The sequence below is a fragment of the Bifidobacterium sp. LH_743 genome, assembly GCF_056355775.1.
Genome location: NZ_JBKESZ010000009.1, coordinates 1 through 57,671, shown reverse-complemented (window position 1 = coordinate 57,671; position 57,671 = coordinate 1). Strand labels below are relative to the sequence as shown.

Genomic DNA, 57,671 nt, shown 5'->3' with positions numbered 1-57,671 from the left:
ACCGCCGGAGCCGGACGTGAGTCGCAGCCGGCCTCCGATGCGGAGAAGGCGCTGTTCGGCGACGGCAAAGCCACCAGCACCATGAAGACGAGCTACGTGAACGTGATCGCGTTGTATGTGCCGCCGGCGAAATCCGGCCAGAAGATCACCGCGGTCGGTTCCGAACGCCAACCCGTGAAGGTCGAGGCGCTGTAAGCCAGTCGGACGTCGGTTCCTGAAGTCACATTGACGGCGGATTTCCGCCCGTCGCGTATCTTCGGCGTCCTCGACGCACCCGCGGGAATGAAAACCGTGAAATCGTTGTTGGCACCTATAGTTGGTGCCAGCAACGATTTTGTGTTTTGGGAGGCATGTATGGCAGAGAAGCAGGCGTTCAACCCGGGTGTTTCGTTGGCGGGAGCCGTTGACCTGGAAGCGCTCAAGCATCAGGTCAAGGCCGAACCGGGACAGGCCGGCGGTGCCCCCGCGGCAGGCGGATACGTCATCGACACTACGGAGAACACATTCCAGGCCATGGTCCAGACCTCCGCCACCTTCCCGATCCTGCTGTTCCTGTGGGTGCCGACCGACGACCGTCTGTTCCCCATGGCACGCACGCTGGGCAACGCGGTGAACAAGCTCAACGGCCAGATCCAGCTGTCCCGCATCGACATCGCATCCAATCCGTCCATCGCGCAGGCGTTCCAGATTCAGGGGGCTCCGGCGCTGTTCGCGCTGATCGGCGGCCGTCCGATGCCGATTCTGCAGGGACTGCCGTCCGACGAGGAGCTGAAGCAGATCACGGACGTGGTCGTGCCGAAGCTGATCGCGGCCGCACAGCAGGCCGGAGTGACCGGCACTGCGCCGTATTCGGGCGATCCCGATTCCGATGCGGCCAATTCCGCATCCGCCTCCAGCGTCCAGGACCAGGTGCCGCCGGAGCATCAGGAGGCGTACATGCTGGCGCAGCAGGGCGATTACGCCGGTGCCGCTGCCGCTTACGAGAAGGTGCTGGAATCCAATCCGAACGATGCGCGCGCGGCCCGCGAACGTGCGAAGGCGCTGCTGCTGGCCCGTTCCGGCAATGCGGACGTGCGCGTGGTGCGCGCCGCCGCTGCCGACAAGCCGGACGATGTGGACGCGCAACTTGCCGTCGCCGACGTCGACATGATCGGCGGACAGATCCAGGACGCGTTCGACCGTCTGCTCGATTTCGTGGCGGCCGGCCACAAGGCCGACCTCGAGCCGGTGCGCAAGCGCCTGCTGGAATACTTCACGATTCCCGAGCCGACCGATGAGCGTCTGAAGCGCGCACGTCGTCGTCTCGCCACCCTCATGTACTGATTTTCCTTGCGATTGCAAGGGTCGCGCCACTTTTTTCACCGTATCGTGTCGCAAACGGGCGGCGAGCGTGTAAAGTAGTGTGGCGCACGGGTTTGTAGCTCAGCGGATAGAGCGTCTGTCTCCGGAACAGAAGGTCGTGGGTTCGATCCCCATCAAGCCCACCGGGCAAGGCTCCAGTCGAATGGCTGGAGCTTTTTCATTGCTGCCTCCATTGTTGACGTGATTGCCAACGCCGCCATATCGCCCTGTGAACGGTTTTCCCGCTTCCACCCATTGCGAACGTATGCTTGGGATGCACGCTTTGGCACACGATCAGGCGTGTGCCCGCATACCTTACGACAAAGGAGAACAGTATGAGCGACAAGTTGGAAGCAGTGGCCACCTCCGAAGCCCCGGCGGCGCTCGGCGCCTACAGCCAGGCCGTGAAGGCCAACGGATTCGTGTTCGTCTCCGGCCAGCTGGGCATCGACCCGGCCACCGGCGAGCTGGCCGGCGCCACCGCTGGCGAGCAGGCCGCCCAGGCCCTGAAGAACATCAAGCATATTCTCGACACCGCCGGTTCCGGCCTCGAGAACGTGGTCCGCGCCACCATCTACATGAAGAACGTCGAGGACTTCCATGAGGTCGACGACGTGTACGCGCAGACCTTCATCGGCTCCGTCAAGCCGGCCCGCGTGGCCTTCGGCGGCAACGACATCCCGAAGGGCGCCCTCGTGGAGATCGACGCCATCGCCGCGCTCTGAGCCTTCCGTACGGTCGCGGACGTCGCGGACGCCATGACCGTTACAATCGCCATAATCGACGGCCCGCATGCTCCAACCGGCATGCGGGCCGTCGCCGTTTCGGCAACCTTTCGGCGATTGCACAGCCTACAGCAGGCTTTTCCGCGTCTTTCCGTGGCCGCCGCGCCCGTCGCCATCGTACGGGGTGGGCTCACATTGCCGTGAGCCTGCCGTATAGTATTGCGATTGTGCGGCCAACCAAAGTGCGCGCCGCACCCAACCAAAGTCAACAGGAGCCGGAAGCAAGCATGGCCGAATCGCACGCGCAACAATCGCCACAAGCAAAGCCGCAGACGCAGGCGGATGGACCGCAGCAATCGCAGCCGCAGTCCAACGCCGAACAGGGCGGATTGGAACGCAAGATGGAGACGCGCCACCTGACGATGATCTCGCTCGGCGGCGTCATCGGCACTGGCCTGTTCTTAAGCTCCGGCTACACCATCCACCAGGCCGGGCCCCTTGGCGCGATCATCGCCTACGCCATCGGCTCCGTGCTCGTCTACTTCATCATGCTGAGCCTCGGCGAACTGTCCGTGGCCATGCCGTACGCCGGCAGCTTCCACTTGTACGCCAAGAAGTTCATCGGTCCCGGCACCGCGTTCACCATCGCCGTGCTGTACTGGCTCAACTGGGCGGTGGCGCTCGCCTCCGAATTCACTGCCGCCGGCCTGCTGATGCAACGCTGGTTCCCGCATTCGCCCGCCTGGATCTGGTCGGCTGCGTTCATCGCGGTCGTGTTCCTGCTCAACATCCTGTCGGTGCGCCTGTACGGCGAATCGGAGTTCTGGTTCGCGTCCATCAAGGTGTTCGCCATCATCGCTTTCATCGTCATCGGCCTGCTGGCCATGTTCGGCGCGATTCCGATCGCCGGCTACGACCATGCGCCGATGTTCGAGAACTTCTATAACGACGGCTGGCTGCCGAACGGCGTGCTGCCGATCTTCTCCACCCTGCTCACGGTGGTGTTCGCCTTCTCCGGCACGGAAGTGGTCGGCGTCGCGGCCGGCGAGACGAAGGATCCGTCCAAGGCGATTCCGAAGGCCGTGCACACCACCGTGCTGCGTCTGGCTATTTTCTTCATCGGCTCGATCGGCGTTATGGCAGCTTTGATTCCGTGGCACAAGTCCGGCGTGGACACGAGCCCGTTCGTGTTGGTGTTCCAGTCTATCGGCATGCCGTTCGCCGGGGACGTCATGAATTTCGTGGTGTTGACGGCCGTCCTGTCCGCCGCGAATTCCGGCCTGTACGTGTGCTCTCGCATGGTGTGGTCGCTGGCGCAGGAAGGCATGATTCCGCGTGTGCTCGCCAAAACCAATTTCCATGGCGTGCCCGTGTTCGCCGTGCTGTTCAGCATGGCCGGCTCCCTGCTGGCGTTGCTGTCTTCCGTGGTGGCCGCCTCGACCGTGTATCTGGCATTGGTGGCGATTTCCGGCTTGGCCACGCTGGTGGTGTGGATGTCGGTTTCCGTCTGCCATATACGATTCCGTCGTCAATGGCTTGCGCAGGGACATGCGGCCGATGAGCTCAAATACCGTGCGCCCGGCTATCCTTTCGTGCCGGTCGCCGCGATCGTGATGTGCATCGGAGCGCTGGTTCTGGTGATCTGTGATCCGTCGCAACGGTCGACGCTGCTGTACATGATTCCGTTCGTCGCGCTGTGCTACGCGGGCTATTACGCGTCCGTGGCCTGGCGTGCGAAACGGCATGGCGGACAGGACTCCAAGCAGCCCGTCCGGAAGGATGGACGGAAGCGCTGAATCTGTCTGCGCGCCCGGTAGACTTGGAGGAATGAGTCCAGAAGCGCTTAGTGAACTGATTTTCAACATTGCCAACACCCTTGTTTCCGAAGGCAAGGCCGGCACCCTGACCTCCGACCTGATCCCACCGCAGGCTAAATTCGCCGTCATGCGTCCGAAGGACCGCGCGCATGGCGATTGGGCCTCCAACGCGGCCATGCAGCTGGCCAAGAAGGCCGGCATGAAGCCGCGTGACTTCGCGGAGCTGTTCGCCGCGGAACTCACCAAGGCCGACGGCATCAAGTCCGTCGAAGTGGCGGGCCCCGGCTTCATCAACATCACGCTCGATTCCGCTTCCGCGGCGGCCGTGGTGGACGCCGTGCTCGAAGCCGGCGACGCATACGGCAAGAACGACCATCTGTCCGGCAAGACCCTGAACCTCGAGTTCGTCTCCGCCAACCCGACCGGTCCGATCCACATCGGCGGCACCCGCTGGGCCGCGGTCGGCGACTCCATGGCCCGCGTGCTCGAAGCCAACGGCGCCAAGGTGGTGCGCGAATACTACTTCAACGATCACGGCGAGCAGATCAACCGCTTCGCCAAGTCCCTCGTGGCCGCCGCGCACGGCGAGACCACGCCGATCGACGGCTACAAGGGTGCGTACATCGACGAGATCGCCAAGCGCGTGATCGACGAGGCCACGGTGGACGGCGTCGACATCCTGAACCTGCCGCGCGTGGACGGCGGCGTCGACAAGGACGGCGAACCGCTGGGCGAAGGCGATTCCGAACAGCGCGAGGAGTTCCGCAAGCGCGCCGTGCCGATGATGTTCGACGAGATCCAGAAGTCCATGAAGAACTTCCGCGTCAACTTCGACGTGTGGTTCCACGAGAACAGCCTGTATTCCGACGGCGAGGTCGACAAGGCCATCGCCGACCTGCGCGAACGCGGCGACATCTTCGAAAAGGACGGCGCCACCTGGTTCGCGTCCACCAAGCACGGCGACGACAAGGACCGTGTGATCATCAAATCCGACGGCAACTACGCCTACTTCGCCGCCGACATCGCCTACTACCGCAACAAGCGCCACCGCGACGTGAACCCGGCCGACATCGCCATCTACATGCTCGGCGCCGACCACCACGGCTACATCGGCCGCATGATGGCCATGTGCGAGGCGTTCGGCGACAAGCCGGGCGAGAACATGCAGATTCTCATCGGCCAGCTCGTCAACGTGATGAAAGACGGCAAGGCCGTGCGCATGTCCAAGCGAGCCGGCAACGTCGTCACCATCGACGATCTGACCGACGCCATCGGCGTGGACGCCTCCCGCTACTCGCTGGCGCGCACCGACTACAACTCCCCGGTGGACATCGACCTGAACCTGCTGTCCTCCCATTCCAACGAGAACCCGGTGTACTACGTGCAGTACGCGCACGCACGCTCCTGCAACGTGGACCGCAACGCGGCCGCCGCGGGCATCACCTACGAAGGCGCCGACGTGAGCCTGCTCGACACCCCCGCCGACGGCGAGGTGCTCGCCGCGCTCGCCCAGTGGCCGGCCCTGCTGCGCGAAGCCGGCGACCTGCGCGCCCCGCACCGCGTCGCACACTACCTGGAGGACCTCGCCGCCACGTACCACAAGTGGTACAACGTGGAACGCGTCGTACCGATGGAGCTCACCGACCCGGAGGCGCGCGGCGAACAGGCCGACGCCATCCGCATCGCCAAGGCTCCGGAACCGGCGCGTGCCGCCGCACGACTGAAGCTCAACGACGCCGTGAGGACGGTCATCGCCGAAGGTCTCGACCTGCTCGGCGTCACCGCCCCCGACAAGATGTGACCGGAAGGAGAGAGCGCAAACCATGCCTGTCACTCCAATCTGGCCGGCCGGCTCGGCCGTGAACGACGAAGGCGAAATCACCTTCCACGGCCGCACCGCGGCAAGCCTGCTCGACGAATTCGGCTCCCCGCTCTACGTCATCGACACCGATGACGTGCGCGCCCGCGCCACGAAATTCGTCCATTCCGCCGCCACCGCGTTCAACAACACCGTCACCCATGTCAGCTTCGCCGGCAAAGCGCTGCTGAGCAAGGAAATCTGCCGCATCGTCACCGAATCCGGCATGCTCATCGACACCTGCACCATGGGCGAGATGCGCATCGCGCTCGCCGCCGGCGTGCCCGGCCGCCGCCTCGTGCTACACGGCAACAACAAGTCCGACGCGGAAATCGAACTGGCCATCGAACAGGGCTTCAACAAAATCGTCGTCGACGAACCGGGAGAGCCGGAACGTATCGCCGCCATCGCCAAGCGTCTCGGCAAGCGCGCCCGCGTCATGCTGCGCGTCACCTCCGGCATCCACGCCGGCGGCCACGAATTCGTGTCCACCGCGCACGAGGACCAGAAGTTCGGCGTGGCCCTGCTGCCCGCCGGCGCCGACACCGCCAAACTCGGCGTGCTCGACGACCTGACCGACGTGACGCCGGCCGGATCGAACGCGCGCCTGGGGGAGAACGCCGCGGATACCGCCGATCAAACCGCCCACGCCGCCCACGCGGAACGCAAGCTCCAATACGACATCAAATACCCATACGACCTGAGCCACGAGAAGGTCTCCGAAGGTGACCGCAAGCTCGCCGACGCCATGACCATGGTGGCCGACGGCCCGGCGCTCGCCGTGCTCAAGGACATCTACCGCCGCCAGGACGTGCTCGAACTGGTCGGCGTGCACTCGCACATCGGCTCCAACATCCATGACGCCGACGCCTTCATCCAGGCGGCCAAGCGCATGATGCTGCTGCGCAAGACCTTCTACGCCACCGACGCGTACACCCTGCCGGAGGTCGATCTGGGCGGCGGATATTCCGTGGCCTACACCGACGGCGAGGATTCCATGGACATCGACGTGGAGCTCGGCAGGCTCGCCGACGCGGTCAACACCGTGAATCGTGCGCTCGGCATGCCGGCCCCCGTCATCTCCTTCGAGCCGGGCCGCTGGACGGTGGCCCCGACCGGCGTCACGCTGTACCGCGTGGGCACCGTCAAGCCGGTGCAGCTGACCGGTGAAGCCAAGGACAAGGACGGTAATCCGGTGACGGAACGCGTGTACGTGTCCGTGGACGGCGGCATGTCCGACAACATTCGTCCGGCGCTGTACGGCTCCGACTACACCGCGCGCCTCGCCAATCGCAAGGGATCAGACGAGACCAAACTGTGCCGCGTGGTCGGCATGCACTGCGAATCGGGCGACATCGTCGTCAACGAGGTACGTCTGCCGGCCGACATCAGGCGCGGGGATATTCTTGCCGTGCCCGTCACCGGCGCGTACGGACGTACGATGGCCAGCAATTACAACCAGGCGCTGATTCCGGCGGTGGTGGGTGTCGGCGAGGCCGGCGCGCACGTCATGATCCGCCGTCAGACGATCGAAGACCTGCTTGGCTGGGACGTGAGCGAGTAGCATTTCGTCTCACGTTGCGGACGTGATATGGATGCAGTATGGACGGTTTTCGGGTTTCGCCCCGGAAGCCGTCCATTTTCTTACGATTCCGCCGCTTCACGTCACGTTGGGACCGTACAATGAGCATGGTTATACCAATACTTCACATTCAAGGGAGGTTGCCTTGGCACAGGAAGATGTTGCGCCGATTCGCGTTGGATTGCTGGGCGCGGGTACCGTCGGTTCCCAGACCGCACGCCTGCTGGTCGAGCAGAAGGACGAGCTTGCCGCACGTATCGGACGGCCGATCGAACTGACCGGCGTCGCCTGCCTTGACCCGGCGGAAACCGATCCGTTCCCGTGGATCGACAAGTCCGTCGTGACCACCGACACCATGAGCGTGGCCACCAATTCCGACATCGTCATCGAGCTGATCGGCGGAACCGGCGTGGCCCGCAAGTTCGTGCTCGCCGCCATCGAATCCGGCGCGTCCGTGGTCACCGCCAACAAGGCGCTGCTGGCCAAGTACGGTCCGGAGATCTACGCGGCCGCCGAAGCCAAGGGCGTCGACATCTACTTCGAAGCCTCCGTGGGAGGCGCCATCCCGTTCCTCAAGCCGCTGCGCGAATCCCTCGTCGGAGACAAGGTGACCAGCATGCTCGGCATCGTCAACGGCACCACCAACTACATCCTCGACGAGATGACCACCAAGGGTCTCGACTTCGACGACGTGCTCAAGGACGCGCAGGCCAAGGGCTACGCCGAGGCTGACCCGACCGGCGACATCGAAGGCTACGACGCGGCCAACAAGGCCGCCATCATGGCCACGCTCGGCTTCCACACCGCCGTCACCATCGACGACGTCTCCGTCGAAGGCATCACCAAGATCACCGCCGACGACATCGCAGCCGCAACCGCGGAAAACAAGGTCATCAAGCTGCTCGCCGTCGTGGAGAACACCGAGGACGGCGTGTCCGCGCGCGTCTACCCGGCGCTGATTCCCAACACCCATCCGCTGGCCAGCGTGCACGGCTCCTTCAACGCCGTGTTCGTCAAGGCCGAGGCCGCCGACGACCTCATGTTCTACGGCCGTGGCGCTGGCGGCGCACCGACCGCCTCCGCGGTCGTCGGAGACGTCGTGACCGAGGCCCGCCACATCGCACAGGGCTGCACCGGTCCGTCCATCCCGCTGTACAACGATCTGAAGAAGGCTCCGATTGAGACGTCCAAGGCCGAGTTCGCCGTTCGCTTCGTGATCCACGACAACCCGGGCGTGCTCGCCGCCATCGCGGCCAAGTTCGCCGATCATGGCGTGTCTATTAACGGCGTGAACCAGGACCTGAAGCCCACGCTCAAGGATCCGGGCTATGGCGGCGAGCTGCAGCAGCTGCGCCTGGTCACCCACATGACCGACGAGCTCACCCTGCGTGAGACCGTCAAGGATGTGTGCCAGCTGGAATGCGTGGTCGGCGAACCGTCGATTCTGCGCGTGTTGGACTGACATCGGCGAATCGATTCGGGCCCATGACGCGAACGGCATGTGAGTCATGCGCGTTGCGCGTTGTGGGCCCGAACGCGGTTGACGGCTTCGATGGCCCAGGACATGGCTGTGGATATGGCTACAGATGGTATTGAATTTGACTCCTGCACCGCCGCGATATACGGTGCTTGATTTGTAAAGAGGACGAAGGACGGCGAGAAATGACTCCAGTTACCCGCAAGGTGCGTGTGAAGGTTCCGGCTACCAGCGCCAATCTTGGATCCGGCTTCGATACGGTCGGCCTGGCTCTGGACTATCACGACGAGCTTGAATTCACGTTGAGCGCCGATCCGGTGAACACCGCGGCGCAGGTGATGATCGAAGGCGAGGGCGAGGACACCCTGCCGCGTGACGAGACGCATCTGGTGGTCTCCACCTTCCGCCGCGCATGCCAGACGTTCGGCCTGGGGCGCGTCGGCTTCATCCTGCAGGCGCACAACAACATTCCGCAGGCGCGAGGCATGGGCTCCTCCGCCGAAGCCATCGTGGCAGGCATCGCCGCGGCCGCGGCCTTCGCCCAGGACGATGACCTCAACCGCGACGCGGTGTTCGAGCTGGCCGCCGCCATCGAAGGTCATCCGGACAACGTGGCTCCCGCCGTGTACGGAGGGCTCACCATGTCCTGGGACATGGACACCCCCGAAGGTGTTGGTTCCGTGCCGATTCCGGGCGGTGAGCCGATGCACAACGGCTTCCACACCATCAACTACCGTGTGGCCGACGACCTGACCGCGGCCGTGTTCGTGCCGGACTACGAGCTGTCCACCGAAAAGGCCCGTCAAGCGCTGCCGAGCGAGATTCCGTTCAAGGACGCCGTGCACAACGTGTCCCGCGTGAGCCTGCTGCCGGCCGCCATGAATCCGGCCATGCTGGCCTCCGGCTCCCGTCAGAACGCCAATGCGTTGCTGTTCGCCGCCACGCAGGATCGTCTGCACCAGCCGTTCCGCGCGCCGCTGATGGAACCGTCCTGGGCGCTGATCGAGAAGATGCGCTCCCATGGCTTCGCCTCCACGGTCTCCGGCGCCGGCCCATGCGTACTGGTGCTCCACCATGGCGACGCGCACGAGGAGCTTGAGCGGATCGCCGCCGAGGAGCTGGCATCCGGCCACTGGCGCGTGCTGCACCTCGCGGTCGACACCAAGGGCGTGCAGGTGGAGCGCGCATGAGCATTCCGCTGATTCTCGCATCCCAGTCCCGCCCCCGCCGTGACGTGCTGTTCTCGGCCGGTATCTGCCCGACCATCCGCGTCTCGCATGTGGACGAGCCGGCCGCGCTGGAACGCGAGGCCGCGGCACTCGGCACCACGGTCGACGATCTGACCGTCGAACAACGCGTGATGATCCTCGCCACCGCCAAAGCCGAGGCCGTGCATCAGGCGTACCGCAACATCGCGGACACCGCATCGCACGCAAGCGGCGAACGGGTCGTCGGATTCCCGCTGAAGGCGACCGGCCAGGCGTCCGGCTCCGGCGAACGCGTCACCCTGCGCGCGGACGAGGTCCAATCCGCTGACAGCGTGAAAACCCGTGATTTCTCCGGTATCGCCGTACCCACCGTCACCGAGCCGATCGCCGATTTTCTGGACGGACGGCCAAGCCTGACCCGCTCGAAGGTCGGACCGCTGATCCTGGGCTGCGATTCCATGTTCCTCATGGACGGCGAATGCTACGGCAAACCGCACAGCGAGGAGGTCGCACGCGAACGCCTGCGCGCCATGCGCGGCTCCACCGGCGAACTGTGGACCGGCCATTGCCTCATCGACTTCGCTTCGGGCCGCATGGTGCGCGGCGCCAGCAAGGCCACGCTGCATTTCTGCGATTATTCCGATCGCGACATCGAACGTTACATCGCCACGGGCGAGCCGTTGGAAGTGGCTGGATCGTTCACTTTGGAAGGCTTCGGCGGCGCGTTCATCGATTCGATCGAAGGCGATCCGCACGGCATCATCGGCTTGAGCCTTCCGCTGGCACGTCGGCTTGCGGCGCAACTGGGCGTCGAATGGACGGATTTGTGGAACGTCAAGCGTTCCGACTTGGCTCCCACCGTCGAATACGATTCGAAGACGGGAGCGGAGAAGCCGCTGCCGCCCAAGGAGAACGTGCATCAGCCGGGCGATGGCTGGGTGGTCTGCGATTGCGGACGCAAGCATTGGGGCACGAACGGCGCGTCCGGCGTGCTGCTGGCACGTCGTGACGAAACGACCGGCGAAGTGACGCACGTCGTCATGCAGCATCGCGCCGCATGGAGCGCGGAAGGCGGCACGTGGGGCATCCCCGGTGGCGCCACCGCGGACGGCGAAAGCCCCATCGAAGGCGCGCTGCGCGAATCGTACGAGGAAGCCAACATCACGCCGGAGGACATCGACGTGGTCGGCTCGTACTGCGAGGACCACGGTCCGTGGGCGTACACCACGGTGTTCGCGTTCGAAAAGCCGGGACATCGCGTCGAGCCGAAGGCCAACGACGACGAAAGCATGGAGATCGAATGGGTGCCGATCGACGAGGTGCCCAATCGCAAGCTGCTGACCGCCATGCGCACCGACTGGCCCAACTTCGCAAAGCGACTGCGCGACCTGGCCGATGTGCGGAACGGTGGACGGGAAGCACGGTAATCCGCGGCCATACAGGTCTTCAAAACCTAGGAACGAGAGGACCGTTAGCGCTAACTGAAGTTGCGTGTACAATAGGCGAACGTACCAACAATTGTGTGCGAAAGGCGATGGGGCATGGCAGGCAAACGCAATGCGGGCAATAAGCGTCCTTCGATGTTCGAAGTGGCGAAACTGGCGGGCGTGAGCCACCAGACGGTCTCCCGCGTCATCAACCATTCGCCGGACGTCTCCGACGCCACCCGCGAAAAAGTGCGGAAGGCCATCGACGAACTCGGATACCGCCCCAGCAACTCCGCCCGCGCGCTCGCCTCGCACCGCTCCCGCACCATCGGCCTGATCGCCGGCGGCCAGCATTTCTATGGTCCGATCTCCGCCATCTCCTCGATCGAGACGATGGCCCGACAGCACGGCCTGTTCATGACGGTAAGCATGGTGCACGAGGCGCTGTGCTCGCAGGAGGAGTTCGATGACCTGTGCCGCACCTTCGACGAGATGAACGTCGACGCGTTCATCTTCCTCACGCCGACCGACGTCATGTTCTCCGCCGCATGCCGCACGCAGATCACGTCGCCGCGCGTGATCGTCACATCCACGCACGGGAATATCGGCGTGCAGGACGGCCTGCGATTGATGAAGCCCGCCGACCGCCGCCGCGTGTCCGTCGTCGGCATGGACCAGTGGTCCGCGATGTCCGACGTGATGCGGCTCGTCGTGGGATACGGCCACCGTTCGGTGCTGTATTTCGCAGGGCCCAAGGAATGGCGTGACGCGGCGACGCGTCTGCTGGCATGGAACAAGCTGTGCGCGGCCAACTCGGTCAGCTCGGTGACAGTGCAGTGCGATACCTGGGAATCCTCCGAAGCGTACGGCAAGATGAACCATATCCTCGACAACATCGGCCGCATCGGCGGCAGCCTGCCGACCTGCGTGATCTGCGCCAACGACAGCCAGGCCGTGGGCGTGGCCCGCGCGCTGCACGAGCATGGCGTGCGCATCCCGCAGGACGTGAGCCTGGTGGGCTTCGACGACATGCCCGCCATGGACAACATGTTCCCGCCGCTGACCACGGTCCGCCCCGATTTCGAACAGCTGGGCGTCGCCGCCATGCGCGAGGCGCTGTACCTGCTGGGGGAGGGGGAGGAGAACTCCTTCGGCTCGTCGCAGCATGGCGTCGGACTGGTGTCGGCGCAGATGGTCAGCCGCAGCTCCCTCGGGCCCGTACGTCGCCGCTGAGACGTCGTTCCGCGCTTTCTTCTTGCGATTTCCTTTTCAGGTTTCCGATTTTCGGATTCCTTCGATTCCTTCGATTTTTTCTTCGATTTCTTCGATGCGCCGTCATCCGGGTGCATGCCGTTGACGGCGTGCACCCGAGTGTTTCCTGTATCCGCGACGGCGTGCTCCCGTCATCTGTTCTCGTTGTCCAATGACCTGCATTGCCCGATGACACGTCGATTTGGCACGTCGTGGGTTTGCGTTTACAATAGTGAGCGTTAACAGTGAGCGCTAACATTCGGTTGACAGAGTGGTTGCGAGGCGCTCGGATGCAAGGAGTTCGTGAACTATGACGCAAGAGCAGGTCGCATTGACCGCCGAGAAGATCCGCGCAGGCAAGACGAGCCTGGGCATCGAGTTCGGCTCCACCCGAATCAAGGCGGTGCTCATCGACGACGCCTACCGCACCATCGCGGCGGGCGACTACGAATGGGCCAGCCATCTTGAGGACGGGCTGTGGAGCTACACCCAGGAGGAGATCTGGAAGGGCCTGCAGACCGCATACGCCCGCATGGCCGGCGACGTCGAGACCGCCTACGGCGAGAAGCTCACCCATATCGGCCACATCGGCTTCTCCGCCATGATGCACGGCTACCTCGCCTTCGACAAGGACGGCGAGCTGCTCGTGCCGTTCCGTACCTGGCAGAACACCAATACCCACGAGGCCCACGAGAAGCTCTCCGAACTGTTCCAATACAACATTCCGGAACGCTGGTCCGTGGCGCACCTCTACCAGGCCGTGCTCAACAAGGAGGAGCACGTCTCCAAGATCGGCTACATCACCACGCTCGCCGGCTACGTGCATTGGAAGCTCACCGGCGAGAAGGTGCTCGGCGTGGGCGACGCCTCCGGCATGTTCCCCATCGACCCGGCCACCCACACCTACGAAACCGAATTCATCGAGAAATTCGACGCCATCGAGGAAGTCGCCGTACAGCCGTGGAAGCTTGAGCATCTGCTGCCGCGTCCGCTCGTCGCGGGCACTCCGGCCGGCACGCTCACCGCCGAAGGCGCCAAGCTGCTCGACCCGACCGGCACCCTCCAGCCGGGCGTCGTCCTCGCCCCGCCGGAAGGCGATGCGGGCACCGGCATGGTCGCCACCAACTCCGTGCGCGTGCGCACCGGCAACGTCTCCGCCGGCACCTCCATCTTCGCGATGGTCGTGCTCGAGCACAAGCTGGCCCGCCTGCATCCGGAAGTGGATCTCGTCACCACTCCGGCAGGCGATTTGGCCGGCATGAGCCACGCCAACAACTTCACCTCCGACCTCAACGCCTGGGTCGGCCTGTTCGGACAGTTCGCGGCTGCGATCGGCGCCCCCGTCGACACGGGCAACCTGTACGGCACGCTGTTCCGCGCCGCGATCGCGGACGACGTCGACGCCGACTGCGGAGGCCTGCTCAACTACCCGTTCCGCTCCGGCGAATTCCTGGCTGGCCTGCCGGAAGGCCGACCGCTGTTCGCCCGTAGCCCCGAAGCCCGCATGAGCCTCGGCAACTTCATGCGCGCCCAGCTGTTCAGCGCGTTCTCGCCGGTCAAGATCGGCATGGACGTCATGACCAAGGACGAAGGCGTCGCGGTCGATTCGCTCGTCGGCCACGGTGGTATCTTCACCACGCCGAAGGTCGCGCAGAAGATCCTCGCCGCCGCTTTTGACACCCCGATCAAGGTCATGGCCACCGCCGCCGAAGGTGGAGCGTGGGGCATGGCCGTGCTCGCCGACTACCTGTGGCACGCCGACCAGCCGCTCGCCGACTATCTTGACGAACGCGTGTTCGCCGACGCCGCCTCCACCACGGAATCGCCGGACGCCGACGACGTGGCCGGCTTCGAAGCGTTCTTCGACCGCTTCCGCAAGGGACTGCCGATCGAACACGCCGCCATCGAAAGCATTCCGCTGGAAACCAAATAAACGTCCATCGCAACAACAGCAAGCCTGACGAAAGGAACACAATATGGCAACGTTGGCTGATTACGGTCCGGAAGTACGAGCCGAAGTCAAGCAGGTGCGCGAGGTCGTCGCCACCCTGCACGAGCAGCTCATCAAGTGGAACCTGGTGGTATGGACCGCGGGCAACGTCTCGCAGCGCCTGCACACCGCCGACCTGATGGTCATCAAGCCCTCCGGCCTGCGCTACGAATACCTCACCCCGAGCTCCATGGTCGTGTGCGACCTCGACGGCAACGTGGTCGACGGCGCCGAAGCCCCCAGCTCCGACACCGCATCCCACGCCTACATCTACCGCCACATGCCCGACGTGTACGGTGTGGTGCACACCCACTCCACCTACGCCACCGCCTGGGCGGCCACCGGCCAGAACATCCCGTGCGGCCTGACCATGATGGGCGACGAGTTCGGCGGCCCGGTGCCGGTCGGTCCGTTCCGTCTCATCGGCTCCGAAGCCATCGGCGAAGGCGTGGTCGAAACCCTGAAGAAGTATCCGAAGTCCCCGGCCGTGCTCATGCAGAACCATGGCCCGTTCACCATCGGCAAGGACGCGGAGGCCGCCGTCAAGGCCGCCGCCATGACCGAAGAGGTGGCGCACACCATGTGGGCCGCCAAGCAGCTCGGCGACATCATCCCGATTTCCCAGGATGACATCGATAGTCTGAACAATCGTTATCAGAACGTCTACGGCCAACACTGACGTAGCGGAAAACCGAAAAAGCGTCGTTTTGCACCCAGCCAGGTGGGGTCCGGATGTGCTGTTTAAGACCGTAAAGACTTGGCCTGAGCGGCCCGGAGCGTGTCGCGGACAGCACATCCGGACCCCACCGGACGGTGCACGATCGCAATAATCACGATCGCAATAATCGAAAACTTGACAAATCCAACAACGAAGTAACGAAGTAAGGAACAATCAACATGGCAATGGAAAACCCATTTGAGGGCAAGGAAATCTGGTTCGGCGTCGGTTCCCAGGACCTGTACGGCGAGGAGGCGCTGCGCCAGGTGGCCCAGCAGACCGGCGAGATCGTCGACTTCCTGAACAACACCGGCAAGATTCCTGCCAAGATCGTGCTCAAGCCGACCCTGAAGTCCTCCGACGGCGTCAAGGCCTTCATGACCGAAGCCTCCGCCAACCCGAACGTCATCGGCGTGATCACCTGGTGCCATACCTTCTCCCCGGCCAAGATGTGGATCCGCGGCCTCGAAGTGCTGACCAAGCCGCTGCTGCAGCTGGCCACCCAGCACCACAAGGAGATTCCGTGGGAGACCATCGACATGGACTTCATGAACCTGAACCAGGCCGCACACGGCGACCGTGAGTTCGGCTACATCGTCTCCCGCCTGGGCATCCCGCGCAAGATCGTCGTCGGCCACTACACCGATCCGGAAGTCGCCGAGAAGGTCGGCACCTGGGCACGCGCCTGCGCCGGCTGGGACGCCTCCCAGAACATGAAGGTCATGCGTTGGGGCGACAACATGCGCAACGTCGCCGTCACCGAAGGCGACAAGACCGAGGCTGAGCGCGTGTTCGGCGCCTCCATCAACACCTGGGCCGTCAACGAGCTCGTCGCCGCATACGACAAGGTCAAGGACGATCAGGTCAAGGACATCATCGAGGACTACAAGGCCAAGTACGACGTGGCCCCCGAGCTGCTCGACTCCCGCTACGATGAGCTGTTCATCGCGGCTAAGGAGGAAGCGGCCATGGTCAACATGATGCGCGAGAACGGCTGCACCGCCGGCGTCGACAACTTCGAGGACCTGGGCGCTCTGCCGCAGTTGCCGGGCGTCGGCCCGCAGCGCTTCCCGTCCGAGTACGGCTGGGGCTTCTCCGCCGAAGGCGACTGGAAGACCTCCGTGCTGGTGCGCATCGGTGCCGTGATGGGCTACGGCCTTGAGGGTGGCGCCTCCCTGATGGAGGACTATTCCTACAACTTCGTGCCGGGCAACGAGCTCGACATGGGCTCCCACATGCTGGAGGTCTCCCCGGCCATCGGCACCATCGAGAAGCCGAAGCTGGCCATCTATCCGCTGGGCATCGGCGGCAAGTCCGACCCGGTCCGCCTGGTGTTCTCCGGCAAGCCGACCGACGCCGTCGTGGTCTCCATGGCCGACGAACGTGAACGCTTCCGCCTGCTCATGGACGAGGTCACCGTCGTCGAGCCGCAGGGCTCCCTGAAGAGCCTGCCGTGCGCACGCGCCGTGTGGAAGCCGAAGCCGGACCTGAAGACCGCCGTGCAGTGCTGGCTCACCGCCGGCGGCTCCCACCACACCTGCATGACCACCTCTGTCGGTCGTGAGGCTTGGGAGGACTTCGCCCGCATCGCCGGTGTGGAACTCGCCGTCATCGACGAGAACACCAACGCCCGCCAGTTCGAGAAGGAACTGGAGATCAGCGAGATGTACCACCGTCTCAACAACCGCCACTGATGCGGCGGCGCGCTGATCGCGCGCACTAGGGCATGACGAAGGGCCGGCACCGAAATATTCTCGGTGCCGGCCCTTCGTGTATTCAGTTTGCGTATTTAGGCTGGGTGGATTTCGAAGCGTACAGCCGGATGGGATGATCAGCGCTTGCCTGCGTACAGCTGCTGGTCGATCACGTCGGCGAACACGCGGTTCACGGCCGGGCGCACCACCTTCAGGGAAGGCGTCAGGCACTTGTTCTCCTGCGTGAACTGCGTGTCGAGCACCACGAACTTGCGTACGGATTCGGCGCGCGACACCGTCGCGTTCGCCTTGTCGACGTACTTCTGGATTTCGTCGTGCACCGCGGCGGTGGTCGCCACGCGGTCGAGCGGCGTGTCCGCGGACAGTCCCACGGAAGGCAGCCATGCCTCCAATCCCTCCGGATCGAGCGTGATCAGCGCGCCGATGAACGGACGGTTGTCGCCCACCACCACGGCGTGCTCCACAATCGGGCACTTCGCAATCTCCTGCTCCATCGGAATCGGGGAGACGTTCTTGCCGCCGGCGGTGATGATGATGTCCTTCTTGCGTCCCGTGATCGTGATGCGGCCCTCGTCGTCAATCGAAGCCAGATCGCCGGTCCTGAGCCAACCGTCCTCGGTGAACACCTCCGCCGTCTTTTCCGGCAGATTATGGTAGCCCACGAACACGTTCGGTCCCTTGACCTGCAGCTCGCCGTCGTCCGCGATGCGCACGGACGATCCCGGCGCAGGCTGGCCGACGGTGCCGATCACATTGTCGTCGGCGCGGGTGGCGGCGAACGGCGCCGCCGTCTCCGTCATGCCGTAGCCCTGGATCATCGGTAGGCCGATGCCGTTGAAGAAATGCGCGAGCGACACGTCGAGCGGAGCGCCGCCGCACGCCACGAAGCGGATTTTCGGACCGAGCGCGCCGCGTACGGTGCGGTATACGGAAGCCTCATACGACAGATGCTGGGCGGTCTGCTTCACCGTCGGCTTCTCTCCGGCCTGCTCCATGCGCGACCATTCGCGCGCCGCATCGGCGGCCTTGTAGAACAGACGTCCCTTCCAGCCCATGCCCGCCTTGCGGGAGGCCGCGTTGTAGACCTTCTCGAACACGCGCGGCACGCCCAGCAGGTACGTCGGTTCGAAGGAGCGCACGTCCGGCAGCAGCGTCTTGGTGTCCGGCAGATAGCCGACCACGCCGTCGTCGGAGGCGATCGACGCGTACTGGATGAAACGCGCGAAGCAGTGGGCGAGCGGCAGGAACAGCAGCAGACGCGGATGGTCGTCGGTGATCATCTGATGCAGCGCCAGGCTTGCGGCGCGCGTGACCGACACGAAGTTGCGGTGCGACAGTTCGGCGCCCTTCGGAGCGCCCGTGGAGCCGGACGTGTACACGATGGTGGCCAGGTCGTCGGCTCGTACCGACGCGATGCGCGCCTGAAGCTCCTCGTCGGACACGGTGACGCCGAGGCCCTCCAACGCGCCCATGGCATTGGAGTCGAGCATCAGGATGTGCTTGAGGGACGGGCAATGGTCGATCACGGAATCGAGACGGTCGAAGCGTACACGGTCATCGGCGATGGCGAGCTTCACGCTGGAATCGTTGAGGATGCGCTCGGCCTGCGCCGCCGAATCGGTGTCGTAGATCGGCACGTTGACCGCTCCGATCGCGGCCAGCGCGAAGTCGAGCACGCCCCACTCGTAGTGGGTGGAGGAGAAGATGGTGACGGCGTCGCCCTTGCCGATGCCGAACGCGATGAGACCTTTGGCCGCGGAGACCACGTTCCTGTGGAATTCGCCGGTCGTCACCTCGGCCCACTGTCCGGGAGCGGTCTTGCGTTCCGCGATAACGGTGTCCTCGCCGGTGCGCGCGATGCGCTCGGTGAGCAGTGAATAGATCGATTCGTCGTCGCGTACCTCGACGGATTCGCCCGGGGTCGTGTACTCGGTGAGCATGAAGTGTTCTCTTTTCTTGCGATTGCTGCGATTGGTGACGATTGCGCGCCGCTTCGCTCCGCGTTGCCGTCACGTGCCTCGCACATCCTAAGTTACGGTGACGTAAGTCCGCATTGTAAGAAACGACAAGAAATATTCCGAGGGGTTTGTATGAAATGACAAATCGGGTGTAACCGTCAAATCCGATGGATTCTGGTGCATGGTTGTACCTGTTCGGAAAAAGGTTTGACGTGGCTGCCGGACGCGTCGCCGACCGCATGGGAAACAGGGTGCGACCGGGGCTGGAAACGGCGGAAAATCAGGCAAAACAAGTCGAGATGATGTTGCGGGCGCCGGCGTTTCCCGTGTACACTCGGCACTGACGCAACTCTTACCCCTTGCGTCAAGGCTGTTTGCTCAACGGCGAACATTCAGCCACTTATTTTTCGCCGTTGCCTTCAGCCTGTGCCGCGATTCCGCCGCTATCCGCGATTCGCCGCAACGCCGTTGTCTTTCGTCTGCTCGCCCGATACGCTGGAAACGATGCGTCGAAACGATCGCACGGACGTGCTTCGGCCGCGGTCAATCCAATCACGATGAAAGGGATGGAATGTTCGACAAAAGGCTGTTTTCCCTGGCTGACGGCATCGGCCGGCTGATTGCGGCGAAGGTCGTCTGCCAATGGTTGGGCCTGGTGGCCAACATCGCCTTCGTCGTGGCGATGGTACGCATGCTGCAACCATTGTTCGCGCCCGTCCGTCCGGCCGCCGCAATGTGCCTGACGGTCGCCGTGGCGGCCGCGATCGTGCGATTCGCCGCAACTCGCGCCGCCGCGCGCTTCGGCACCGAAGCCGCCGAACGCGTCAAACTCGCCCTGCGTGAGAAGCTGTTCGACAAGATGCTTGCGCTCGGCCCGTCCTACGCGCAACGCGTGCGCACCGCCGACGTGGTGCAATCCGCGGGCGAAGGCATCGAACAGATCCAAAGCTTCTTCGAACTGTTCCTGCCGCAACTGTTCTACGCCATCCTCGCACCCGTCACGCTGTTCGTGGTGCTCGCGCCGGTCGACCTGCCCACCGCGGCGACGCTGCTCGTCTGCGCGCCGCTCATCGTGCTCATCGTCGGCATGGTGGCCATGCGAGCCTCCCGCGTGTTCAAAAAATACTGGGGCAAATACACGGACATGGGCTCCGCGTTCCTTGACGACCTGCAGGGCCTGGAAACATTGAAGACCTTCGACGCCGACGCCCGCGCCGCGCACGTCATGGACGAGAAGGCCGAGCAGTTCCGTGTGACGACCATGAACGTGCTGCAGATCCAGCTGCGCTCGCTTACGGCGATGGACGCGGTCGCGTACGGTGGTGCCGCGGCCGGCATCGCCGTCGCGATATGGCGGTTCACGACCGGTGCGATGAAACCGTCCGGCATGCTGTTCGGCCTGATTCCGCTGAATCTGGCGCCGCTCGCCGCGGTGGTGCTGACGATTCTGCTGTCCGCCGATTTCTTCATTCCGCTGCGACAGCTCGGCTCGTATTTCCACGTCGCGATGAACGGCATGACGTCCACGAAGCGCATCTTCGCGCTGCTGGACGCGCCCGAACCGGAACATGGCAGCGAAGAACTACCGGAATACGGGGCTTCCGGCCTGGGCGTCGGCGTGGAATTCGACGACGTCTCGTATCGGTATGCGGACACGGCGGCGGATGATGCGGCTGCCGACAGCACGGACACTGCGAAAACCGCGTCCGGAGCGCCGCAGGTCCGACGCATATCCTCCCAACCACCTTCCGAACGACAGGGTACAAACGTCGTCGACTCCGATGCGGACCCTGGCCACTCCGGTCACTCCGATCGCTCTGACCGCACCGCCGGCGCACGATACGCGCTGCGCGACGTGTCATTCCAGGCACGTCCCGGCCGGGTCACGGCCATCGTCGGCCCCTCCGGTTCCGGTAAATCCACGGCCGTCCGCCTGCTTGCCGGAACCCTGACCGGATACGAAGGAAACCTGAATCTTCGCGGACAATCCTCTGACGACGCCCAGCCAGCCCGCTTCCATATCCGCGACCTCACCGCATCATCCCTCACCCGCGAAATCTCCATCGTCTCCGCGCACAGCCACCTGTTCGCCGGAACCCTACGCGACAACCTGCTCATGGCACGCACCGACGCGACCGACGACGAATTGTGGCAGGCGCTGGAAGCTGCGCATATCGACGGTTTCGTGCATGCGCAATCGCAAGAACTTGATATGCGGATCATGCAGGACGGGAGCAACCTGTCCGGAGGGCAGCAGCAGCGCATCGCGATCGCCCGCGTGCTGCTGCGCCGGTCGGCCGTCTACATTTTCGACGAGGCCACCAGCAGCGTCGACGTGGAAAGCGAAACCTTGATCCTACGGACGATCCGCGCGCTCGCCGATGAAGGGAAGACCGTGCTGATGGTCACACACCGCATGGCGAACGCGGCCGACGCGGACCATGTGATCGTGTTTGATAGGGGTTCCGTCGTGGAGCAGGGCGCGCACGATGAGCTTATGGCCGTGGACGGCACGTACGCCAAGCTGTTCCGTGCGCAGGAGAACGTGGAGCGGGTGGGTCGCCGGGGGATGTCCAGCGTGTCCCGTCTGGATTGCACGTCCCACGAAGGTCATGGGAGCCATAATGATGGGCATGATGAGGACCGTCGTGAAACCCAGCGTGAAACCCACGCGTCCCAGGTCTCGCATGCCTCGGATTCCGCCGGTTTCACCGGCTCTGCCAATCCTGCCAATCCTGCCAATTCCACCAATTCCGTCAATCCCATCAATTCCACCGATCCCGCCATGCCTGTATCCCAAGTCATCGCCCGGCTGTTGCGCGAGGTCGGCCCCCTGCGCAAGTACATGGCGATCGCCTGCGCGTGCGGTGTCACCGGGCATCTCGCAGCCACCTTCCTGCCGGTCTTCGGCGTGGCCGCCCTGTTCGCAGCCGCCGGCCACAAAGTCTGGAATCTCAACGTTCCTGTGGCAATCACGGCCATGATCGTCTGCGCGCTCATCCGAGGTGGCATGCGCTACGCCGAGCAGTACATGAACCACAACGTGGCCTTCCGGCTGCTCGCGCTGTTCCGGTCGAAGACATTCGCCGCGCTGCGCCGTCTCGCGCCCGCCAAACTGTCCGGCAAAGGCAAGGGCGACCTGATCGCGCTAGTCACCACCGACGTCGAACTGTTGGAGATCTTCTTCGCGCACACCATCTCGCCGGTCGTCATCGCTATCGTGACCACGATCGTCTACACGATCGCGCTGCTCACACTGAACCCCGCCATCGCCATCGAACTGCTGGTCGCGCATCTGGTCATCGGCATCGTGCTGCCGAAACTCTTCGCCAAGGCCGTGGGCGGGCTTGGCTCCGGCATCCGTAAGGAATCCGCACGCCTCGACGACGAGATGCTCGACAACATGCGCGGTCTGGACGAGGTCATCCGCTTCGGCCAAGGTTTCGCGCGACTTGCCGGCATCGTGGCACGTACCCGCTCGCTGTGGACGCGACGGGCGCGGCTCAGTGCCAAAAACGGCGATTTCGCAGGCTTTGGCGCGATTCTGGTCATCCTGTTCACCGCGATTGCGGCGCTGCTCGCCATCGTCACCTCCGGAGCGGCCGCGCCTCTTGTAGCCGACGGCATGATGGCCTCCGCGCAATGGACCATATCCGCCTCCGCGCCGGGTCTCGTCGCGGCATTCGTGCTACTGGCCAGCTCGTTCGGCCCGACGCTCGCCTTGAGCGCGCTGCCGGCCAACCTCACGCAGACCTTCGCCTCCGCGCGCCGCCTGTTCGCTTTGATGGACGAGGTGCCCGCTGTAGCGGAAAATGGCGATTTCTTACCGAAATATCATGGCATGTCCATGCATGACGTCATGTTCGGATACGGGGATTCCGGCGATGCTTCCGCTTCCGAGCCGATTCTCGACGGCGTTTCGCTTGACGTTCCGCAGCACGGCATCCTCGGCATTCAAGGGCCGTCCGGACGCGGCAAATCGACGTTGCTGAAGCTGCTCATGCGCTACTGGGATCCGGATTCGGGGCTGGTCACGCTGTCCGAAGTGCCGCTGCCACAGGTCGACGCGCATCATCGCCGTCGCCTGCAGACGATGATGGGGCAGGAGACGTATCTGTTCGACGGCACGATCCGCGAGAATCTGCTGATGGCGTGCGATGTGGACGATTCGTCCGCTCCGCCAGCCAGCGACGACGTGCTGCGCGCCGCCCTCGCCAAGGCTTCCGCACTTGATTTGGTCGATTCGCTTCCTCAGGGGCTTGACACCCCCGTCGGAGAGCTCGGTGGCCGGCTTTCGGAAGGCGAGAGGCAGCGCATCGGCCTGGCGCGCATCTTCCTGCGCAATGCCTCCCTAGTGCTGTTCGACGAGCCGACGAGCCGTCTCGACGCCTACAACGAATCCGTGATCCTGCAGTCGATCGACACTTTGGCGAGGCAGGGGAGCGCGGTACTGCTCGTATCGCACCGCGACTCCACCATGCGCGTCGCGGACCACGTCATACGCATGTGAACCGACGGACGCGCGTTCCGTATGCTTTCCTGTACGACACGCACGTCCGCAATGTGGTCGTATGAAAACCGAACGTCATTCGCGTTTTCTATATCGCGTGCGATGGGGTGGAAAAGCGGACGAATCGAAAGCGCCGGTCGCGTACGGTGCAAGAAAAGCGGGCGAAATCGGAGGAATGTCGACGGAATCGAAATCGCAGGAAAATGAAACAATGCTGAAAATGGGCGTGCAATTTTAGTAAAACCAACTTCTTGACGTCTCGTAATATTCAGTTCGCGTGAAATCGTAATGGAAAATCGTTAGTATCTGTGTCAAAGGCAAATCCTTCGACGAAAGGCTGGCGATGGCCAACAACAGGAACGAACTGAACAAGAATCTGGCGCAGATGCTCAAGGGCGGCGTGATCATGGACGTCACCACCCCGGAGCAGGCGAAGATCGCGCAGGACGCGGGCGCGTGCGCGGTGATGGCGCTCGAACGTATCCCGGCCGACATCCGTGCCGCCGGCGGCGTCTCCCGCATGAGCGACCCGGCCATGATCAAGGGCATCCAGGAGGCCGTGTCCATCCCGGTCATGGCCAAGGTGCGCATCGGTCACATCGCCGAAGCCCGCATCCTGCAGGCCATCGACATCGACTACATCGACGAATCCGAAGTGCTGAGCCCCGCCGACGACGTGTACCACATCGACAAGAACCAGTTCGACGTGCCGTTCGTGTGCGGCGCCAAGAATCTGGGCGAGGCCCTGCGCCGCATCGCCGAAGGCGCCTCCATGATCCGCACCAAGGGCGAGCCGGGCACCGGCGACGTCATCCAGGCCGTGCGCCACATGCGCACCATGAACAAGCAGATCCGCGAGCTCGTCTCCCTGCGCGACGACGAGGTGTACGAGGCCGCCAAGCAGCTGGCCGTGCCGTACGACCTCGCCAAGTACGTGCACGACAACGGCCGCCTGCCCGTCGTCAACTTCGCCGCCGGCGGCGTGGCCACCCCGGCCGACGCGGCCCTCATGATGGAACTCGGCGCCGAAGGTGTGTTCGTCGGCTCCGGCATCTTCAAGTCCGGCGACCCGGCCAAGCGCGCCGCCGCCATCGTGCAGGCCACTGCCAACTGGCAGGACGCCGACCTGCTCGCACGTCTGTCCGAAAACCTCGGCGAGGCCATGGTCGGCATCAACGAGGACGAGATCCAGACCATCATGGCGGCGCGCGGCGAGTGACCGGACTCGGCGAAATCGATCGACGAAACCTTTAGAACACAGGAACGGCAATGGTTGTAGCAGTCGAATACATCTCCAAAGAAGAATCCGAAGACGCGGAATCCGCCAAGCATGGCGTGACCGGCATCCTGGCGGTGCAGGGCGCATTCGCCGAACATGCGGCCATGCTCGACCGTCTTGGCGCGCCGTGGAAGCTGCTGCGTGCCGCCGAGGATTTCGACGATTCGATCGACCGGGTCATCCTGCCCGGCGGCGAAAGCACCACGCAAGGCAAGCTGCTGCGCTCGACCGGCCTGTTCGATCCGATCGCAAAGCATATCGCCGATGGCAAGCCGGTGTTCGGCACCTGCGCCGGCATGATTCTGCTGGCCCGTAAACTCGACAACGACGACAACGTCTACTTCGGCGCGCTCGACGCCGTCGTGCGCCGCAATGCGTACGGACGGCAGCTTGGTTCGTTCGCCGCCACCGCCGATTTCGGCTCGGCTTCCGGCGATTCCGCCGTCGTAGTCGCGCCGGGCGAACACGTTCCGCAGGATGGCGCGTCCGACGTCGTGCTGAAGGACTTCCCGCTCGTCTTCATCCGCGGACCGTTCGTGGCCGAGGTCGGCCCCTCCGCCACCGTCGAGACGTCGGTGGACGGCAATGTGGTCGGCCTGCGCCAGGGCAAGATCCTCGCCACCGCGTTCCACCCCGAACTCACCGACGACACCCGCATCCACGAGCTATTCCTGAGCCTGTAGTCCGTGACCTATAGCTTGGTCTGCGATTCGCGGCGCGGCTCAAACAAATAGATTTAAGTAAACATTTCGGCGGCTTCCAAGAGTTATTTTCTTGGAAGCCGCCGTTTTTTATCCGGGGACTTTCGCATATTCTCTAATCCCAACCGATACTGGGGAATTCGACGAAATATCAATCCTCCGTAATACACCGACTTATCCACATTCCACTTGGGGAAATCGCGATATGACCGTGCAGGGTAACGGTCGACGACGGGGGTATCAGGAAACGCCGGCTTATTCAACGTATTAAGCGATTCAGTAGTGGCATTTTCGCGTGGTGATTTGACACATTGGTACAGCCGTGTATCATAAAGAGTACTGGTACACGGCTGTACCAGTAAAAAGTAAAGGCCGACGAAGGCGGCCGAACTCAATGAACGCCGGGAAACGCTAGGAATGACGTTGGTGGTTACTAGCCGATGATACACCGGTGTATCAGAAGAGGGAGGAAGCTTGAGAAAGCCCAGACAAGGAAAGTCTGGAAGCCGGGAAAAACAGTCAGGAAAGGTGTCTGCCCGGCGGCTCAGGCAAGGAGCGTCCGAGCGGATGAACACATCCTGCCAACGTTTCGAAGCCGGTCGGCATCTGAAGGAGGAAACATGCGCACCACACAGAAGGCTCTCGCGGCATTGACCGCAGCTGCGACCCTCATCGGCCTGGCGGCTTGCGGAGGCGGATCCGACAATGCCAGCAAAGGCAGCACAGGAGATGCCAACAAGGCCGAGCTCGTGTTCTGGGGCTGGGATACCGGCCACACCATGACCAACCTGATCAAGGACTTCCAGAAGGTCAACCCCGGCATTACCGTGAAATTCAATAACACTGGTACCGCCTCCGACACCCAGACCGCATTGAGCAACGCCATCGCTGCAGGCAAGGGCGCTCCGGACGTGGTGATGCTTGAGGATCCGACCGTCACCCAGTTTGCTGTCACCGGTGACCTCGCCGACCTGAGCCAGTTCGGCGCCGACAAACTCGCCGACGACTTCTCCGCAGGCCCGTGGAACAAGCTGCAGTACAACAGCAAGCCGTATGCGCTGCCGATTGATTCCGGCCCTGAAATGTTCTTCTACAACGACGCGGTCTTCAAGAAGGCCGGCGTCGACGGTACCAAGATTAAGACTTGGAACGACTACTATGAGGCCGCCAAGAAGGTCAAGGCCGTCGGTTCCTACATGACCAACAACTCCGGCTCCTCCATGGAATACCAGCCCTTCACCGCGCAGGCTTGGCAGGCCGGCGCCCAGCCGTGGAAAGTCGACGGCGAGAAGATCACTATTGACATGACCAACGATGCCGGTATGAAGAAGTACATCGATTTCCAGCAGAAGCTCATCGATGAAGACCTCATCGACACCAAGACCGCCAATTGGTCCGACGATTGGAACCGTGAGCTCAACGATGGCACCATCGCTTCCCTTACCATCGGCGGCTGGATGCCGGTCAACCTCATGAACGGCGCACCGGATCAGGCTGGCAACTGGCGTGTGGCTCAGCTTCCGCAGTGGAACGAGGGCGACGAAGCCTCTGCTGAAGACGGTGGCTCCGCGCTCGCGGTGGTCAGCCAGTCCAAGCAGCAGGCCGCGGCCTACAAGTTCGTCGAATACCTGACTCACGGCAAGGGCGCGCAGACCATGGCCGATACCGGCACCTTCCCGAGCCTTAAGAGCATCCTGACCTCCAAGAGCTTCACTGACCCGAACTCTGAAGCCAACAAGAAGGTCAACGACTACTTCGGTGGTCAGAATGTCAATCAGGTTTTGTCTGAAGCAGCCCAGCGCAAGGTCTCCAAGTTCGCCTACCTGCCGTACAACCCGTTCGCGCAGTCCAGCTTCGGCGATCAGATTTCCAAGGCCTATAGCAAGAGCATCACGCTCAAGGAAGCCTTTGCCAACTATGCCAAGGCGCTTGCCGATCACGGTACCCAGCAGGGTTACACCGTCACCAACAAGAGCTGATCGAAGATAGCGCATCGTTTGCGCCAACAGCCGGCATGGCAGTTGATACGTCTGCAGACGGCGATTGGCGAGCATCGAGGAACATGCCAAGGCGGGGGCGCGCCTCGGACGGATTCCCGCCTTGGCATGTTCGTAATCCATATGAAGACAATCGTGTGAAGAAAGAAGAGCAACCATGACTCAAGCAGCAAGTGTGGCGGTGCCGTTGCACACGCCGGCCGACCAGGTGCGTGTGAATAAGCATCACGCGGACTGGCGCGGATGGAAATTCATGTGGCCGTTCGCCCTGGTGTTCGTATTCGTGTTCATCATCCCGATCATGTACGCGGTGTACATCAGCTTCTTCCAGAAAAAGATGATCGGTGGCACTCAGTTCGTGGGATTCGCGAATTATGTGCGTCTGTTCCATGACCAGCAGTTCTGGAGCGCGGTCGGCAGGGTCGCTCTGTTCACCGTGGTACAGGTGCCGATTATGTTGTTCCTCGCCGCGGCGATGGCTTTGGCATTGGACTCCATGAAACTGCACGGCACGAAGTTCTTCCGTATTTCGACGTTCCTGCCATACGCGGTACCCGCAGTCGTGTCGACCCTGATCTGGGGGTTCATGTATGGCGCGAAATACGGTCTGGTGGGCTCGTTCAACGATTTCTTCGGCGCGCACCTGGACATGCTCTCGCCGAAGGTGCTGCTCGCGTCGATCGGCAACATCGTGACATGGGAGTTCACGGGCTACAACATGCTGATTTTCTACAGCTCACTGTCCACGATCCCGCATTCGCTGTACGAGGCCGCATCGATTGACGGCGCCTCGGAGTGGCAGATCATCAAGTCCATCAAGCTGCCCGAGCTCAAGGGATCGCTCGCGATTACGGTGATCTTCTCAATCATTGGTTCGTTCCAGCTGTTCAACGAGCCGAGCATCATGCAGAACATGGTGCCGGGCAACGCGATCAGCACGTACTACACGCCGAACATGTACGCGTACAACCTGTCCTTCGCGGGCAACCAGTCGAACTATGCGGCCGCGTTGGCGATCACGATGGCGGTGATCACGATGGCGATCGCGTACGTGGTGCAGATCAACAGCATGAAGGAACAAATGAAGTGAGGTCCCTCGGGACCGCGTTTCCCGGGCGATGGCGTCCGGTGGACGCAAGGGGAAGACGAAAGGTTCTTCCGGTAAGGAGCAAAAGACTATGAGCAGCAACAACGAGCGTGAGCACGACAGGGCGGTGCGCAAGGCCGAGAAGGAACGTGCTAGGAGGGTTGCCAAAGACGAGGCCGCGGAACGCAAACGCGCCGCGAAATCCGGGTTCGCGAACGTGTCGAACCCGAGGCGCAGCAAACTGCTGACGCTGGTGTGCGCGCTGTTCGCCGTGTACTGCCTGTTCCCGTTCGTGTATCTTCTGATCAACGCGACCAAGACGCAGGCGGACTTCACGTCCACGTTCGGCCTGGGCTTCGGCCACACGTTCGCCCTGTGGGACAACATCAAGACCGTGTTCACGTATGACGGGGGCATTTTCGGACGCTGGCTGCTGAACACCATCCTGTACGTGGTCGTGGGAGCTGGTGGCGCGACCCTGCTCGCGATCCTGGGCGGGTATGGGCTCGCGAAGTTCCGTTTCCCTGGCCGCAAGGCCGTGTTCGTGGTCATCATCGGCGCGATCAGCGTGCCGGGCATCGCGCTGGCGGTCCCGCAGTTCCTGCTGTTCGCGAAACTGAACCTCACGAACACGCCGTGGGCGATGATCATCCCGTCCCTGGTGTCCACGTTCGGCCTGTACTTGATGTGGATCTTCTCGGAGCAGGCCGTGCCGACCGAGCTGCTCGAGGCCGCGCGCGTGGACGGCGCGGGCGAGATGCGTACGTTCTTCCAGGTATCCTTGCCTTTGCTTGCACCGGGTATCGTGACTACGGCGCTGTTCTCTATCGTGGCGACGTGGAACAACTACTTCCTGCCGTTGATCATGCTGAAGGACTCGAACTGGTATCCGCTCACGATCGGCTTGAACCAGTGGAAGGACCAGGCGTCCACTGCCGGCGGACAGGCGATCCAGAACCTCGTGATCACGGGCTCGCTGGTCACAATCATCCCGTTGGTGATCGCGTTCCTGTGCCTGCAGAAGTACTGGCAGTCCGGCCTTGCCGCAGGTGCAGTTAAGGAATGATTGGACTGTCTCTTCCACAAACAGGAAGTTCACAGGGAAAGAGGAGAGCATGCGACGCAACTTCGAATGGCCGAAACTGCTGACCGCGGACGGCCGTGGCATCGCCTTCGGCGGCGACTACAATCCCGACCAATGGTCCGAGGACGTCTGGGACGACGACATCCGCCTGATGAAGCAGGCCGGCGTCAACACCGTGGCCCTCGCCATCTTCAGCTGGGACCGCATCCAACCCACCGAGGATCGTTGGAATTTCGGCTGGCTCGACCGCATCATAGAAAAACTCGGCAAAGCCGGCATCGCCACCGATCTGGCCTCCGCAACGGCCACCGCGCCGCTGTGGCTGTACGAAAAGCACCCCGAAGTGCTGCCGCGCGACAAGTACGGCCATCAGGTCAACGCCGGATCTCGCCAGTCTTGGAGTCCGACCAGCCCGGTGTTCAAGGAATACGCGCTGACCCTATGCCGCAAACTCGCCGAACGCTACGGCAGCAATCCGTACGTGACCGCATGGCACATGGGCAACGAATACGGTTGGAACAACCGCGAGGACTACTCCGACAACGCGCTTGAGGCCTTCCGCGCATGGTGCCGCCGCAAGTATGGCACCATCGACGCGCTCAACCAGGCGTGGGGCACCACCTTCTGGGGTCAGGAGATGAACGACTTCGACGAAGTGCTCGTTCCGCGGTTCATGGGCGCCGACTCCATGGTCAATCCCGGACAGAAACTCGACTTCGAGCGATTCGGCAACGACATGCTCCTCGACTTCTACAAGGCCGAACGTGACGCGATCGCCGAAATCTGCCCCGACAAGCCGTTCACCACGAACTTCATGGTCTCCACCGACCAGTGCTGCATGGACTACGCCGCCTGGGCCAACGAAGTGAACTTCGTGTCCAACGACCACTACTTCCACGAAGGCGAATCCCACCTCGACGAGCTGGCATGCTCCGATGCGCTCATGGATTCGCTCGCGCTCGGCAAGCCGTGGTACGTCATGGAACACTCCACCTCGGCGGTGCAGTGGAAGCCGCTTAACACCCGTAAGCGTAAAGGCGAGACCGTGCGCGACTCTCTGGCCCACGTGGCCATGGGCGCCGACGCCATCAACTTCTTCCAGTGGCGCGCGTCCGCGTTCGGCGCCGAATCGTTCCACTCGGCCATGGTTCCGCATGCCGGCGAGGACACGAAACTGTTCCGCCAAGTGTGCGAACTGGGCGCGTCGCTGAAGACGCTCGCCGATGCAGGCGTGCAAGGCAGCGAATTGGCGCGCTCCGATACGGCGATCCTCTTCAGCGCCGAATCGGAATGGGCCACCCGTTCCCAAACCCTGCCGAGCATGAAGCTCAACCATTGGCACGACGTGCGCGACTGGTACCGCGCGTTCCTGAACGCCGGCTCGCGCGCCGACATCGTGCCGCTCGCCTACGACTGGAGCGAGTACAAGACCGTCGTGCTGCCGACCGTGCTGATTCTGAGCGCCGCCGACACCCAGCGGCTGGCCGATTTCGCCGCCGCCGGAGGACGCGTGGTGGTCGGCTACGCGACCGGTCTGATCGATGAGCACTTCCACACCTGGCTCGGTGGATACCCGGGTGCCGGCGACGGTTTGCTGCGTGACATGCTGGGCATCCGTGGCGAGGAATTCAACATCCTCGGCGCCGAAGCCGAAGGCGAGCCAAGCGAGATCCGGCTGGCGGCCACCGACGATTCCACGGCTTCCGCATTGGACGGTGCCGCATTGGACGGTGCCGCATTGGATGGCGCCACGACTCGCCTGTGGCAGAACGACGTAAACGTCACCGGCGAACACACGCAAGTACTCGCCGCTTACTCCGGCGAGGAAGCGGACGAATGGGATCTCGACGGCACGGCCGCGATCACCCGCAATCCGTACGGTTCCGGCGAAGCGTATTTCGTCGGCTGCGACCTAGATGTGGCCGACCTGACGAAGCTGGTCGGCGCATATCTTGCGACCCCATCCGCGACCCCATCGCAAGGCAATGCCGACGTGCTGCACACCGTGCGCTCGTCCGCCGACGCCACCTTCGACTTCTATCTGCCCCGCGGCAAGAAAACGGTCGAACTGCAGGACGTCGAAGGCGAGCCGGTCATCCTGTTCCAAGCCGAACGGGGGGAGAAGCCCGGTTCGTATGCCGTGCATCGCAACGGCGTGCTCGTGGTAAGGCGGTAAAGTCGGAAGTCGAATAACAATGACGGATGCGGTTAGGGGAGATATGGCCGAAGAAAAGCCGGACACATCCGACAGGAAACGCGTCACACTGCGTGAAGTGGCGCAAGAGGCCGGAGTCTCCCTCAAAACCGCGTCGAACGTCATCAACCATTCCGGACGCATGGCCGATGCCACGCGCGAGAAAGTGCAGGACGTCATCGACCGGCTCGGCTACCGCGTCAACGTGTCGGCCCGCAATCTCAATCGCGGCAAAACCGGCTTCATCACCCTCGCGGTGCCAAGCCTGACCGCACCATACCTGGCCGAACTGGCCAACCGGGTGATCGACGCGGCGCGCATCTACGACTACTCCGTATACATCACCACATACGCCGAAGGGTCCGCGCAGGGCGCCCGCACGCTGTTGCAAAACTTCAACACCACCGTGTCGGACGGCATGATCCTGTCCATTTCCGAGGTCGAGGACCTCGCTCCCGAAGACCTCGACGTGGACTATCCGCTGGTCTGCGTGGGCGCGCGATCCACGCACGGCAAAGCGGACCATGTCACTCCGGATGACGTGCAGGAGGCGCGCCTCGCCGCGCGATACCTGTTCGACCATGGTGCCACGAATCTCGCGGTGATCGGCTCGCGAACCGATCCGGAGCATATCTTCGACCTGCGTGACGCCGTGGAGGGCAACGCGCAGCTGCGCATGCGAGGCGTGCTCGAAGCATGCGCCGGACAAGGCGTCGAACTGGATGCGAGACTTGTGCCCGACGTCGGCCAGGATTGGGCCATCGGTTCGGGCGCGCGCACGACGCAGCGCATCGTCGACTCCGGCATCCCCTTCGACGGCATCGTGGCGTTCAACGACCAGCTTGCATTGGGCGCATTGTTCACTTTGGCGGCGAACGGCATCGCAGTGCCCGACCGGGTGCAGGTGATCGGCTTCGACAACAATGAGGAAGCCGCATACTTCCAGCCACCGCTGACCACCATGGACTCCTGCCTTGACTGGATCGCGCCGACCGCGGTCGGCCGCATCATCAACCGCATCAACGGCAGTCGCCCGCTGAAACCGGAACTCATCACCACCCAATCCCGCGTGATCGCCCGCGCCACCACCCGCGCGTGAGGCTCTTTTTACGTTTCCAGCATCGGCTGGAACCTTGGCCGCCTGCGGCCGCGCGCCCATCTCCCATCGTTCCGGTGTGGTTTGCGTTTGTAGTTCCGGTATGGCTTGAGATCATTGTTTTGACGCGGCTGGCGATGGATTTCTGACTTTTGCCTACTGGACTTCCGTGCGCATTTCGGTTTTTTCTTCGGATCCGTTCGTTGCGCACATGAGCTGTTGGTGAGTTTTGTGGGGTGTGTTTGGCCGCATGGGGTATGGGGGTGCTTGTTTTGTGTCACGATTCGTAAAAACGGCCAAAATTTTGGATCGTGACACATCGCTTCCCATTCGGGGGTATGTTTTCTGGGTATTTTACTTGGAAAAGCGGTGATTTATACCCCCGTATTGCCTTTTTCAAAAGAAGAATGTGTCACGATTCGTAAAAACGGCAGATTTTTCAAATCGTGACACATCTGCGGTGGGAATTTTTCGTTCCAAAGGCTGATCCGCCTCCGATTCCCGAAATGAAAGGAATGCTGACTTGTGGTGCGGCGATACATTGCATTGCCGCACCACAACATACTTCCGGAAGTGCCGGAAATCATCAATTCCGCAGCTTCCGGAGTTTTCCAAAAGCGTGCGGAAGTGACGATTCTTCAACCATCGCAACATTCCACGGCTTTTGCGGCCAATTGCCAATTGCATTGATGGCAATTCAAGATTGTCCTGCAGGTACCATCCATCCCTACCATGTTCTCGTTGCGTCTCTATTGTTTATCCACAGGCCCATTGCGCCCTAAATCGTTGCAATTGCGGCCATGCCACGCCGAATCGTCCCAAATCGCACGTTCTCCGACCACAACCCCGGAAAAATGCGCGCCAAACCATTGCCATCGTTTATATTGCACGCATGAATACTGATGATGCATACAAGCCAATCCAGCGGGCGACCCTGTCCGAAGCCAGCTGGCGGATTCTTCGCATCGCTCGGTCCGTGGAGCTGCGTCATCCCATAAGCCATGAGACCGCGCTCGCGATTTGGGGAGTCGAGTTGCCTGCCGACAGTGATTGTTCGGCTTTTCCACTGCGTCCGTCACAAGTCGGTTATGCTGGGACGAACGTGGAGTATGGCTGGAATGAAGAGGATCCGGAAGGCCCGGCTTTCGGACATTCCGAGTACTCCGTCCATTCCGGACAGGATTTTCCGGATTTGGATTTTCAATATTCCCCGGATTCTCAGGATTTTTCGCGGAATCATATCTCAGGTCTTCGGCAGACAGCGTCGCAATCTCCCCAATCCTCGTCGCAATCTTTCCAATTTCCCCAATCCTCGTCGCATGCAACGGCAAAACTTCACACGGTCGCCCAATCACCGGCCCTCCGCGGCCGCGTGAAGAAAGACGCGTCCTTGTCGGCCGATGTGACTGTGCATGTCTGGAAAGGCCTGTCCGCGCGGCATGTGCGCGAAGTCGCCGGAGTTCCAGTGCTTATGCCGGTTCCGTCGTGGGCTTTGGCTGCCGGCCGGTGGGGCATCCAGGATGTCGTCATGGTTGCGGAGTCGTTGATTCGCCATCGGTTCGCCACTCGTGAGGGGCTGATCGAGTTTGCCAAAACTGAGAACGTCCCATACCGGAGTAAGTGTCTGGATGCGTTGGAGCTTGTGCAATCGGGGAGCGATTCCCCCAAAGAGACTGAGATGAGGCTTGTGCTCGTCCGCTACGGACTGCCGATCATGCGGCCGAATTGCGTGGTTCCCGGCGTGAATTTTGCGAACGGTGCTGTGGTGACGTTGGATCTTGTCGATGCCGAGCATCGTTTTGGCTTGGATTATCAGGGCGACCATCACCGTACCGACCGTGCGCAGTACCGGCGTGACCAGAGCAAGCTGTCGCGACTTGCGGCCGCGGGCTGGACTGTGTTTTCGGTCACGCAGTTGGATTTGTCTGATGAACTGCATCGGGCCGCGTTTGCCATGAACGTCGCCCATGCGTTGTCTTCGATTATCGGGCGGCCGATTGGGGTGACCACCCCTTTGCCGTGGCGTAAAGTGGTGCTGCGTTACCAGAAAGCCCGCAAACTCGGGCTGCTTGACTGATGGGTTCCGCTGAGCGCTTCTGATGTTTTCCGGATTGGTGATATTCATATGACGTGTGTTGTCCACGGCGCCGCCCACGCGGTCGATGGGGGCATGGCTTGTGAGTTTGTTTGATTGCGTACGGTGTAGAAGGGCTTGTTTTTGTGTCACGATTTCGATTTTTGGCCGGAATTTTGGATCGTGACACATTGCTTCTGATTTGGGGGTATATTTCCTGGGTATTTTCCTTGGAGAGGTAGCGATTTATACCCCCATGATGCTTCTTCTGGAAGAAAAATGTGTCACGATTCGAAAAAACGGCTGATTTTTCAAATCGTGACACATTTCAGGCAGCGCTGGGACGATTTCAGACGGCACCGGGCCAAAACCTACCCCTCCGGCACGGCTTGCGCTGGGCATCCGTGCAGCACGGACAGCATCGCCCGCTTCTCCTTGGTGGTGACGGTCAACCCATACTTGGCCTTCACGCCAATCTGCCGCGCCACGTAATCGCACCGGTACGCGCCGTTCGTCGGTAGCCAGTACGCGGCCGACGCGGAGCCCTTCTCCTGATTGGCGGGGCCGTCCACCGCCAGAAGGTTGTACATGTCGTTGCCGAACCGGACCCTCTTGGCCCGGTCCCACGTGTTCGCACCCGACTGCCATGCGTTCTCCAACGCCACCACATGGTCGATCTGCACGGCGGACGAGGTGTGTACGCCGCGTACGAAACGGATCGTCTTGCCGGTGTATGGGTCTGACAATGTGCCCGATTGCACCTTGCAGCCCTGCTGGTATCGCACGTCCGTCAAATCGCGTGCCAGCACGTCCTCTCGCACGTCGCATCCGTTGCCGTCGTCGTCCGTCTGACGGAAGCCGAATGAATCCCGATCGTAACCTGCACGGCGCGGATCGTCATCGATTGTCAACTGCTGCAACGTCTGCGCGGCGGTGCCGGACGCGGTATACTCGCCCGTCAATTCGCCGACGGTCGGATTCACCTTCGGCATGAGCAGGCCGATCGTGATGCCCGCCACCACAGCGATTACCAGCAGAATCAGTATGCGTTCCACCGGCCCGTCGGCATTGAACAGACGTCTGCGAAAATGCGTGCCGTCACGCGGTCCGCGCCTTGTCATCGCACCCCACGCACCCCGTAAGCACCGTGCAGGATCACGCGCGAACTCATGCGTACGTGAACGTCATCGGATCGTGGCCGGCGCGTGTCGGCCCGTCGAGCGCGTCGATGGCCGCATGCTCATCCGGGCTGAGCACGAAGCCGAACAGGTCGAGATTCTGCCGCTGCCTGTCCGCATGCACCGACTTGGGAATGATGATCGTGCCGTTTTCGATATGCCAACGCAGAATCACCTGCGCGGGCGTGACACCATGCGCCTCGGCGATGCGCGCAATCACGCCGTCGCCGGCATTCAGATCCGCGCCACGGGCCATCGGCGAATACGCTTCGACCGCGATGCCATGCTCCTTGCAATACGCCACCACCTCGCGCTGCTGCCACGTGGGATGCAGCTCGATTTGGTCGACGGCCGGATACTCGCCCGTCTCCTTATGCAGCCGCTCGAGATGCTCCGGCAGGAAATTGCACACGCCAAGCGTGCGCACGCGGCCCTCCGCACGGAACTCGTCGAACGCCTTCCACGTCTCGCCGGAACGCCAGTCGAACGGCGTCGGCCAATGCAGCATATACATGTCCACGTAGTCGAGCTGCAGCAGACCAAGCTGACGGTCGAACGCCTTGCGCGCGGAATCGTACCCCTGCTCCGAATCGCGCAGCTTTGTCGTGACCCACAGGCTCTTGCGACGTTCGCCCTGCGTGAAACCAGCGTTCTTCAACGCGCGCCCCACGCCGGCTTCATTGTTGTAGCCAGCGGCGCCATCGATATGACGATAGCCGGCTTCCAGCGCGCTTTCGACCACGGGAGTGACGCCCTCGTCGTCGATACGCAGCACGCCCAAACCGATCTGCGGAATCAGGTTGCCGTCGGCAAGCGTGATCATCGGAGTATGAAAGGTGGCCATATCCTCCACAACCTTTCGTGTCGGAAACAAATAAACAAACGTATCTTTCCCTAGCTTAGCGTCAGACGGCACCGGACCACGCTGGACGCCCGCGGAAGATTCGCGGAAGACCCGCAGCGGAAATTTCGTAACATTTCCGCGCCTGCGGCCGCGCTATAACGTTGCACGGATATACGGGGAAACACATATTGGGGGAAAGAGAGTGAAGACAAACGATGGCGTACTCGAGCAAGGACAGAATCGCGCGCTCGAGCGCAACCGCAAGCCGGCATCCGACCCGGACCACAAGTCCGCGCCCAGCCGGCAGCCGCAAGACCAACAAGGCCAACAGAACCAGCAAGACCAACTAAACCAACAGAACCAGAACCAGCCAAACCAACCCTCCCACCACCACGGCCACGCGCTCGCCGGCATTCTCGGCCCCGCGTTCGTGGCCGCCGTCGCCTACGTGGACCCGGGCAATGTGGCGGCGAACATCACGTCCGGCGCGCGCTACGGCTACCTGCTGGTGTGGGTGCTGGTACTGGCCAACTGCATGAGCGTGCTCATCCAATACCAGTCCGCGAAACTCGGCATCGTCACCGGCAAGAGTCTGCCGGAGATTCTGGGCGAGCGGCTGGGCGACGCCGGCCGGTTCATGTTCTTCATGCAGGCTGAAGTGATCGCCATCGCCACCGATCTGGCGGAAGTGATCGGCGGCGCAATCGCGCTGAAACTGCTGTTCGGCCTGCCGCTGTTCATTGGCGGCTGTATCATCGGCGCGGTTTCCACGGTGCTGCTGATCTTCGAAAAAGGCGCCACGCACCGCGTGTTCGAAAAGCTCATCATCGGCCTGCTGCTGGTGATCACATTCGGCTTCATCGCGGGCCTGTTCATCGCCCCGCCGAATCCGAAGGACGTGCTGAACGGCCTGATTCCACGGTTCAAAGGCACCGACACCGTGCTGATGGCCACGTCCATGCTGGGCGCCACGGTCATGCCGCACGCCATCTACCTGCATTCCACGCTCGTCAACGACCATTACGCGCCGGGGGAGCAGAAGCCGAGCGTCAGGAAGTTGCTTCACGGCAGCAAGATCGACGTGGTTTGGGCGTTGCTTCTCGCCGGTTCGGTGAATCTCGCGCTGCTGATTCTCGCCGCGAATTCGCTGTATGGCATGACCGGCACCGATACGATCGAGGGCGCGCAGCGGGCCATCCAGCATGTGCTCGGCCCGGTTATCGGCACGATTTTCTCGGTCGGCCTGCTCGCGTCGAGCCTGAGCTCCACGTCGGTCGGCACATACGCGGGCAGCGAGATCATGCACGGCCTACTGCGTATCAAGGCGCCGATGTGGGCGTGCCGCGTGGTGACGCTGGTTCCCGCGCTGGTCGTGTTGTGGTTCGCGAAGAACCCTACGGAGGCGCTGATCGTCGGCCAGGTCGTGCTGTCGGTCGGCATTCCATTCGCGATCATTCCGCTGATGCGTTACACGCACGACCGCACGTTGATGGGGGAGTATGTGGACGGTCCGATCAAGCACGCCGTCAATATCATGGTCGCCGTGCTGATAGTCGCGTTGAATATGGTGCTGATCGTGCTGACGCTGCTTGGCAAGGCATAGAGTCGCCAAAGGCATAGGACCTACCAAGGCATAGACCTACTGCGCCAACTCCATCCGGCTCCCGTCCGAATCGTAGACCACGTACGCGTGCTTGCCGTTGCGCTTCGCCTCATACAACGCCTTGTCGGCCGTGGCCACGATGTGCTCCGGACTCCGGTATCCGCCGGCGGCCACACGGCATATGCCGACGCTGCAATGCACGTCCTGCCCGCGTTGGACGGACGTCTCACGCATCCGCCTGGCGAACAGTCCCAAAGTGGTCCGAATCACGCTGGTGTTGCTCGTGCCCTTGATGAGCGCCACGAATTCGTCGCCGCCGAATCGGCAGATCACATCGTCTGGCCGGTAGATGTTCCGCAACGTGTCGGCTACCTGACGAATCCAGAAATCGCCGTCGGAATGCCCGTACGTGTCGTTCACGTGCTTGAAGTCGTCGATGTCCACGAACATGAGCATGGCCTCATCGTCGGCGTCCATCGAATTGAGATGCTCATTGATCCGCTGCAGGCCGGACGACTTGTTCCACAGTCCGGTCATCGTGTCGTGTTCGGCGGCGAAGCTGGCTTTCTGGTAGGCGATTTCCTGCTGCTGGAATTTTCGCGCCATCTCAAGGTTGTCGACGACGAACATGACTTGCGTGGAGATCACGACGGAGATGCTTTGTAGCGAGAAGCCGTACAGGAACGTCTGCAGGACCGTGGTGATGATGGGCAGCACGAAGTACGCGATCAGCGCGTAGTAGATGCTTTTCGACACCCGGCTGCGGTATTGGTACAGCATGGAGAAGCTGATGGCCATGCCGATGAACGCCAGCACCTGCGTGAAGATGTAGTACGTGCCGCGATGGTAGACGTTGTCGGCGTCGAAATAGTAGTACATGTCGTTGAATTGCGAGACAACCATCAGCGCGATTGACACGGCGGAGGTGGCGAAGGTCGCGTATAGTCCCCATGGCGCCTTTTCGCCGTTTTTGCGCACGATCTGCCAGACGTACAGCGTGAAGATGCTCAGATACAGATAGTTGATGCAGTATACGGCCATATCGCCGGCGCGCACCGCGTTCTCCGCGAACCAGCCCGGACGGCCGTCGAAATACCAGCCGGTCATGTCGGCGGCCAGCAGCAGCACGCAAAGCGCCTGCATGATGATCTGCTGCGATTTGCGGGTGGCCATTCGTCGGGAGCCCACTATGAGGCCGATCGTCGCGATCGCGCAGAAGATGATGCCCCACAGCTCCATGCAGATGTGGAACATTTTCAGCATGGACATATGGTCCTCCCTGATACCCCCGGCTATTTCGTACGTTCGCTGTTATAACACATCTTGTTGTCGTTTGCCTATTAAGGGGGAGTATGTGGCGGATTTTCCCCTTCGAGAACGTTGCGGACATCCGCTGGCGCTGAGACCACCCATGGGCATAGACTGCTATCGTCATTCGTTCCGATGGGTACATTCCCGATGGTTGCATGAAGGTTCGCATAAGGGTGATACGGGAACGATATGCGATGCGAAAACGGTGCGGAACGACGCGAGGCATCGCGGGAATGATGGAAGCGATAAACGGTAACGAGGAACGCGCGAGGAAGAGGTAAGGAAGATATATGAGTGGTGAGGAACGGCGTAAGGGACTGTCCGAGGCATTGACCCGGGACGAGTCGTACAAGGACGGCCATTTGACGCATGCGGCGTTCGTTTCGATTGCGATTCTGACGTTCATCACCTTCGTCGGCAACTTCACGCAGTTGCAGCTGAGTTCGGCCCTGCCGACCATCGTCAGCGACTTCGGCATCTCCGTCACCACCGGCCAGTGGCTCACTTCGATCTTCCAGCTGGTCATGGGCGTTATGGTGCCGCTCACCGCCTACCTGACCCGCCGATTCTCCACCCGCCAGATCGTGATCGCGTCGATGGCGGTGTTCACGCTCGGCTCGGTGTTCGCCTGGCTCGGCTCATCGTTCGTACTGGTTTTGATCGGTCGTCTGCTGGAGGCCGTGGGCACCGGTGTGATGTGGCCGGTTCTGCAGATCACGGTATTTTCCATTTATCCTCTGTCCCGCCGCGGTATGGCGATGGGCACCGTCGGTATGGCCATGAGCGTCGCGCCCGCGATTGGCCCCACTTTGGGTGGTGTGCAAACCGATTTGAACGGCTGGCGATCGATTTTCCTCACGCTGACGGTTATCGGCGTGATTTCACTGTTTTTGGCGATTTTCGGCTTGCGTAATTTCGGCACGCGCGACGCGTCCGCCAAAGCCGACTTCTTCTCCGTCGGCCTGTCGATTTTCGGCTTCGGCGGACTCATGTTCGGCTTCACGAACATCGAATCGTATCCGTTCACGCATCCGATGGTGTGGCTCGCCATGCTTATCGGTGTGGTCGGCATCGTCTGGTTTGTGCTGCGGCAGATTCACGGCGCTCGCCGGCAGGCGGCCGACCCGTCCAAGCAACCTCCGCTGCTCAACCTGAGCGTGCTGAAAAACAAGAGCTTCACCGTCGGCACCGTCACCGCCGCGCTGTCGTTCTTCGCGTTCAGTTCGATCATGGTGATCATGCCGCTGTACATTCAGGATTGCCGCGGCTATTCCGCCACGATCAGCGGTCTGGTGATGTTGCCCGGCGCGTTCGGCCAGTGCATCGCGCAGTTCTTCGGAGGCAAGGCGCTTGACCGTTTCGGCGCGCGTCCGGTGGCGCTGATCGGCTCGATCACCCTGCTGTTCGGCACGATTATGATGAGCATGATTTCCATGACCTCGTGGATCTGGTGGGTGTCGATTTGGCAGTTCGTCCGTCAGATCGGCATGGGATTCGTGCTGATGCCGATCACCACATGGTCGCTCAACTGCCTTGAGCCCGAAGAGGTGAGTGCCGGCTCGGCCGTCACGAACACGGTCCGTCAGATTGCCGGCGCGATCGGTGCCCCCGTGTTGGTGATTCTGATGGAGACGTTCACGTCCCTGCGTTGGGCCGCGATCGGCGGTGCGAAGAAGATGTACGCCGCGGCGAACGTGTTCGGCATCCAGTGGGCGCTGCGCGTGAGCGCCGCGATCTGCTTCGTGATGGTGCTTATGGTCTTCTTCGGCGTGCGCGGCAACGGCGCCGGCTCCACCCGCGACACCGTCCAGCGCGCCCTTGGCCGCATGCACGCCCACACCGCGGCCTGAGTCTGTCCGATTGATGCGGCTTGGCTGCTGTGGTCGACGTCGGCTGCAGCAGCCGGCGTCGCGACTGACGTCGTAACCTGACATCAATCGCTATCCCATGCCTGCGCTATGCCCACGCTCACGCCATTCCGCAGCCATAGTCGCACCAATCACTTATTCCTATACCTACATTTTTGACATTTTGTAGGTATAGATATACTATGTGGTCATTTCTATACCTACGTTTTTAGCTTTTCGCAGGTATGTCAACGCCGGATAAAACGGTTCATACTTACGTTTTTGCGAGAATGACGATTCAGGGATGGTGATTATGGAATACAAGAGCATACGGCAGACGCTGGCGATGTCATCATCCACACTCAAACCACAGGATGTTGCCGAAAAGGAGTATGAGAACAGGCTGAACGGCTATTCGACATATCGGTCGGGGATCGTATTCGATGGTCATGAGATGTTCGCCGTGGCGTTCAGGGAACTGCTTAACGCCATGGATTCCGTGCGTGGCTTGGAAGTACGGGTCGAGGCATTGTGGAACACGTTGCCGCCAATCGCCCGCAAGGCGTATCTGATGGAACTTATCGGCGCGGAAATGCAAAACACGAACACGATAGAAAACGTGCATACCACACGCGAGGAGATCGCAGACGCGTTGGATTCCGCGGTGGCCGATGGCCCGCATAAGCGGTTGAGTGAGCTCGCCAAACTGTTCCTCGGCCTTTCCGGCGAGGGAACCGCGCACCTTGACCTGCCCCAGACGCTGAACGATATACGCAGCATCTACAATCAGGTGATGGACGGCGAATTGAAGGATGCCGACAAACCCGACGGCATACTGTTCAGAGCCAGAACCGTTTCGGTCTATGACGGTGCAGACAGGCTGATCCATAAGGGCGCATGGCCGGAATCGGAGATTCAGGTGCAGCTGACCAAATGGCTGGCACTGCTTTCCAATGAGACCATTCCGCCGTTGCTGCGGGCCGCGATGTGCCATTACGCGTTCGAATGCATACACCCGTTCTACGACGGCAACGGCAGAACAGGCCGGTTCCTGCTTGCCCTGCAATTAAGTAAATGCCTGTCCGTACCGACGGCGGTCAGCCTGAGCTCGGCCATCGCCGAAGCGAAAGGGCAGTATTACAAGGCCTTCGATGACGTGCAGCATCCGCTGAATTGCTCCGATGTTTCTCTCTTCTGCTATCGGATGATCCGTTTCATCGCCACAGCCCAGGAAAACATCATCTCCGTGTTAAGCGAGAAGAAGACCATGCTTGATGCTGCGAAAGACAATCTCGAACGGTACGCCGATGCGCATGACGTTCCCGGACTGCAACGGGACATGCTGTTCTTCCTGCTTCAGGAGGAGCTGTTCGACGAGACTTCGAATTCCATATCACGGCGATTGATGCGCGAATGGCTTGGTGTGGGGGAGCGGAAGGTGAGCACCGCTCTCGATGCATTGATGAATCTGGGATTGCTGGAAGCGCATGGAAAACGGCCGATTCGGTATTCGCTGAGCGATGCTGCGCGTGACGAATTCTTGCGGTGACTCCGGTTTGCCGTCCGTACGGGGAAAGACGGCATCACGTAAAGGCACTGTGAACCTCGCGGACCGTTTACAACGAATCCATATCGCGTTGCGTATGGTGAACGGGAACGTAATGAAAGGCAAGCATGCGGCAAACCGGCAAAGGCGAAAGCAACAGTGAACGCGGCAGCGAAAACGAAGCCGAATGCGAGATCGAGGATCTGGGCGCGCGACTCGACGCTGCCAACACAGCTCGCAACCGCAACAGCCTCGACCAAGCCCAACGCAGCATGTCCCGGCGCAACACCATCCTGCACATCCTGACCATCGCACTCTGGCTGGCCACCGCCGTCATCCTGCTGGCCATGTTGCTCCGCATGCTCCCCAACAGCCTCGACGGCAAACGCTACATTCCGATCATCGTCGCACTGATGCCATGGCTGGGTTTTCTGTCCGCGGTTATCGCGATCGTCGCACTCGCCGTCCGACAGATCGGAGGACGTGCAGCGCTCGCCATCATCGGCGTGGTGTGCGTGGTCGTGCAGGTCGGCTGGCATTGGGGGTATATCGAACCGCGACAGACGATTTCCGAGAACGCCAGCCAAGCCGTCGCGCAGACGGAAACCGATGGTTTGCCTGACACGTCCGACAAATACGCACGCATCATGACCCTTAACACCAAACAGGGTGCGGCCGACGCCGGCAAAATCGTCGAAACCGTGAAGGCTGAGCATGTCGAAGTACTCGCCCTGCAGGAAGTGTCATGGAGTCTGCTCGACCGGCTCGCCAACGCCGGAATCGCCAACTATCTGCCGTATTCCGTGACCGCGCAGCAAACGTGGCACGACAATGGTGGTGTGAACGTGCTGTACAGCGCGGCGCCGATGGAAGACGTCAAGCAGAACCTGATTCCCGTGGAGTCGAGCAGTGTTCCGGCGGCGACCATCGATTTCGCCGGCACGAAAGTACGGTTCGGCTCGGTCCACCCCTTCTCGCCACGTCCCAGCAACCAAGGCCTGTGGAATCGTAGCCTCGATTCACTCGCCCAGTTGCAGCATTACGACAGCCTGTACGTGCTGATGGGCGATTTCAATTCCACATGGGATCATGTCAGCTTCCGGTATCTTCTTGGCAGCCGCTTCCTGGACTCCGGCGAACAGGCCGGCGAGGGTTTGCACATGACGTACCCGGCCATGCTGCCGGTGGCCGAGATTGACCATATCGTGCATGACAAGGGCGTGGTCGTGGGCGACCTCGAAACGAAGCACATCCCCGGTTCCGACCACCGCGCGCTCCTCGCCACCCTCGAAGTCGCCTGATCCGCTTCTTGTTGACGGCCTTCGCCGAGTGTCCTCGTCGAATTCTTGGGGGAGTACGAGTTCATCGGCTCCAGCAATTACACTGGAAACCCGGAGCGATACGTGAAACAACGTTGTGATGGGGAGAGTAACGAAATATGTCCGAACACGATGGCGATGAAACATGGCAGGAGCCAGCGAACCAGGCCGAACACCAGATTGGAAAGGCTCAAAACCAGGCGGAATACCAGCCCGAGCATCAAACCGAAGCGCACGCCGATGCCAATGCCTACGCCAACGCCGACATCAATGAAGATGCCCCAGACAGCGCCGACTCCGAACCGCACTCCCGCCGCGTCCGCCGCCGCATGAGCGCCGAACACATCCGTCGCATCAAACGCAAACGCCGCAACCGCCGCATCCTGATCGCCGTGGTCGCCGTGCTGCTGGCGCTCGCCGCCTTTGCCGTCGCGTTCGTATGGTCGGTCATGAGCGCCAGGAGCGAACTGCAGCAGGCCGTGGCAAGCGCGAAGGGTCTGCAGAGCACCATCACCCAGGCCGACAGCCGACAGCTTGACACGAAGGTTAACGAATTCTCCGGCCATGTGGACAAGGCGTACAAGCAGACGTCGTCCTTCCTATGGACGGTCGCATCGCATGTTCCGTATGTGGGGGATGATGTTTCCGCGGTCCGTACCACGGTCGCCTCGTTGGAGGATATTTCCTCGCAGGCGTTGCCGCAATTGGCGAAGGTCTCCAAGAACGTCAATCTGAGCAATATCCACGTGGAGAATGGCACGGTCTCCCTTCCTGGTTTGGAGGATTCCCAGGAGCCGCTGAGCGTTGCCGACAAGGTGATCGACAACAGCACCCGTGAGATCAAGGCGGCGAAACGGCCACACATTCACAAGGTCGCCGATGCGCTCGACTCGGCCCAGACCTACTGTGTAAAGCTCAACAGCACCGTGCATACGCTGAACACCGTAGCCCAGCTGCTGCCCGGCATGCTCGGCACGGACAGCCATGCCAATGACGCTCCGCGCAACTATCTGATTCTGGCGCAGACCAATGCGGAGGCCCGTCCGTCCGGCGGCCTGACCGGGTCGCTTGGCGTGGTCACCGTGCAGGGCGGCCATTTGAGCATGCAACCGTTTGTCTCGGACGCGGATATTCCTAAGGCTGACGAGCCGGTGGTGGAGCTCACCGCCGAGGAACGGATGCTGTTCACCAACAAGCTGGGCACGGATATCCGCGATGTGAACTTCACTCCCGATTTCCCGCGTACCGGCGAGATCGTGCGTGCCATGTGGGCCAAGCAGTATGGCGTACAGGTGGATGGCGTGCTTGCCATCGACCCGCTGTTCCTGCAGAACATGCTTGCCGTCACCGGCGGCGTGACCATGCCCGACGGCTCCGTATTGGACGGTACGAATACCGCGCAGACGTTGTTGAACACCGTGTACGCGAAGATGACTCCGGCGGAGACGGACAAGTATTTCGCTGATGCCGCGCAGGCCGCGTTCGACCATATCACGCAGAATTCCGGCGATCCGAAAGCCTATATCAATGCGTTGTCCCAATCCGTGAAGCAGGGGCATCTGCTGTTGTGGAGCGCGCACGAGGACGAGCAGGATCTGATCGCCGAATCCGACATTTCCGGCCGCTTGATTACCGAAGGCGCCAAGCCGCAGGTGGGCGTGTACATCTCCGACGAGACGCAGTCGAAGATGGATTGGTATCTGCATCGCGAGGTGACCACCGAATTCCAGAAGGTGGCGGCGAACGGTGCCAACCAGTACACGGTGCATATCAAGATGAAGAATCTGTTGAAGCCGGAGGAGGTTGCGTCGACTTCGGCGTATGTGACTGGCGGTACGGATGGGACTGAGCCCGGTGACATCCGAACCACCCTGTTCCTATATGCTCCAGCAAACGGCCGTTTGGTGGATTGGAAGTTCCAGAACTCAGACGACTACAACGGCGTGACCGTCCATAACGGCCTGACATTGGCCGTTGGCAAGGTGACGTTGAAACCTGGGGAAGAGTATGACATCACCCTGCATGTGCAGTCCGCTCCGACCGTCAAGGAGGCATTGGCCGTTCGTCAGACCCCGCTCATCGAGGGTAGGTAAATTTAAGGTAAACCATTTACCGCAAGCGTAGACTTTGTATATGAGTTCAAGTACCCTAGTCTATTGCCCCTGAAACAGCGGTGGGGGGGGGGGTAGAGCTTGGAGAGAAAGAAGAATGACCCAAAGCGGCAGTACAAAAACGAATTTGAGCGAAACCTCTAGGAAACGAGTGCTGAGTGTCGCCTATTGGCGTTTTTTCGTTAACGCGCTGTTGATATTGTGCGACATGGCTTCGTTCGTGATTGCCTCGGCAATCGTGTACACCCTGCAGGGTGGGGGGACCCTGTATTCGTCCCGTTTCCACTTCCACATGGGTTTGTGGCTGTATACGCTCATTGGTGCGCTGATTTGGATTTTCTGCTTGCATAATGTGGGCGTTTATCACCGCCATGTGATGGGTGATGGTTACCAGCTCAATGTGCTCCTGTTCAAGGGTGCGATTTTTGCCGGCCTGTTGGTTTGCGCGCTTGACTCCATCCTCAATGTGTACGTTCCTCTTTTGACCACTGGCTTGATGCTGTTATGTGCGTTCCTGATTACGATGCTGGAACGTCTGATTATCCGCCAGTTTGTGTTGTTCAGCCGTGAGAGGGGTTCATACTCGTATGGCACTGTGGTGGTCGGCTCGGCTGAAGGCATTGAGCATGCCTTGGAGTTCCTGAGCCAGAAGCGCCAGCTGAACTATCATGCCATTGCGGTGTGCCCGATTGATTTGAACGAGCAGACCGGCCTTGTGGAAGCTGCTACTGTACCGGCCGATTTCAAAGAGAGGGTCCGTGAGATTAGCGGTCGGGATATTGCCACGTTGCCGTATTGCGCGGACTTTGCCGAACGTGCTGCTTCGATGGGCGTTCAGACGGTGATGGTTACGGATGTGATGCAGCGCTTCTCTGACAATTTCAACACGTTCGTGTTGGATATGGAAGCCATGAATCTGGAGATTGCGGTGGTCACTTCCGCTGTGGATGTGAGCGGCCATGAGACGAACATTCGTGAGTTGCAAGGCACCACAGTGATGACGATCAGCCTGCCGCAGTATTCGCCGTGGGCCATGTTCAAGAAACGTGTGTTCGATATTGTGGTTTCGTTGATTGCCATTGTGCTGTCGTCTCCATTTATGATTGTCACGGCCATTGCCATCAAGCTTGAAGATAAGGGACCGGTGTTCTACAGGCAGGAACGTATTGGTCTGCGTGGCAAGCCGTTCAAGATTCACAAGTTCCGTTCGATGTACGTGAACGCGGATGCCAAACTTGCTGAAGTGGCCGCCGCGAACGGACAAGAAATGGGCGCACGCGTGAAGATTAAGAATGATCCGCGTATCACTAAGGTCGGCCATTTCATCCGTAAGACCAGTATTGATGAGTTGCCGCAGTTCTTCGACTCTTTGATCGGAACGATGAGTGTGGTCGGGCCCCGCCCGCAGCGTCAGTTCGAAGTGGACGAATACAACCAGGTGTACGCCACCCGTTTGCTGGTGAAGCCTGGCATTACTGGCCCATGGCAGGTTTCTGGACGTAACGATTTGAGCGAGGAGGAGAGCCAGCAGCTCGATGTTTCCTATGTGCAGAACTGGTCGGTGATGGGAGACATCGTGTACATTCTTCGCACTATTGGAACGGTGCTGCATCCGAATGGTGCGTACTGAGTTAAGGTGTGATGTATTCGATTTTCGGAATACGGCTAGGGGTAATTGCACATATTCAACATCAAGGGATGATGGAAAGCGGAAGGGGTAGTGTTCGTGATGAGTGATTCTGACGGGCATTCGTATGGTGTGGATACCAGCAATGGTGGTCAGCAGAAGCCGATTCGTGTGGCACAAGTCGTCGGCAAAATGAACGGTGGCGGTGTGGAAGCCGTAGTGATGAACTACTACCGCCACATTGATCGCAGCAAAGTACAGTTTGACTTCCTTGTTGATGAGGATTCCACGCGTGTTCCCGAAGAGGAAATCACCGCTTTGGGAGGCCGTGTATTCCGTATACCGCCGTACCAGCATCCGATTCGCTACCGCCGTGAGCTCATTCGCCTGATGCGTGAACAGCAGTGGCCGATTGTGCACAGCAACATCAACACGTTGAGTGTGTTCCCATTGTCAGCAGCGGAGAAGGTTGGTGTGCCTGTTCGCATCGCACATTCTCACTCAACTATGGGCAAAGGTGAGTTTGCGAAGAACGTAATGAAGCTCGCGTTGCGCCCGTTCGCAAATGTATACCCGACAGTACGATTCGCGTGTAGTCATTACGCAGGGGAGTGGTTGTTTGGCAAGAATGCGGATTTTACAGTAATCCCCAATGGTATTGAATTGGATAAATTCCGGTTTGATTCTGTGATTCGTCAAGAAGCTCGCAAAGAACTTGGGATTGCAGAAGATACATTCCTAATTGGTCACGTCGGGCGTTTTATGCCGCAGAAGAATCAAGCTTTTCTAGTGGATGTGCTTGCGGATGTACTTCCCGGCAAGCCCAATGCAATGATTGCCTTTGTGGGTGATGGACCAGATATGCCTGCTGTACAGCAGCATGCTGAAGAGCTCGGTATTGTCGATCATATATTGTTCCTTGGGCAACGTTCTGATGTGAATCGTTTGTACCAGGCTTTTGATGTATTTTGTCTTCCTAGTCTTTATGAGGGCTTGGGCATGGTCGCAGTGGAGGCTCAGGTAGCTAACCTTCCTTGTTTGCTGAGTGATGCTGTTCCGCTAGAGGCAGATGTCACAGGTAAATCCATTTTCTTACCTATTGCTGGTGCGAAGCTTTGGAGCGAGGCGCTCTCTCATTCAGAGTCTTCAAGTCGTTCTCGGATGATGGATGATATCGCTGGAGACTACGATATTCAAAAATGCGCCAAGCAGCTGATGCAAAGATATGAATCGCTTGTTGGTATTGAAAAGGAATAGGAGCGAGAGCCTATGAGTTCCCATGTCGCTGTTGTCACTTCTGGCTATTTGCCTGTTCCCAATGTTCTCGGCGGCGCTGTTGAAGCGTTGGACATGATGATGGTTCGGGAGAATGAGAAGACACCGAATTTCGAGTTCACAGTTTTCTCTTCCTGGGCACCTGGTGTTGACGAGATCGTTCGTGATGGTGCTTTTCAACATACTGATTTTCGCTTTATCAAAACGCCAATGCTAGTAAAGGCTGCCGATCGGTGCATTTACTGGGCCGCGAAATATATTCTTCGTAAACAGAAGCTCATGAGCTACCGATATATCGCGCAACGTTTGTGGTACATCCGCAAGGTGTCCAAAGCGCTGAGTAAAGACGATGCGAGCGGCAGGGTTCCATTCGATAAGGTCATGATCGAAAATCATGCCACATTGTTCATGACCATGCAGAAGTACGGCAACGCTGAACGCTATGTGGACAAGGTGTACTACCATCTGCATAATGAAGTGACCAATGACTTCGGATGCAAGCACGAGATTGCCGGAGTCAAGAAGGTACTTGGCGTTTCCAATTACATTGTGGGAACGCTTGACAAGTTCCTTCGCGAGCATGGTGAAGGTGGGCTTAAGCCTGAGCAGAAGGCCGTATGGCGCAATGGCGTTGACGCCAGTCGTTTCGGATCTGATGAGGCCAAGCACAAGGCCAAAGCTTTCCGTGCGAAATATGGCATCAGCGATGATGATATTGTTTTTCTGTTCTCTGGTCGCCTTACTCCGGAAAAAGGTGCTGAAGAATTGCTGGAGGCTTTTACTCAGGTCGCAGCGCAAGTTCCCAATGCGAAGCTGGTCGTTGCTGGCGCATTCTTCTTCAACTCGAACATCAAGAGTTCTTTCGAGCAGAAGCTCCATGATCTTGCCTCCCAGCCGCAGGTTAAGGAGAGAATCATATTCACCGGTTTCGTGGATTACAACGATATGCCCGCTTTGTATGAGATGGCCGACATATGTGTGCTGCCCAGCATCTGGGATGACCCTGCACCGCTGGCAGTGATTGAAAGCCTGGTTTCAGGCAAACCATTGATTACCACCAGGTCTGGTGGTATCCCCGAGTATGCGAATGATGATTGCGCCATTATTCTTGAACGTGATAGTCAACTAGTTGAGCATCTTGCCCAGGCTATGGTGGAGCTTGCTAGTAATCCAACAAAGCGGGATGCCATGAGCCTGAGTAGCACTAGTATGCGGTCACAGATGAATTCGCAAACATATATAAATCAATTATCAGAATTACTGGTATGATTAGGAGAATAAGAGGAAAAATGTCGATTAAGCAGTCAATTAAGAATACTGTGCCGGAACCTCTTTGGAATGAATTACGAGGGATTAAAGAACAAATATCGGGAGGAAAAGCAAGGCGTGTACAATCAAGGCGTTTTATGCGCTGGGTTTCTCGCAACTCGTCCACCGATAAGATTCGTATTGAAACTCGTCTTGCTTTTGGCATACATCGTTTGGAAAAAGGGCTCAGCCATATCCAATTTAGAGATGGTTTTGGCAGGGGAGTACTAGCCGATATTTCCAGACGTATGTCTTTGCTGGAAAAGGCTGATTCTGAATATCAATATAATCCTCTTTATTTGCAAGGACTGGCTGTACTACACGAGTATCAGCGGCGACATGAGGCTGACGGCTACGATCTGTCTTCCGTAAAAGATATGTTTCCTGAACATATTTGGAATGCTGCATGTAAGTATCAATTAGAAGATCATGTTGTTAAAGCTGGATCTTTCACTATGAATTCATCGTCGAAAAGCGATAATCTAAATAAGGGATTCGTAGAGTTAGCGGAACATAGATATTCTGTACGTGAATATTCCTCGGAGCCGGTTTCGCAGAAACTGCTTGACGAGGTATATGCAGTTGCGATGAAGACACCGTCAGTATGTAATCGTCAAGCTACGCGTGTGTATCAGATTACTGACTCCGAAAAAATTGAACAGGCCTTAAAAATCCAAGGCGGATTTGGTGGCTATGCCATGCCTCCAGTGTTATTATTAGTCACTTCTGACATTCGTGCTTTTATGAACAGCGATGAACGAAATGAACCGTTTGTTGATGGTGGATTGTTCTCTATGTCTTTACTATACGCATTGGAAGCATACGGCTTAGCGGCATGTCCTCTGAATGCAATGTTCAGTTTGTCCCAAGACCGAGCTACACGTAAACTCTTAAATATTCCAGACTATGAATTACCAATAATGTATATTACAGTGGGTGATTTTCCTGATTCTGTGCCAGTGTGTCGTTCTACACGCCGTACACCAGAAAGCATTGTTACGCGAATTTAGGTAAGAACGAGTAGGTAGTTTTATTAATTAAAATGTTTTAGGGGCTGAGTTTTTGCTGGGCTTACACGGAAATATTTTTATACAGAGATAGGAACTTGTAATAGTATGAGCTCTGCCATTGCTAAGAATGCAGTATTTCTCTATGGACTTACTTTCTCGAATTATTTTGTGGGATTGTTGCTTTTCCCATATTTATCGAGGGTTTTATCCGTAGAGGGCTTTGGCCTTATTGGTTTCTCCACTTCGTTATGCCTTGTTTTTCAGATGATTGTGGAGTATGGATTCCAGATCTCCACCACTGCCACGGTATCGGTCAATCGCGATAATAAAGAACGTGTATCTAGCATCATTTCTTCGATGACCTACGCTAAGATTCTTCTTTCTGCGATTGCTTGTGCGAGTTTTTCCATTTGCGCTTTATTAATGAGTTCAGTGCGTGATCATTTATTGGTCGTATCGATTTTCCTTGCGGATTCGATTGTGAAAGCGCTGCTTCCTGACGCTTATTTCCGCGGTATCGAACGAATGAAAGATATTACAATCCGCGCGTTAACAGCAAAATCAGGCATTCTTATCATTACTTTGCTCTTGGTGAGAAGCGACAAGACACTTATTCTTTATCCGCTTTCTATGCTGTTGTGTGATACGCTAGCGTTGCTTTGGGCTTTCTCTTTGATTAAAAGAGATGGCATTCACGCAACTAAGATTGATATGCATGAAATTCTTTCCATAATGAAAGAAAGTTTCTGGTTCTTTATATCGCGTATATCGGTAAGCATCAATGGTTCACTTGGGTCAATTTTCTTAGGTACAAAATTCTCCCCTAATTCTGTTGAAATGGGCCTATACTCGGGCGCTACACGCATCTCAACAGCTGGTGAACAAATGATTCCGCCTGTTGGAGATGCACTATATCCAGCCATTATGAGGCGTAGGGACTACCGACTATTCCGCCGCATTTTAATGTTTGGTGGCCTTGTATGGGCAGCTGTATGCGCCTTTGTCGCAATTTTCGCGACCCCTCTGTGTGTATTTATTTTAGGCTCGCAATACCAGCAAGCAGGCCTGTACTTACGTATTCTGATGATTGGCGTATTTGTAGGCTATTTCAGTTACATGTTCGGATATCCTGCTCTTTCCCCCATAGGAAAAGCTTTCTGGGCCAACTTGGCCATCATGGTTGCCGCAGCGATTAATCTGACGGTATGCACTATTTTGTGGGTGACAAATAATGTAACGCCACTTACAGTATGTTGTGTCTTCGCCAGTACGAATATCTGGACATTTATCATACGATACACAGCTTTTAGATACTTCAAAAAACTTACTGTCACTGACGATAACAACATTGAGGAGACACGATGACTCAGGCTATTACTTCCTACACAATTACTTGCAGCCGTCCCGCCAACTACGGTGCTGTACTGCAAACCTATGGTCTTAACACTGCGTTACGCAACATGGGAATTGATGCCCGTGTGCTTGATTACAATCCTGACTATTACTGGAAATCGAGTCAGCCGCTGCCCATTCGCCTTATTCGCAATATTGTTCGAACCCCTGATCTATCAAAGGGGCGTAAGGTATTCGGGCGTTTCCTCGAACGGTACATTCCGATGAGTTCCAAAATGTACAAGAACTTTGATGACATTAAGGCCGATGTTCCTGCAGCAGATGTGTATATCTGCGGTAGCGACCAGATTTGGAACTGCAAGAACAAGGAGAACGGTAAGGATGATGCCTTCTTCTTGAGCTTTGCTCCACAAGGTGCCAAGAAAGTTGCTTATGCGGCAAGTATTGCCATGCCTGAGATTCCGGAAGATCAGAAAGCTCGGTATAAGCGTCTCATTTCTGATTTTGACGCCGTTTCAGTGCGCGAGCCTTCTTCTATTCCGATGCTTGAATCGCTTGGAATTCGGCATGTCAAGTCGGTTGTGGATCCGGTTTTTTTGCTTGAACAGAAAGACTGGAACGTGATTGCCGATGACAGTGATTTTGTTCCAAAAGAAGACTATGTGCTTGTCTACGGGTATAACCGCCAGAAGAATGTTTATGAATACGCCAGGAAGTTGGCTAATAAGCTGGGAGTGAAGGTATACACCATCGGCACGGCGATAGAAGATTACACGCTTGATCAGGACAAATATTTCTGGAATGCTACTCCTAATACTTTCGTAAACCTCATCCGTAATGCGAAAGCTGTGGTGACCAATTCCTTCCATGGTACGGTTTTTTCAATTGTCTACAATAAGCCGTTCCACTTCTTTACTGTCAAGCAGACTACAAATTCACGCATGCTTGATTTACTGGATTCTTTGGGACTTGCAAATAGACACGTTATGGACGATCAGCTTCTTGAGAACAGCATTGATTATGCACAGACCAATGAGCGGCTTGAAAAGCTTCGGGAAAAGTCTCTCACTTTTCTGCGAGATGCTGTGATTCCTACCGCAAAGTGATATGACAGGTATAGATACACAGTATGGATGCATTATTTACTTTTATTACAATGGCCTTCCCTAAAGCGGGAATACAAATTGCAGGATTACCTCTTACACTAAATTTGCTTCTGACAGTGTATGTTGTGCTTAGACATCCCAATCAAACGTTGCTGCTGATTCAGAGGCATAAAAATTTCTTTTTTTTATATATGGTACTGTTCTTTTTTGGGACGATGTCTATTTTGTTGGATTTGGTTCAGGGGGCGAAGCCTTTCTTTCTTGCACAAATGGTAATTGTTCTGATATCACCATTAGTGGGAGTTTCTATAACTAGAATCTCTTCGGATAATCTCCTGAAGATTGTTATTTTTGCAATGATAATTGCAAATTTTTACGGTATTATACAGTATGCTATTGGAATTGATCATGTAGCTATTCCTGGAGTAACATACACATACGGTCAAAATATATTTGAAAAGCCGATTGGTTGGAACGCGGAAAATGGTACTGCAGAGAAGATAATATCAACATATCAGAATGGCAATTCATTTGGCCTTTTTGTTGTGCTTGGTATTTGTTTTTTGCTATCGCATAAACTCAAAAATCATATCTGGGAATATGCACGACTATTTGCTCTGTTTCTAGGGTTTGTCGGTTTTTTGCTTTGTGGTTCCCGATCGATTCAGATTCCATTCATACTTTTCCTTGTTGTTTTGTTGAGTTCATTTATTAAGCAGCTTTCTCCACGCCGGCGAAGTATCACCTTATTTATTGGGGGTATAGGATGCGCTGCAGGTGTGGGTTTCCTCTTGTGTCAGAAAACCATTCTTGCTCAATTCTCAGATAGGCTTATTACGCAAACGCTTGCTTCCTCCACTGGGAATGGGCGGACAACTCAATGGGCTCATGATGTCGATGTGATTAGTGGAATGAAGCCCCTTGCGCTTTGCAGACAGATGCTTTTAGGACAAAATCCGCATACTGATATCGGTGGGGAAGGACTTCCGAAATTTTTCTGCATTTTTGGTCTTATTTCGACGTGTGCTTTCTTTGGCGGTCTTGTGGCTATCGTACATGCGTGTTGGAAACGAGTTGACGGACGTATTATGTCGATAGGTATTTTATGTGTTCTAATTGCGTTTTGCGTAGATCAGTCTTTTCTATACCCTCCGAATGTAATGAACATAGCACTTTTTGCTGTTGCAACGTTATATCGTAGACAAAATAGATAGTTGTTCCACGAATTTTCGGAGTTCGTCATGTAATTTCCCTATCGAAAAGTACCTCATGAAGGATTGTATGATCTTGGTCCGATTGGCTATCTAAAAGTTAGTCTAATTGATGTGATGCCCTGTTGTCTTAGTGCGTTTCTGACTGATAGGTAAGAAATGCAGCGGAACATGCTGCATCGCGTCAAGGGGCTTTAATTAAAAGTCTGGTTTTAAAGAGTGGAGAAGAAGAGACATGGACAAAAAAAGAAATTCAAGTATTGAACTAGTGCGCATTATCGCTATGTCCTTCATTCTTTTCTATCATTTTGTTACCCAGAATGGAAGGTATTCTTTCTAGGGATTTTTTCCTTCAGTAAAGCGGCACATGTTTTATTGTTAGGTAGTTACGGCAGAGTTGGCGAGTAATTTTCTTTTCAATTTCTGTATGGTCTTTATGTGATAAAAAACGAGTGTGTTGCAATCACTGCGAAAGGTTTGGATTCTTGAGAGAACTTTTGTTTTGGGGTTTTGTTACTTCTAACAAGCCTGTTGATTGATGGATCCCAAGTTACCTATGGCACTATTGCGCGAACGCTGCTTCCTTTGCTTACGGGACAATGGTGGTATGTATCGGCTTATGCTGTTTTCCTCTTAATGGTTCCCTTTTGAATGAAGGGCTTAAATCACTTGGCCGGTATCTGCATGGTGAGCTATGTATCGTTTCGATTGGAGTTTTCGGAATTTCCGGAATGACTCCGTTCCTTCCTGTTGCTCAGATACCGAGAACCAGTGTTTTTGATTTTATTTATGGTTTATGCTTTGATTACTTATTATCAAGTGGTATTCTAAGCCTTTTTCGTCCAAAAAAATTGGGCTCTTATCATTGGAGGATGGTCAATTATTGCTTGTTTTTGGCTATTGGTACAGGTTGGGGAAATGAAAAACAGCTATGCGTTTAAGCTTGAACGATATTTGATAGCGGATTGGTCATTGCCTGTAATTGCACTAGGTCTTGGTATCTTTCTCCTCTTTAGCCAATGGAACTGGTATAACTATTATGTAAATATGGTAGCTAAAGCTACGCTTGATGTATATTTAATTCATCAGTATTGGCCATTAGCTGATATTATATTTGGGCGTTGGGTAAATATGGCTCCTATATTTGATGAACACTATTCTTTATTGTCTCTTTTGCTCTTATATTTATTCTATATTTTGCTTGTACGATTTTAGATTTATTGCGAGGAAAAATATTCGACTGTCTTTTCCCCCATCCCGGTTTGCTCTTTAATCGACTAAGGGCATTTGCAGAATCGAAGTTCGTTCATTAAGCAGTGACGTGGAACAATGTTTGGTTAATATTCAAATAATTAGGATTTCGTTTTGTCTCGGCTGGACAATCAGCATTTCGCTATCATCGATGTGAGTAGGGGTCTTGACAGAGGAGGGCAAGACCTCTGTATTGTTTATTACCAAAAGTGTGATTACGATTATGCCTTAAATGAGATGCTTCGTTTGAGGTGGTGACGTTTTCTTGGACTCCCCGACCGGGAGGAAACCCCCTTATGGCAAGGTACAGCAGGGAGCAGCGTGACAGGGCCGTGGACCTGTACATCAAATACGAACGCTGCGCCGCCGACGTGATACACGATCGGCTATCCCAGCAAGGGCGCGTTGCTGTCGTGGTACGCGGACCGGCTCGAGGAGGAGCGCACCGGCGTCCCCTCCAGGCGCGGGGAACGCTACAGGCGCTACAGCGACGAGCAGAAGCGGGCCGCGGTGGACCATTACCTCGAATACGGCAGACGGCTCAGCCGCACCATGCGGATGCTCGGCTATCCGAAAAGCAAGGAGCTGCTCATGGCGTGGATCGACGAGCTCGCGCCCGGCCAACGCAAGCTGAGGCACGGGCCGGTGCCCGAGGAACTGAAGCGGAAGGCGGTGGTCGCGG

Annotated in this window: 41 protein-coding genes and 1 tRNA gene (1 of these 42 running past the window's edge); 38 read left to right on the top strand and 4 right to left on the bottom strand. The window is 58.7% G+C overall.

Annotated features, from left to right (window positions below; all coding sequences use genetic code 11):
* The 14 genes from AC1ATL_RS09340 to araA all read left to right on the top strand — a co-directional run.
* Positions 1–195, top strand: the 3' portion of a protein-coding gene (locus AC1ATL_RS09340) for a DUF8094 domain-containing protein (RefSeq protein ID WP_476570026.1). It extends 810 nt beyond the left edge of the window; the window shows 195 of its 1,005 coding nt (coding positions 811–1,005); its start codon lies beyond the left edge, outside the window; the stop codon is at positions 193–195.
* A gap of 159 nt (positions 196–354) precedes the next feature.
* Positions 355–1,323 (top strand): tetratricopeptide repeat protein, encoded by a 969-nt coding sequence (locus AC1ATL_RS09335; protein ID WP_476570025.1) that lies wholly within the window; start codon positions 355–357, stop codon positions 1,321–1,323.
* Between the two features lie 88 nt (positions 1,324–1,411).
* A tRNA-Arg gene (locus AC1ATL_RS09330) sits at positions 1,412–1,484 on the top strand.
* Positions 1,485–1,676: 192 nt separating this feature from the next.
* Entirely contained in the window at positions 1,677–2,066 is a 390-nt protein-coding gene (locus AC1ATL_RS09325) for a Rid family detoxifying hydrolase (RefSeq protein ID WP_204442265.1), read from the top strand.
* A gap of 401 nt (positions 2,067–2,467) precedes the next feature.
* Positions 2,468–3,862, top strand: a complete 1,395-nt coding sequence (locus AC1ATL_RS09320) for an amino acid permease (protein ID WP_476570040.1) — start codon at positions 2,468–2,470, stop codon at positions 3,860–3,862.
* Between the two features lie 31 nt (positions 3,863–3,893).
* Positions 3,894–5,684 (top strand): arginine--tRNA ligase, encoded by a 1,791-nt coding sequence (gene argS, locus AC1ATL_RS09315; RefSeq protein ID WP_476570024.1) that lies wholly within the window; start codon positions 3,894–3,896, stop codon positions 5,682–5,684.
* 22 nt (positions 5,685–5,706) lie between these two features.
* A complete protein-coding gene (locus AC1ATL_RS09310) occupies positions 5,707–7,305 on the top strand; it encodes a diaminopimelate decarboxylase family protein (RefSeq protein WP_476570023.1) in 1,599 nt (532 codons plus the stop codon).
* A gap of 163 nt (positions 7,306–7,468) precedes the next feature.
* A complete protein-coding gene (locus AC1ATL_RS09305; protein WP_476570022.1) occupies positions 7,469–8,785 on the top strand; it encodes a homoserine dehydrogenase in 1,317 nt (438 codons plus the stop codon).
* A 200-nt stretch (positions 8,786–8,985) separates the two neighbouring features.
* Complete coding sequence (gene thrB / locus AC1ATL_RS09300) at positions 8,986–9,990, top strand: homoserine kinase (RefSeq protein WP_432624716.1); 1,005 nt, start codon at positions 8,986–8,988, stop codon at positions 9,988–9,990.
* Positions 9,987–11,435 carry a Maf family protein gene (locus AC1ATL_RS09295; RefSeq protein WP_476570021.1) on the top strand — a complete coding sequence of 483 codons (1,449 nt, stop codon included), beginning with the start codon at positions 9,987–9,989 and terminating at the stop codon, positions 11,433–11,435. Before thrB ends, AC1ATL_RS09295 begins: the two co-directional genes overlap by 4 nt.
* 114 nt (positions 11,436–11,549) lie before the next feature.
* Positions 11,550–12,668, top strand: coding sequence for a LacI family DNA-binding transcriptional regulator (locus AC1ATL_RS09290; protein WP_476570020.1), 1,119 nt, complete (start codon positions 11,550–11,552; stop codon positions 12,666–12,668).
* Between the two features lie 328 nt (positions 12,669–12,996).
* The gene (locus AC1ATL_RS09285) at positions 12,997–14,619 is read left to right on the top strand and encodes a xylulokinase (protein WP_476570019.1); all 1,623 of its coding nucleotides are present in this window, start codon (positions 12,997–12,999) and stop codon (positions 14,617–14,619) included.
* Positions 14,620–14,662: 43 nt separating this feature from the next.
* Positions 14,663–15,355, top strand: coding sequence for an L-ribulose-5-phosphate 4-epimerase (locus AC1ATL_RS09280; RefSeq protein WP_476570018.1), 693 nt, complete (start codon positions 14,663–14,665; stop codon positions 15,353–15,355).
* Between the two features lie 218 nt (positions 15,356–15,573).
* Entirely contained in the window at positions 15,574–17,088 is a 1,515-nt protein-coding gene (gene araA, locus AC1ATL_RS09275) for an L-arabinose isomerase (RefSeq protein ID WP_432624127.1), read from the top strand.
* A gap of 137 nt (positions 17,089–17,225) precedes the next feature.
* Here the strand turns inward: araA and AC1ATL_RS09270 are convergent, their stop codons facing one another.
* Positions 17,226–19,049 carry an AMP-dependent synthetase/ligase gene (locus AC1ATL_RS09270; RefSeq protein ID WP_476570017.1) on the bottom strand — a complete coding sequence of 608 codons (1,824 nt, stop codon included), beginning with the start codon at positions 19,047–19,049 and terminating at the stop codon, positions 17,226–17,228.
* A gap of 589 nt (positions 19,050–19,638) precedes the next feature.
* Between AC1ATL_RS09270 and AC1ATL_RS09265 the strand changes: the two genes are divergently transcribed.
* The 10 genes from AC1ATL_RS09265 (at position 19,639) to AC1ATL_RS09220 (ending at position 35,092) form a co-directional block, all read left to right on the top strand.
* Positions 19,639–23,577: a thiol reductant ABC exporter subunit CydD/CydC gene (locus AC1ATL_RS09265; RefSeq protein ID WP_476570016.1), complete on the top strand. Its 3,939-nt coding sequence runs from the start codon at positions 19,639–19,641 to the stop codon at positions 23,575–23,577.
* Between the two features lie 61 nt (positions 23,578–23,638).
* The gene (locus AC1ATL_RS09260) at positions 23,639–23,815 is read left to right on the top strand and encodes a hypothetical protein (RefSeq protein WP_476570015.1); all 177 of its coding nucleotides are present in this window, start codon (positions 23,639–23,641) and stop codon (positions 23,813–23,815) included.
* Positions 23,816–23,920: 105 nt separating this feature from the next.
* Entirely contained in the window at positions 23,921–24,796 is an 876-nt protein-coding gene (gene pdxS / locus AC1ATL_RS09255) for a pyridoxal 5'-phosphate synthase lyase subunit PdxS (protein WP_298046922.1), read from the top strand.
* Between the two features lie 50 nt (positions 24,797–24,846).
* Positions 24,847–25,539, top strand: coding sequence for a pyridoxal 5'-phosphate synthase glutaminase subunit PdxT (pdxT, locus tag AC1ATL_RS09250; RefSeq protein ID WP_476570014.1), 693 nt, complete (start codon positions 24,847–24,849; stop codon positions 25,537–25,539).
* 638 nt (positions 25,540–26,177) lie between these two features.
* A complete protein-coding gene (locus AC1ATL_RS09245; protein WP_432624130.1) occupies positions 26,178–27,536 on the top strand; it encodes an ABC transporter substrate-binding protein in 1,359 nt (452 codons plus the stop codon).
* A 175-nt stretch (positions 27,537–27,711) separates the two neighbouring features.
* Positions 27,712–28,644 carry a carbohydrate ABC transporter permease gene (locus AC1ATL_RS09240; RefSeq protein ID WP_432624131.1) on the top strand — a complete coding sequence of 311 codons (933 nt, stop codon included), beginning with the start codon at positions 27,712–27,714 and terminating at the stop codon, positions 28,642–28,644.
* A gap of 88 nt (positions 28,645–28,732) precedes the next feature.
* On the top strand, positions 28,733–29,707 hold the full coding sequence (locus AC1ATL_RS09235; protein ID WP_432624132.1) for a carbohydrate ABC transporter permease: 975 nt from the start codon (positions 28,733–28,735) through the stop codon (positions 29,705–29,707).
* Between the two features lie 49 nt (positions 29,708–29,756).
* Positions 29,757–31,901, top strand: a complete 2,145-nt coding sequence (locus AC1ATL_RS09230; protein ID WP_476570013.1) for a beta-galactosidase — start codon at positions 29,757–29,759, stop codon at positions 31,899–31,901.
* Positions 31,902–31,944: 43 nt separating this feature from the next.
* The gene (locus AC1ATL_RS09225) at positions 31,945–33,018 is read left to right on the top strand and encodes a LacI family DNA-binding transcriptional regulator (RefSeq protein ID WP_476570012.1); all 1,074 of its coding nucleotides are present in this window, start codon (positions 31,945–31,947) and stop codon (positions 33,016–33,018) included.
* 889 nt (positions 33,019–33,907) lie between these two features.
* Positions 33,908–35,092, top strand: coding sequence for a hypothetical protein (locus tag AC1ATL_RS09220; RefSeq protein ID WP_476570011.1), 1,185 nt, complete (start codon positions 33,908–33,910; stop codon positions 35,090–35,092).
* Positions 35,093–35,460: 368 nt separating this feature from the next.
* Here the strand turns inward: AC1ATL_RS09220 and AC1ATL_RS09215 are convergent, their stop codons facing one another.
* Together AC1ATL_RS09215 and AC1ATL_RS09210 are read right to left on the bottom strand one after the other, a co-directional pair.
* Entirely contained in the window at positions 35,461–36,210 is a 750-nt protein-coding gene (locus AC1ATL_RS09215) for an HNH endonuclease family protein (protein ID WP_476570010.1), read from the bottom strand.
* 46 nt (positions 36,211–36,256) lie between these two features.
* Positions 36,257–37,111, bottom strand: a complete 855-nt coding sequence (locus tag AC1ATL_RS09210; protein ID WP_476570008.1) for an aldo/keto reductase — start codon at positions 37,109–37,111, stop codon at positions 36,257–36,259.
* Positions 37,112–37,313: 202 nt separating this feature from the next.
* Between AC1ATL_RS09210 and AC1ATL_RS09205 the strand changes: the two genes are divergently transcribed.
* Positions 37,314–38,714: an Nramp family divalent metal transporter gene (locus AC1ATL_RS09205; protein WP_476570007.1), complete on the top strand. Its 1,401-nt coding sequence runs from the start codon at positions 37,314–37,316 to the stop codon at positions 38,712–38,714.
* A gap of 36 nt (positions 38,715–38,750) precedes the next feature.
* On the opposite strand, the gene AC1ATL_RS09200 is transcribed toward AC1ATL_RS09205, so the two are convergent.
* On the bottom strand, positions 38,751–39,983 hold the full coding sequence (locus tag AC1ATL_RS09200) for a GGDEF domain-containing protein (RefSeq protein WP_476570006.1): 1,233 nt from the start codon (positions 39,981–39,983) through the stop codon (positions 38,751–38,753).
* A 332-nt stretch (positions 39,984–40,315) separates the two neighbouring features.
* Here AC1ATL_RS09200 and AC1ATL_RS09195 point away from each other — a divergent pair, with 332 nt between their 5' ends.
* The 13 genes from AC1ATL_RS09195 to AC1ATL_RS09135 all read left to right on the top strand — a co-directional run.
* Positions 40,316–41,875, top strand: a complete 1,560-nt coding sequence (locus AC1ATL_RS09195) for an MDR family MFS transporter (RefSeq protein WP_476570005.1) — start codon at positions 40,316–40,318, stop codon at positions 41,873–41,875.
* A 310-nt stretch (positions 41,876–42,185) separates the two neighbouring features.
* On the top strand, positions 42,186–43,421 hold the full coding sequence (locus AC1ATL_RS09190; RefSeq protein ID WP_476570004.1) for a Fic family protein: 1,236 nt from the start codon (positions 42,186–42,188) through the stop codon (positions 43,419–43,421).
* 125 nt (positions 43,422–43,546) lie between these two features.
* Complete coding sequence (locus tag AC1ATL_RS09185) at positions 43,547–44,719, top strand: endonuclease/exonuclease/phosphatase family protein (RefSeq protein ID WP_476570003.1); 1,173 nt, start codon at positions 43,547–43,549, stop codon at positions 44,717–44,719.
* A 137-nt stretch (positions 44,720–44,856) separates the two neighbouring features.
* Positions 44,857–46,830 (top strand): DUF4012 domain-containing protein, encoded by a 1,974-nt coding sequence (locus AC1ATL_RS09180; protein ID WP_476570002.1) that lies wholly within the window; start codon positions 44,857–44,859, stop codon positions 46,828–46,830.
* 115 nt (positions 46,831–46,945) lie between these two features.
* Positions 46,946–48,478 carry a sugar transferase gene (locus tag AC1ATL_RS09175; protein ID WP_476570001.1) on the top strand — a complete coding sequence of 511 codons (1,533 nt, stop codon included), beginning with the start codon at positions 46,946–46,948 and terminating at the stop codon, positions 48,476–48,478.
* 99 nt (positions 48,479–48,577) lie between these two features.
* Entirely contained in the window at positions 48,578–49,732 is a 1,155-nt protein-coding gene (locus AC1ATL_RS09170; RefSeq protein ID WP_476570000.1) for a glycosyltransferase family 1 protein, read from the top strand.
* Between the two features lie 12 nt (positions 49,733–49,744).
* Positions 49,745–51,019 carry a glycosyltransferase family 4 protein gene (locus AC1ATL_RS09165; RefSeq protein ID WP_476569999.1) on the top strand — a complete coding sequence of 425 codons (1,275 nt, stop codon included), beginning with the start codon at positions 49,745–49,747 and terminating at the stop codon, positions 51,017–51,019.
* Between the two features lie 20 nt (positions 51,020–51,039).
* A complete protein-coding gene (locus tag AC1ATL_RS09160; RefSeq protein ID WP_476569998.1) occupies positions 51,040–52,068 on the top strand; it encodes a nitroreductase family protein in 1,029 nt (342 codons plus the stop codon).
* Between the two features lie 105 nt (positions 52,069–52,173).
* Positions 52,174–53,433 (top strand): oligosaccharide flippase family protein, encoded by a 1,260-nt coding sequence (locus AC1ATL_RS09155; RefSeq protein ID WP_476569997.1) that lies wholly within the window; start codon positions 52,174–52,176, stop codon positions 53,431–53,433.
* The gene (locus tag AC1ATL_RS09150; RefSeq protein WP_476569996.1) at positions 53,430–54,527 is read left to right on the top strand and encodes a polysaccharide pyruvyl transferase family protein; all 1,098 of its coding nucleotides are present in this window, start codon (positions 53,430–53,432) and stop codon (positions 54,525–54,527) included. The genes AC1ATL_RS09155 and AC1ATL_RS09150 overlap by 4 nt, the downstream gene beginning before the upstream one ends.
* A 23-nt stretch (positions 54,528–54,550) precedes the next feature.
* Complete coding sequence (locus AC1ATL_RS09145) at positions 54,551–55,741, top strand: O-antigen ligase family protein (RefSeq protein ID WP_476569995.1); 1,191 nt, start codon at positions 54,551–54,553, stop codon at positions 55,739–55,741.
* A 915-nt stretch (positions 55,742–56,656) separates the two neighbouring features.
* Positions 56,657–56,953, top strand: a complete 297-nt coding sequence (locus tag AC1ATL_RS09140) for a hypothetical protein (protein ID WP_476569994.1) — start codon at positions 56,657–56,659, stop codon at positions 56,951–56,953.
* Positions 56,954–57,394: 441 nt separating this feature from the next.
* Positions 57,395–57,671, top strand: a 277-nt coding sequence (locus AC1ATL_RS09135) for a transposase (protein WP_476569993.1), incomplete at its 3' end; no start/stop codon positions are given.

What these genes read in the sequence shown, in the direction of transcription:
- AC1ATL_RS09335 (WP_476570025.1), top strand. Translation starts at nt 355, where the DNA reads ATGGCAGAGAAGCAGGCGTTCAACCCGGGTGTTTCGTTGGCGGGAGCC.
- AC1ATL_RS09325 (WP_204442265.1), top strand. Translation starts at nt 1,677, where the DNA reads ATGAGCGACAAGTTGGAAGCAGTGGCCACCTCCGAAGCCCCGGCGGCG.
- AC1ATL_RS09320 (WP_476570040.1), top strand. Translation starts at nt 2,468, where the DNA reads ATGGAGACGCGCCACCTGACGATGATCTCGCTCGGCGGCGTCATCGGC.
- argS (WP_476570024.1), top strand. Translation starts at nt 3,894, where the DNA reads ATGAGTCCAGAAGCGCTTAGTGAACTGATTTTCAACATTGCCAACACC.
- AC1ATL_RS09310 (WP_476570023.1), top strand. Translation starts at nt 5,707, where the DNA reads ATGCCTGTCACTCCAATCTGGCCGGCCGGCTCGGCCGTGAACGACGAA.
- thrB (WP_432624716.1), top strand. Translation starts at nt 8,986, where the DNA reads ATGACTCCAGTTACCCGCAAGGTGCGTGTGAAGGTTCCGGCTACCAGC.
- AC1ATL_RS09295 (WP_476570021.1), top strand. Translation starts at nt 9,987, where the DNA reads ATGAGCATTCCGCTGATTCTCGCATCCCAGTCCCGCCCCCGCCGTGAC.
- AC1ATL_RS09290 (WP_476570020.1), top strand. Translation starts at nt 11,550, where the DNA reads ATGGCAGGCAAACGCAATGCGGGCAATAAGCGTCCTTCGATGTTCGAA.
- AC1ATL_RS09285 (WP_476570019.1), top strand. Translation starts at nt 12,997, where the DNA reads ATGACGCAAGAGCAGGTCGCATTGACCGCCGAGAAGATCCGCGCAGGC.
- AC1ATL_RS09280 (WP_476570018.1), top strand. Translation starts at nt 14,663, where the DNA reads ATGGCAACGTTGGCTGATTACGGTCCGGAAGTACGAGCCGAAGTCAAG.
- araA (WP_432624127.1), top strand. Translation starts at nt 15,574, where the DNA reads ATGGCAATGGAAAACCCATTTGAGGGCAAGGAAATCTGGTTCGGCGTC.
- AC1ATL_RS09270 (WP_476570017.1), bottom strand. Translation starts at nt 19,049, where the DNA reads ATGCTCACCGAGTACACGACCCCGGGCGAATCCGTCGAGGTACGCGAC.
- AC1ATL_RS09265 (WP_476570016.1), top strand. Translation starts at nt 19,639, where the DNA reads ATGTTCGACAAAAGGCTGTTTTCCCTGGCTGACGGCATCGGCCGGCTG.
- AC1ATL_RS09260 (WP_476570015.1), top strand. Translation starts at nt 23,639, where the DNA reads ATGAAAACCGAACGTCATTCGCGTTTTCTATATCGCGTGCGATGGGGT.
- pdxS (WP_298046922.1), top strand. Translation starts at nt 23,921, where the DNA reads ATGGCCAACAACAGGAACGAACTGAACAAGAATCTGGCGCAGATGCTC.
- pdxT (WP_476570014.1), top strand. Translation starts at nt 24,847, where the DNA reads ATGGTTGTAGCAGTCGAATACATCTCCAAAGAAGAATCCGAAGACGCG.
- AC1ATL_RS09245 (WP_432624130.1), top strand. Translation starts at nt 26,178, where the DNA reads ATGCGCACCACACAGAAGGCTCTCGCGGCATTGACCGCAGCTGCGACC.
- AC1ATL_RS09240 (WP_432624131.1), top strand. Translation starts at nt 27,712, where the DNA reads ATGACTCAAGCAGCAAGTGTGGCGGTGCCGTTGCACACGCCGGCCGAC.
- AC1ATL_RS09235 (WP_432624132.1), top strand. Translation starts at nt 28,733, where the DNA reads ATGAGCAGCAACAACGAGCGTGAGCACGACAGGGCGGTGCGCAAGGCC.
- AC1ATL_RS09230 (WP_476570013.1), top strand. Translation starts at nt 29,757, where the DNA reads ATGCGACGCAACTTCGAATGGCCGAAACTGCTGACCGCGGACGGCCGT.
- AC1ATL_RS09225 (WP_476570012.1), top strand. Translation starts at nt 31,945, where the DNA reads ATGGCCGAAGAAAAGCCGGACACATCCGACAGGAAACGCGTCACACTG.
- AC1ATL_RS09220 (WP_476570011.1), top strand. Translation starts at nt 33,908, where the DNA reads ATGAATACTGATGATGCATACAAGCCAATCCAGCGGGCGACCCTGTCC.
- AC1ATL_RS09215 (WP_476570010.1), bottom strand. Translation starts at nt 36,210, where the DNA reads ATGACAAGGCGCGGACCGCGTGACGGCACGCATTTTCGCAGACGTCTG.
- AC1ATL_RS09210 (WP_476570008.1), bottom strand. Translation starts at nt 37,111, where the DNA reads ATGGCCACCTTTCATACTCCGATGATCACGCTTGCCGACGGCAACCTG.
- AC1ATL_RS09200 (WP_476570006.1), bottom strand. Translation starts at nt 39,983, where the DNA reads ATGTCCATGCTGAAAATGTTCCACATCTGCATGGAGCTGTGGGGCATC.
- AC1ATL_RS09195 (WP_476570005.1), top strand. Translation starts at nt 40,316, where the DNA reads ATGAGTGGTGAGGAACGGCGTAAGGGACTGTCCGAGGCATTGACCCGG.
- AC1ATL_RS09190 (WP_476570004.1), top strand. Translation starts at nt 42,186, where the DNA reads ATGGAATACAAGAGCATACGGCAGACGCTGGCGATGTCATCATCCACA.
- AC1ATL_RS09185 (WP_476570003.1), top strand. Translation starts at nt 43,547, where the DNA reads ATGCGGCAAACCGGCAAAGGCGAAAGCAACAGTGAACGCGGCAGCGAA.
- AC1ATL_RS09180 (WP_476570002.1), top strand. Translation starts at nt 44,857, where the DNA reads ATGTCCGAACACGATGGCGATGAAACATGGCAGGAGCCAGCGAACCAG.
- AC1ATL_RS09175 (WP_476570001.1), top strand. Translation starts at nt 46,946, where the DNA reads ATGACCCAAAGCGGCAGTACAAAAACGAATTTGAGCGAAACCTCTAGG.
- AC1ATL_RS09170 (WP_476570000.1), top strand. Translation starts at nt 48,578, where the DNA reads ATGAGTGATTCTGACGGGCATTCGTATGGTGTGGATACCAGCAATGGT.
- AC1ATL_RS09165 (WP_476569999.1), top strand. Translation starts at nt 49,745, where the DNA reads ATGAGTTCCCATGTCGCTGTTGTCACTTCTGGCTATTTGCCTGTTCCC.
- AC1ATL_RS09160 (WP_476569998.1), top strand. Translation starts at nt 51,040, where the DNA reads ATGTCGATTAAGCAGTCAATTAAGAATACTGTGCCGGAACCTCTTTGG.
- AC1ATL_RS09155 (WP_476569997.1), top strand. Translation starts at nt 52,174, where the DNA reads ATGAGCTCTGCCATTGCTAAGAATGCAGTATTTCTCTATGGACTTACT.
- AC1ATL_RS09150 (WP_476569996.1), top strand. Translation starts at nt 53,430, where the DNA reads ATGACTCAGGCTATTACTTCCTACACAATTACTTGCAGCCGTCCCGCC.
- AC1ATL_RS09145 (WP_476569995.1), top strand. Translation starts at nt 54,551, where the DNA reads ATGGATGCATTATTTACTTTTATTACAATGGCCTTCCCTAAAGCGGGA.
- AC1ATL_RS09140 (WP_476569994.1), top strand. Translation starts at nt 56,657, where the DNA reads ATGAAAAACAGCTATGCGTTTAAGCTTGAACGATATTTGATAGCGGAT.